Origin of the sequence: Lacimicrobium alkaliphilum, assembly GCF_002591895.1 — a bacterium.
Classification (GTDB): Bacteria; Pseudomonadota; Gammaproteobacteria; order Enterobacterales; family Alteromonadaceae; genus Lacimicrobium; species Lacimicrobium alkaliphilum.
Map to the genome: position 1 here is coordinate 1 of NZ_NISX01000010.1, position 57671 is coordinate 57671.

The 57671-nt window shown below is 49.6% G+C and carries 52 protein-coding genes (1 of these 52 running past the window's edge); 17 read left to right on the top strand and 35 right to left on the bottom strand.

What is annotated here, in order from left to right:
• Positions 1-127: 127 nt before the first annotated feature.
• From CDA54_RS10740 to CDA54_RS10760, 5 genes are all read right to left on the bottom strand, one after another.
• Positions 128-664, bottom strand: coding sequence for a hypothetical protein (locus CDA54_RS10740; RefSeq protein WP_099035018.1), 537 nt, complete (start codon positions 662-664; stop codon positions 128-130).
• Positions 665-1118: 454 nt separating this feature from the next.
• A complete protein-coding gene (locus CDA54_RS10745) occupies positions 1119-1910 on the bottom strand; it encodes a hypothetical protein (protein ID WP_099035019.1) in 792 nt (263 codons plus the stop codon).
• Between the two features lie 73 nt (positions 1911-1983).
• Positions 1984-3111, bottom strand: a complete 1128-nt coding sequence (locus tag CDA54_RS10750; protein WP_229748138.1) for an RDD family protein — start codon at positions 3109-3111, stop codon at positions 1984-1986.
• Between the two features lie 94 nt (positions 3112-3205).
• Positions 3206-4378, bottom strand: a complete 1173-nt coding sequence (locus CDA54_RS10755) for a vWA domain-containing protein (RefSeq protein ID WP_099035020.1) — start codon at positions 4376-4378, stop codon at positions 3206-3208.
• On the bottom strand, positions 4378-5214 hold the full coding sequence (locus tag CDA54_RS10760) for an AAA family ATPase (RefSeq protein WP_099035021.1): 837 nt from the start codon (positions 5212-5214) through the stop codon (positions 4378-4380). Before CDA54_RS10760 ends, CDA54_RS10755 begins: the two co-directional genes overlap by 1 nt.
• 165 nt (positions 5215-5379) lie before the next feature.
• Between CDA54_RS10760 and cysK the strand changes: the two genes are divergently transcribed.
• A complete protein-coding gene (cysK, locus tag CDA54_RS10765) occupies positions 5380-6345 on the top strand; it encodes a cysteine synthase A (protein WP_099035022.1) in 966 nt (321 codons plus the stop codon).
• Between the two features lie 142 nt (positions 6346-6487).
• On the top strand, positions 6488-6946 hold the full coding sequence (locus CDA54_RS10770) for a hypothetical protein (RefSeq protein ID WP_229748137.1): 459 nt from the start codon (positions 6488-6490) through the stop codon (positions 6944-6946).
• Positions 6947-7040: 94 nt separating this feature from the next.
• On the opposite strand, the gene CDA54_RS20010 is transcribed toward CDA54_RS10770, so the two are convergent.
• The 3 genes from CDA54_RS20010 to CDA54_RS10785 form a co-directional block, all read right to left on the bottom strand.
• Entirely contained in the window at positions 7041-7178 is a 138-nt protein-coding gene (locus tag CDA54_RS20010; RefSeq protein WP_373286091.1) for a hypothetical protein, read from the bottom strand.
• A 251-nt stretch (positions 7179-7429) separates the two neighbouring features.
• A complete protein-coding gene (gene ggt, locus CDA54_RS10780; RefSeq protein ID WP_099035025.1) occupies positions 7430-9166 on the bottom strand; it encodes a gamma-glutamyltransferase in 1737 nt (578 codons plus the stop codon).
• 10 nt (positions 9167-9176) lie between these two features.
• Positions 9177-9941: an enoyl-CoA hydratase gene (locus tag CDA54_RS10785; RefSeq protein ID WP_099035026.1), complete on the bottom strand. Its 765-nt coding sequence runs from the start codon at positions 9939-9941 to the stop codon at positions 9177-9179.
• A gap of 165 nt (positions 9942-10106) precedes the next feature.
• Between CDA54_RS10785 and rrtA the strand changes: the two genes are divergently transcribed.
• Complete coding sequence (gene rrtA / locus CDA54_RS10790; RefSeq protein ID WP_099035027.1) at positions 10107-10703, top strand: rhombosortase; 597 nt, start codon at positions 10107-10109, stop codon at positions 10701-10703.
• A gap of 63 nt (positions 10704-10766) precedes the next feature.
• Here the strand turns inward: rrtA and CDA54_RS10795 are convergent, their stop codons facing one another.
• Positions 10767-12785, bottom strand: coding sequence for a HAMP domain-containing methyl-accepting chemotaxis protein (locus CDA54_RS10795; RefSeq protein ID WP_099035028.1), 2019 nt, complete (start codon positions 12783-12785; stop codon positions 10767-10769).
• Between the two features lie 222 nt (positions 12786-13007).
• Here CDA54_RS10795 and fur point away from each other — a divergent pair, with 222 nt between their 5' ends.
• Complete coding sequence (gene fur, locus CDA54_RS10800; RefSeq protein WP_099035029.1) at positions 13008-13427, top strand: ferric iron uptake transcriptional regulator; 420 nt, start codon at positions 13008-13010, stop codon at positions 13425-13427.
• 191 nt (positions 13428-13618) lie between these two features.
• Here the strand turns inward: fur and CDA54_RS10805 are convergent, their stop codons facing one another.
• The 7 genes from CDA54_RS10805 to CDA54_RS10835 form a co-directional block, all read right to left on the bottom strand.
• Entirely contained in the window at positions 13619-14476 is an 858-nt protein-coding gene (locus CDA54_RS10805) for an aminotransferase class IV (protein ID WP_099035030.1), read from the bottom strand.
• Positions 14477-14620: 144 nt separating this feature from the next.
• On the bottom strand, positions 14621-15670 hold the full coding sequence (locus CDA54_RS10810) for a cysteine synthase A (protein ID WP_099035031.1): 1050 nt from the start codon (positions 15668-15670) through the stop codon (positions 14621-14623).
• Between the two features lie 224 nt (positions 15671-15894).
• The gene (locus CDA54_RS10815; protein ID WP_099035032.1) at positions 15895-16518 is read right to left on the bottom strand and encodes a 3'-5' exonuclease; all 624 of its coding nucleotides are present in this window, start codon (positions 16516-16518) and stop codon (positions 15895-15897) included.
• The gene (locus CDA54_RS10820; protein ID WP_099035033.1) at positions 16518-18344 is read right to left on the bottom strand and encodes a putative nucleotidyltransferase substrate binding domain-containing protein; all 1827 of its coding nucleotides are present in this window, start codon (positions 18342-18344) and stop codon (positions 16518-16520) included. The genes CDA54_RS10815 and CDA54_RS10820 overlap by 1 nt, the downstream gene beginning before the upstream one ends.
• Positions 18345-18370: 26 nt before the next feature.
• Entirely contained in the window at positions 18371-18898 is a 528-nt protein-coding gene (locus CDA54_RS10825; RefSeq protein ID WP_099035034.1) for a hypothetical protein, read from the bottom strand.
• Between the two features lie 94 nt (positions 18899-18992).
• Complete coding sequence (locus tag CDA54_RS10830) at positions 18993-20759, bottom strand: sodium:solute symporter family protein (protein ID WP_099035035.1); 1767 nt, start codon at positions 20757-20759, stop codon at positions 18993-18995.
• Positions 20760-20764: 5 nt separating this feature from the next.
• The gene (locus CDA54_RS10835; RefSeq protein WP_099035036.1) at positions 20765-21028 is read right to left on the bottom strand and encodes a DUF4212 domain-containing protein; all 264 of its coding nucleotides are present in this window, start codon (positions 21026-21028) and stop codon (positions 20765-20767) included.
• Between the two features lie 270 nt (positions 21029-21298).
• Here CDA54_RS10835 and CDA54_RS10840 point away from each other — a divergent pair, with 270 nt between their 5' ends.
• A complete protein-coding gene (locus CDA54_RS10840) occupies positions 21299-24694 on the top strand; it encodes a PAS domain-containing hybrid sensor histidine kinase/response regulator (protein ID WP_099035164.1) in 3396 nt (1131 codons plus the stop codon).
• A 289-nt stretch (positions 24695-24983) separates the two neighbouring features.
• Here the strand turns inward: CDA54_RS10840 and CDA54_RS10845 are convergent, their stop codons facing one another.
• The 3 genes from CDA54_RS10845 to psrA all read right to left on the bottom strand — a co-directional run bounded on the left by CDA54_RS10845 (position 24984) and on the right by psrA (position 28971).
• The gene (locus tag CDA54_RS10845; protein WP_099035037.1) at positions 24984-25250 is read right to left on the bottom strand and encodes a DUF2061 domain-containing protein; all 267 of its coding nucleotides are present in this window, start codon (positions 25248-25250) and stop codon (positions 24984-24986) included.
• 706 nt (positions 25251-25956) lie between these two features.
• A complete protein-coding gene (locus CDA54_RS10850) occupies positions 25957-28287 on the bottom strand; it encodes an acyl-CoA dehydrogenase (RefSeq protein ID WP_099035038.1) in 2331 nt (776 codons plus the stop codon).
• Between the two features lie 15 nt (positions 28288-28302).
• Positions 28303-28971 (bottom strand): TetR family transcriptional repressor PsrA, encoded by a 669-nt coding sequence (gene psrA / locus CDA54_RS10855; protein ID WP_099035039.1) that lies wholly within the window; start codon positions 28969-28971, stop codon positions 28303-28305.
• A 414-nt stretch (positions 28972-29385) separates the two neighbouring features.
• On the opposite strand from psrA, the gene CDA54_RS10860 reads away from it, so the two are divergent.
• The gene (locus CDA54_RS10860; RefSeq protein ID WP_099035040.1) at positions 29386-31218 is read left to right on the top strand and encodes a M2 family metallopeptidase; all 1833 of its coding nucleotides are present in this window, start codon (positions 29386-29388) and stop codon (positions 31216-31218) included.
• Between the two features lie 210 nt (positions 31219-31428).
• Here CDA54_RS10860 and CDA54_RS10865 read toward each other — a convergent pair whose 3' ends face one another.
• From CDA54_RS10865 to CDA54_RS10880, 4 genes are all read right to left on the bottom strand, one after another.
• Positions 31429-32346 carry a histone deacetylase family protein gene (locus CDA54_RS10865; protein WP_099035041.1) on the bottom strand — a complete coding sequence of 306 codons (918 nt, stop codon included), beginning with the start codon at positions 32344-32346 and terminating at the stop codon, positions 31429-31431.
• Entirely contained in the window at positions 32343-34181 is a 1839-nt protein-coding gene (locus CDA54_RS10870; RefSeq protein WP_099035042.1) for a GNAT family N-acetyltransferase, read from the bottom strand. The genes CDA54_RS10865 and CDA54_RS10870 overlap by 4 nt, the downstream gene beginning before the upstream one ends.
• Before the next feature lie 168 nt (positions 34182-34349).
• A complete protein-coding gene (locus CDA54_RS10875; protein WP_099035043.1) occupies positions 34350-36983 on the bottom strand; it encodes a TonB-dependent receptor plug domain-containing protein in 2634 nt (877 codons plus the stop codon).
• Positions 36984-37304: 321 nt separating this feature from the next.
• Positions 37305-39023 (bottom strand): Na+/H+ antiporter NhaC family protein, encoded by a 1719-nt coding sequence (locus CDA54_RS10880; RefSeq protein ID WP_099035044.1) that lies wholly within the window; start codon positions 39021-39023, stop codon positions 37305-37307.
• Positions 39024-39159: 136 nt separating this feature from the next.
• Between CDA54_RS10880 and CDA54_RS10885 the strand changes: the two genes are divergently transcribed.
• Positions 39160-40044, top strand: coding sequence for a cation diffusion facilitator family transporter (locus tag CDA54_RS10885; protein ID WP_099035045.1), 885 nt, complete (start codon positions 39160-39162; stop codon positions 40042-40044).
• On the opposite strand, the gene CDA54_RS10890 is transcribed toward CDA54_RS10885, so the two are convergent.
• The gene (locus CDA54_RS10890) at positions 40034-41638 is read right to left on the bottom strand and encodes an ABC-F family ATPase (RefSeq protein WP_099035046.1); all 1605 of its coding nucleotides are present in this window, start codon (positions 41636-41638) and stop codon (positions 40034-40036) included. The two genes, CDA54_RS10885 and CDA54_RS10890, sit on opposite strands and share 11 nt — an antisense overlap.
• 114 nt (positions 41639-41752) lie before the next feature.
• Positions 41753-42727: an NAD-dependent epimerase gene (locus CDA54_RS10895; RefSeq protein WP_099035047.1), complete on the bottom strand. Its 975-nt coding sequence runs from the start codon at positions 42725-42727 to the stop codon at positions 41753-41755.
• Positions 42728-42838: 111 nt separating this feature from the next.
• Between CDA54_RS10895 and CDA54_RS10900 the strand changes: the two genes are divergently transcribed.
• From CDA54_RS10900 to CDA54_RS10935, 8 genes are all read left to right on the top strand, one after another.
• Complete coding sequence (locus CDA54_RS10900; RefSeq protein ID WP_099035048.1) at positions 42839-43564, top strand: glycosyltransferase family 2 protein; 726 nt, start codon at positions 42839-42841, stop codon at positions 43562-43564.
• 4 nt (positions 43565-43568) lie between these two features.
• Entirely contained in the window at positions 43569-44279 is a 711-nt protein-coding gene (locus CDA54_RS10905; protein ID WP_099035049.1) for a TVP38/TMEM64 family protein, read from the top strand.
• Entirely contained in the window at positions 44272-45972 is a 1701-nt protein-coding gene (locus tag CDA54_RS10910) for an ArnT family glycosyltransferase (protein ID WP_099035050.1), read from the top strand. The genes CDA54_RS10905 and CDA54_RS10910 overlap by 8 nt, the downstream gene beginning before the upstream one ends.
• A 59-nt stretch (positions 45973-46031) precedes the next feature.
• Positions 46032-46538: a TlpA disulfide reductase family protein gene (locus CDA54_RS10915; RefSeq protein WP_099035051.1), complete on the top strand. Its 507-nt coding sequence runs from the start codon at positions 46032-46034 to the stop codon at positions 46536-46538.
• Entirely contained in the window at positions 46535-46753 is a 219-nt protein-coding gene (locus tag CDA54_RS10920) for a DUF4266 domain-containing protein (RefSeq protein WP_099035052.1), read from the top strand. Before CDA54_RS10915 ends, CDA54_RS10920 begins: the two co-directional genes overlap by 4 nt.
• A complete protein-coding gene (locus CDA54_RS10925) occupies positions 46744-48042 on the top strand; it encodes a DUF3570 domain-containing protein (protein WP_099035053.1) in 1299 nt (432 codons plus the stop codon). Before CDA54_RS10920 ends, CDA54_RS10925 begins: the two co-directional genes overlap by 10 nt.
• A gap of 72 nt (positions 48043-48114) precedes the next feature.
• Entirely contained in the window at positions 48115-48948 is an 834-nt protein-coding gene (locus tag CDA54_RS10930) for an FAD:protein FMN transferase (RefSeq protein WP_099035054.1), read from the top strand.
• A gap of 86 nt (positions 48949-49034) precedes the next feature.
• Entirely contained in the window at positions 49035-49568 is a 534-nt protein-coding gene (locus CDA54_RS10935) for a cytochrome b (RefSeq protein WP_099035055.1), read from the top strand.
• A gap of 35 nt (positions 49569-49603) precedes the next feature.
• Here CDA54_RS10935 and CDA54_RS10940 read toward each other — a convergent pair whose 3' ends face one another.
• The 8 genes from CDA54_RS10940 to CDA54_RS10975 form a co-directional block, all read right to left on the bottom strand.
• Entirely contained in the window at positions 49604-49981 is a 378-nt protein-coding gene (locus tag CDA54_RS10940) for a CBS domain-containing protein (RefSeq protein WP_099035056.1), read from the bottom strand.
• A gap of 12 nt (positions 49982-49993) precedes the next feature.
• Complete coding sequence (locus tag CDA54_RS10945) at positions 49994-50704, bottom strand: hypothetical protein (protein WP_099035057.1); 711 nt, start codon at positions 50702-50704, stop codon at positions 49994-49996.
• Positions 50701-51486, bottom strand: coding sequence for a hypothetical protein (locus CDA54_RS10950; RefSeq protein ID WP_099035058.1), 786 nt, complete (start codon positions 51484-51486; stop codon positions 50701-50703). The genes CDA54_RS10945 and CDA54_RS10950 overlap by 4 nt, the downstream gene beginning before the upstream one ends.
• Positions 51476-51838 (bottom strand): cupredoxin domain-containing protein, encoded by a 363-nt coding sequence (locus CDA54_RS10955; RefSeq protein WP_099035059.1) that lies wholly within the window; start codon positions 51836-51838, stop codon positions 51476-51478. The genes CDA54_RS10950 and CDA54_RS10955 overlap by 11 nt, the downstream gene beginning before the upstream one ends.
• Complete coding sequence (locus tag CDA54_RS10960; RefSeq protein WP_229748141.1) at positions 51831-53111, bottom strand: ATP-binding protein; 1281 nt, start codon at positions 53109-53111, stop codon at positions 51831-51833. The genes CDA54_RS10955 and CDA54_RS10960 overlap by 8 nt, the downstream gene beginning before the upstream one ends.
• Entirely contained in the window at positions 53077-53397 is a 321-nt protein-coding gene (locus CDA54_RS10965) for a response regulator (RefSeq protein WP_099035061.1), read from the bottom strand. The genes CDA54_RS10960 and CDA54_RS10965 overlap by 35 nt, the downstream gene beginning before the upstream one ends.
• Positions 53398-53507: 110 nt before the next feature.
• Positions 53508-55292: a GGDEF domain-containing protein gene (locus CDA54_RS10970; RefSeq protein ID WP_099035062.1), complete on the bottom strand. Its 1785-nt coding sequence runs from the start codon at positions 55290-55292 to the stop codon at positions 53508-53510.
• Between the two features lie 143 nt (positions 55293-55435).
• On the bottom strand, positions 55436-56128 hold the full coding sequence (locus CDA54_RS10975; protein ID WP_099035063.1) for a rhomboid family intramembrane serine protease: 693 nt from the start codon (positions 56126-56128) through the stop codon (positions 55436-55438).
• Positions 56129-56358: 230 nt separating this feature from the next.
• Here CDA54_RS10975 and CDA54_RS10980 point away from each other — a divergent pair, with 230 nt between their 5' ends.
• Positions 56359-56763 carry a hypothetical protein gene (locus tag CDA54_RS10980; protein WP_099035064.1) on the top strand — a complete coding sequence of 135 codons (405 nt, stop codon included), beginning with the start codon at positions 56359-56361 and terminating at the stop codon, positions 56761-56763.
• Positions 56760-56957, top strand: a complete 198-nt coding sequence (locus CDA54_RS10985) for a helix-turn-helix transcriptional regulator (RefSeq protein WP_099035065.1) — start codon at positions 56760-56762, stop codon at positions 56955-56957. Before CDA54_RS10980 ends, CDA54_RS10985 begins: the two co-directional genes overlap by 4 nt.
• Positions 56958-57079: 122 nt before the next feature.
• On the opposite strand, the gene vapC is transcribed toward CDA54_RS10985, so the two are convergent.
• Positions 57080-57472: a type II toxin-antitoxin system tRNA(fMet)-specific endonuclease VapC gene (gene vapC, locus CDA54_RS10990; protein ID WP_099035066.1), complete on the bottom strand. Its 393-nt coding sequence runs from the start codon at positions 57470-57472 to the stop codon at positions 57080-57082.
• Positions 57472-57671, bottom strand: partial view of a CopG family transcriptional regulator gene (locus CDA54_RS10995; protein WP_099035067.1) — the 3' portion only. The gene runs 31 nt beyond the window's last position; the window shows 200 of its 231 coding nt (coding positions 32-231); the start codon falls outside the window, past its right edge; it ends in the stop codon at positions 57472-57474. Before CDA54_RS10995 ends, vapC begins: the two co-directional genes overlap by 1 nt.

Here is a 57671-nt window from a genome sequence, read left to right on the forward strand (position 1 = left end):
TCAGCTTCAGCAGAATACGCATTCATCATCGACTCCATTCTTTTGGTGAGGCTTATCGCTGCGTGCGGCGGAGAACGCGAACGATTTTGCGAAGCCAGTACTTTTTGCTGATGATAATCTTTGAGTGTTAGGCAATATTGTTACCAGACTGCTGTGGGATAAGTTGACCGCGCAACAGTAGGTCTTGCATCCGATTATTCAGTTCAAGCATTGACCTTGCAAATTCTTGCACTGCGCCTAGCTTAAGAACCGGTTGTCCAGGTTGGTGTGTCAAGATGATACCCGCATCGGGATTGTTAAGTGGGTCGCCTAAGGCTAAATTGATACTTAATGGGTTGTGCAGAATCTTGTTTCTTAAAGGTGCAGCAGCTTTGGCTTCGCAAAGGAATGCATCCCATTCATCCGCGAGAGCCATCTGTCCCTGCGCCTTAAAATGTGCACAAATCATTGTGCGAGCTTGGTCCATGCGCTTTTGATACGGCAATTTCTTAAACCGAACCTTGTCTTGAGCATCGCATAGCAGGTCGATAAGAGCGTAGCTCAAGCCTTCAAGCTGCGCGAAGTAGCAAGCGATCCAACCATAGGCATCAAACCATAAATCACTTAAGTCATTACGTGACATCTTTACGTAGGTATCAATGGGAATTTCAGGATGATGTGCCATGCACTTTGCTCTCCCTAACAATTTTATAGCGGGAAGGGTCCCTTGTTTGAATGCGGAATACTTCCTGTTTTGTGTTTTTTTGCATGTTTATCCCTGTTGTACCACCTTCTATAGGCGGGCTCTGGCACTGGATTCCCGCCAAACACACGCAGGAATACTGGCTGTCATGCCCGAGTGCTGCTATCGGGCATCCAGTGTCCTGCTGTTCTATTTCTCACCACAGAGACCAGAGGTCACGGAGTGTTATCCCTTGATAGCCTATATACCTCTGTGTTCTCTGTGGCTCTGTGGTTAATCAGGTTTTTCTCTTTCAACCACGAACAATACATCTGTACTCTTTTAATACTTTCGTGCCTTTCGTGTTTTTCGTGGTTAATGCTTTTGTCTCTTTTCACCATAAGGTCTCTGGATTCCCGCCAACAGCGCGCGGGAATGACCGACTGCCATGTGCAGCTTAGAAATCCGGTATTGGCTCAGGCTCATAGCCTTTGGGAATATCGAACATGTCGGCTTTGGGTTGCTGGCTGTCAAAAGTCAGGCTGATCACCTGTATTCCCGTGTCCTTATGCTCTTTGATTTGCACCGGCACCTTGTTGTTAGCAAACAGGTGCTGATTAAGCATGGCATCGTCTACATCACCGCTCATCTGGGCGGTAAAATCGCTCATCTTCTTGAAAAAACCGGCAAGCGTCTGATAGTCGGCAGGCGCTATCGCCGTGTCATCCAGGTCAGCCACACAAGCTTCATTGACCAGTTTCTCACCGCGCTTTAACGCAATCCATTCACAATCAGTACCGTTGATACTGTCTGTTTTGCCGCTCGCTTCGAGGCTGATTTCCTGCTGTGGTGATTTTTTTGCCATGCCCGGCATCATTTGTTCCATCATCTGCTGCATCTGCACCCGTTGCTCAGGGGGCATATTGGCCATTTGTTCTTCCATCTGCGTCATGGCTTGTTGTTGCATCTTGCTGATGCCTCCGGCCATCTGTTGCATTTGCTCGTTATTCAGGCGCATGTAGCGACCTTCCTGATGCATTAGCGTGATCATTTCACCGGCGTTGCCGTCATAGATAAACTCAGTGCGCCCGTCACCGTCTAATGACGCAGCCTTACCCTCATGCACATAAAGCTGCTGGGCTTTATCCTGGCCCTGAATCTGCGTGGATATGCGGGTACCGGCCTGAACCGCCGACACCATTAGTACACCGGCAACCACTGGTATGATTTTTTTGACACAATTTTTCATCTCTACTCCTTGATTGATAACAATCCGCATCGATAATTACCCGCTTTGACAGAGCGATTATCTATACAGATTGCTATGAGTTATTGATCTGCTCATTATCATCATTGCTGGCCTGCGCCGCGTTTTCAATACTTACCCGTGGTTTTCTCAGATCCAGCACCAGAGTTTCCGAGATCTTGTCCTGAATCGCCTGGCGATTGATGTCCCAGAAAACCTGCACAAAACCCAGCAGTCCTGTCGCCAGACCTGCACCATAACCACCATAACGACCAAAGCTTTCCCACAGATTCGGCGCCCGGCCGTCCAGTCTTACCACGCTTAAACCCAACAGTTTTTTGCCCGGCGTCTGCCCTTTCCACCAGGCGGTAAATACGGTGAAGTACAAGGCAGCCCAGCCAAACCCCAGCCCCAGATCCGACAAAATCCCTTTAAACCAGGCTATGATACCGGGCTTGTCTGATTCATCTGCACCTAAAGGCGCAATAATTTCAGTGGTGTCATCGGGGGCTTGCTCCGGACCCAGTTCCTCGGATTGACGCCGTTCCTCTTCCTGAGTGACTTGAATCTCCGCGTAACGGTTATCTGTCTGCTGTTTGAATTCACTCAGCTGCGCCGTACTGAGGGCACCTTCAGCCTCCTGATACATAGCATTAATAATCTCGCGCTGCTTATTTTGCGGCAGCGTAAAACGCGCCAGATCATCGAGGAGTTTATTGCTAATAGTTTGCCAGCACTCCATGGCCGGGGCACAGTCACCTGAGCGGATGTTTTCTGTGGTCATACCCATCTGTACCATATTGGCGGTAAAACGCCCCACATCACCTATTTGTTGTGCCTTTTGCGCCATTTCGGTGACGCTGCTCTCTCCGGTTGTGGCTTCGCGATACGCCTCCAGCGCACCGAAAATCACCACAAAGAGTAACAGCCCTGCCACCCCGGCCAGCAGTTTTCGCACCACAGGATAGCGCCCTTTACTTCGTAACCGGCTACTTGAGCGCACCAGCACTGCTGAGGCTGCGGCCGCCATAAACAAGGTGTTTATATGCGTGAGCAGCGCCACCAACAGCAGATCAACAAGAATAGCCACCCCACGCTTCCAGGGCTTTGCCAATGCGATGCCATAAAGCTGTGACGGCACCTCAAACGCATAAGGCGTGATGTAGTCGCGGCTTTCTGCTATCACGGTGGATGATGTTTGCACTGGTGACTCTCTCTGCGCCGTGGAAGGTGTGGTTAAAGTTGTCATACCGAATGTCAGGATCCGTTTTGTTATGCCAAAAAGCTTACATGGCCGGTCAGTTCAGGGTTTTAATTGCCTCACTGATACCCTCCAGCGTCATCGGGTAAAACCGGTCTTCCATCAGCTCACGAATAATACGTAGTGACTGATAATAGTCCCAGTATTGCGTATTTTGCGGGCAAAGCCACACTGCCTGCTTAAAGTGGTTCAACAGGTGCTGCATCCACACTGCACCGGGCTCTTCATTCCAGTGTTCAACACTGCCTCCCGGATAGGTAATTTCATAAGGCCCCATGGTGGCATCACCAACAAAAATCAGTTTATAGTCACTGCCATATTTGTGGATCACGTCCCATACCGGCATCGCTTCGTCATGCCGGCGTATATTGTCCTGCCACACACCTTCATACACGCAGTTGTGGAAATAAAAATACTCCAGATGCTTAAACTCGCTACGGGCAGCTGAAAACAGTTCCTCACAGGCCTGCACATGCATATCCATGGAGCCGCCCACATCAAAAAACAGTAACAATTTCACGGCATTGTGACGCTCTGGCACCATGTGTAAATCCAGCAGGCCAGCGTTATTTGCGGTACCCCGGATCGTCGCCGGCATATCCAGTTCATCACTGGCACCGGTGCGGGCAAACTGGCGCAGTTTACGAAGAGCAACCTTCAGGTTGCGGGTACCCAGCTCCACATCACTGGCCAGGTTTTTAAACTCTCTTTTATCCCACACTTTAACCGCTGAAAACTGATTGTTACCCTCCTGGCCAATACGCACCCCCTCAGGGTTATAACCATAAGCACCAAAAGGTGAGGTGCCGCCGGTGCCGATCCATTTACTACCGCCCTGATGACGTTTCTGCTGTTCCTGCATGCGCTCTTTTAAGGTCTGCATCAGTTTTTCCAGCCCACCCATGGCCTCGATGCGCTGCTTTTCTTCATCGGTGAAATAACGATCCAGCTCCTTACGCAGCCACTCTTCGGGGATCTCTTTACCGAACAGATCGAGGCTTTGTACCCCGTTAAAATAATCGGCAAAGGCGCGGTCAAACTTATCGTAATGACTTTCATCCTTGACCAGCACAGTGCGCGAGAGCATATAAAAAGCGTCCATATCCGCGAACACCAGTTGCTTTTCCAGCGCGCTTAACAAATCCAGCAGTTCACGCAGACTCACCGGCAGCTGGTATTGACGAAGACGAAAGAAAAACTCAACCAGCATCAGCGGCGCGCCATAAAAGCCAGTTTCTCGAACAGGTGTATGTCCTGTTCGTTTTTCAGCAGAGCTCCGTACAGAGGCGGTATCGCCTGTTTGCTGTCTTTGTTTTGCAGTGTTTCAGGGCTGATATCCTCTGCCACCAGCAATTTAAGCCAGTCTATCAGCTCCGAGGTGGACGGTTTTTTCTTCAGGCCCGGAAGCTCACGCAGGTTAAAAAAGGACTCCAGCGCCTGATTCAGCAGGTTCTTTTTAAGGTCGGGAAAATGCACATCAACGATACGGGCCATCTCGTCTTTATCCGGAAAGCGGATGTAATGGAAAAAGCAGCGTCGCAAAAACGCATCGGGCAATTCTTTTTCATTATTCGAGGTAATAATCACAATAGGACGCTGCGCCGCCTTAATGGTCTGACGGGTCTCGTAAACATAAAATTCCATCCGATCCAGCTCCTGGAGCAGGTCATTAGGAAACTCGATATCCGCCTTATCGATTTCATCAATCAACAGCACCGGGCGCTTCTGTGCCTCAAAGGCATGCCAGAGTTTACCCTTAATAATGTAGTTACTGATATCCTGCACTTTAGGGTCGCCCAGTTGTGAATCTCGCAGCCTGGATACAGCATCGTATTCATACAGCCCCTGCTGGGCTTTAGTAGTGGATTTAATATGCCATGGGATCAATTCAGCCCCGAGACTGCCGGCCACCTCCTCTGCTAACATGGTCTTACCGGTACCCGGTTCGCCTTTTATCAGCAGTGGCCGTTCAAGGGTCACAGCGGCGTTCACCGCTAACTGTAATTCTTCGGAGGCAATATATTTGTCAGTTCCGGTAAAGCTCATAAGCCCTCTGTACTCGTTAGTTTGTTGTGATGAATCAAAATATCATATAGCAAAAAAGCAGTTTGATTTTAGTGGCATAGGCCTAATCTATACTAGTGAAATTAAAATCTGTTTTAATCAGTTGTCTGGCCCGATGATGCCGACACCAACATGCAAGGAACAACCATGCAAGTATTTAAAGATAATTCAGAGTCCATCGGCCATACACCGCTGGTCAAACTAAATCGTGTCACTGGTGGTAATGTTTACGCCAAAATGGAATCCCGCAATCCCAGCTTCAGTGTCAAGTGCCGTATTGGCGCCAATATGGTCTGGGATGCCGAGAAACGTGGCGTACTGACTGAAGGCAAAGAACTGGTTGAACCCACCAGCGGTAACACGGGTATTGCACTGGCCTTTGTGGCGGCGTCCCGCGGGTACAAACTGACCCTGACCATGCCCAGCACCATGAGCCTGGAAAGGCGCAAACTGCTTAAAGCGCTGGGCGCCAATGTGGTTCTTACTGAAGGCCCTAAAGGCATGAAAGGGGCGATCGCCAAGGCTCAGGAAATTGTCGACTCGGATCCGAACAAATTCATTATGCTGCAACAGTTTGACAACCCGGCTAACCCAGAGATCCATGAAAAGACTACCGGGCCGGAAATCTGGCAGGATCTGGATGGCAATGTTGACATTTTCATCGCCGGTGTAGGTACAGGCGGAACCATAACCGGTGTCAGCCGTTATCTGAAGAAAACCAAAGGTAAACAGGTACTGAGTGTCGCCGTTGAACCAACTGACTCACCTGTGATCACTCAGGCCAAAGCGGGCCAGGATCTGACACCAGGCCCGCATAAAATTCAGGGTATTGGCGCAGGCTTTATTCCCGGTAACCTGGATCTGGATATGGTGGATGCTGTGGAACAGGTCAGCAATGATGATGCTATGGAAATGGCACATCGGCTGATGCGCGAAGAAGGTATCCTGGCGGGAATTTCTTCCGGTGCCGCAGTAATCGCGGCGAAACGTCTGGCGGAAAAGCCTGAAAATGCCAACAAAAACATTGTTGTCATCCTGCCCAGCTCCGCAGAGCGTTACTTGTCCAGCCCTTTGTTTGCCGGTGCCTTCAGCGAAGAAGATCTGGCACAGTAAAATCTGCAATACTAATGTGCATAAAAGCCGCCATGACAATGCTGTCATGGCGGCTTTTTACTATACAGATCAGAACAGTTAACTTTACTTTTTTAAAGGATCATCGCAGACTTCCAATCAATGACACCAGCGGGGACTGATTTTGAAAACCTGGATTTTTATTCCTTTTTTACTGATCGTAACGGTATTAACTGCCTGCACTGAAGCCGAAAACACTGAGGGTGTTGGCAAGTATGGCATGATGGAGGAAGGAACACCGGAATACGCAGCCATCAAGTTCTTCGATCATCTGTATCACGATGACAACATAGAACGTGTGAAAACCCTCAGTTCCGAGCGCATGGACAGATTACTGGATAATTACCGCACCAACCGTAACTTTCAGCGCCATGTTATCAATCTGCCTTATGACAAAGTAGAAATGCAGATCGACAGCGGTAACAGCAATATGCGTTCAGAATTTTCCGACCAGGCCAGTATCACCATTTTCTTTACCGGTGAGCTACACAATGAAACAGTCCAGGATCTGCGTACTGTTAATCTCACTAAGGTTAAGGGTGAATGGCTGGTTGATGAAATAGAGGCTGACAAGTTCCTCTAAGTCAGTAACAACCATAACCTCATAATCGCCATTATGATATTTTTGGTAAAACTGATATTGCCCGGTGGCACATTGTTATTGCCACCGACAAACACTAATACCCTCTTATAAAGCAGCTCTTCAGCCTTATCTGCGGCGCCGCACTGATGGCCTGCGACGGAATAATATGGGAGGCGCCGAAAATAATTGAACTGATTATTGCCGCTAACCACACCGGCCTGCGCGATGCCATCCATTGAAATAAAAAGCCACGGAAAAACACTTCTTCATAGATAACACCAAAACAGTACCAATGGAGCTATCAGCACCCACTGATCGCGGTCGAGAAAACCCTGCTGGGTTAACGTCAGACTAAGCAGTAAAACAGCGCTTAACAAAAGCAACACGATACCAGTGCAGCCCATAGCCGCCCTTAACCTATATTGCTTTAGCCGCGTTGCTTGTGTGTGAGTCATCATGTGAGCATGACCAGACTACCGGAACCTACAACCCCAGTGCCACCCCTTCACGTCTTGGATCGGCACCACCAATCAGCTTGCCGTCCTTTAACAATACGCCATGAATACCGCTGTTAAGGTCAATAACTTTGACATCATGCCCTAAGGATTCGAACGCCTTAACAGATTCTGACAACCCAGTGCCTTTCTCCAGTGCTGTATAGTCATTGCGATTAGTGATTTTGGGCAGATTAATGGCCTGCTGAATATCCAGATTCCAGTCAAGCACGCCAATCAGGGTCTGAGTCACATAATTGATAATGCGACTACCGCCGGGTGAGCCCACCACCAGATAAAGCGCACCATCCTGATCAAATACCATCGCCGGTGCCATAGAGCTGCGCGGGCGTTTACCCGGTTCAATGCGGTTGGCCACAGACTTACCCGCTTTGCTGGCCACAAAGGAAAAGTCGGTCATCTGATTATTCAGCAAAAATCCATTTGTCATCAGGCCTGAGCCAAAAGCCATCTCGATACTGCTGGTCATCGACACGGCATTTCCTTTGCTATCAACAATGGCAATATGTGAAGTGTTAGGGCGCTCGTATGCCTTACCCGCCGTCAATTGGTTTTCAGCATAAGGGGTTCCGGCCATGGCCTTTCCCATATCCCGCTTGGTTTCAATTAAAGATGAACGCGTTGATAAGTAGGCATTGTCCAGCAGAGGCTGCATGTCCAGCCCCGTAAAGTCACTGTCTGCCACATAGGCTTCACGATCAGCAAAAGCGAGTCGGGACGCCTGAGTAAACAGATGAAGGGCCTCGATACTATTAGGCTCATACTGCTCCAGTTTGAAGGGTTCGAGTATACCCAGTGTCTGTATTATCGCTACCCCTCCTGAACTCGGCGGAGCCATACCGCACACGGTGTAAAGCTTGTAAGCCCCACACAAGGGTTCGCGCTGCACCGCTTTATAAGAGGCCATATCTTCCAGGTTCAGGCGACCAGGATTGATCCCGGCGTGCTGCACAGTGTTGACAATCTGCTGCGCCAGCGGGCCCTGATAAAATGCCTTGGCGCCGGAAGCGGCTATCCGGCTAAGGCTGTCCGCCAGTTCGGGATTTTTTAACAACGTGCCGGCGGCAACCGGCTTATTTTGTGGATAGAAATACTCTCTGGTGGTTTTAAAGCGTTTTACGCCCGGATGAATATCCATTTCCACCAGTTTTGCCAGACGCGGAGAGACTTTAAATCCGCTGCGGGCCAGTTCGATGCTGTCCTCGAACAAGGTTTTCCAGGGCAAAGTGCCAAATTTTTGATGGGCCATATCCAGTGCGCTGACAGCACCGGGTACCCCCACGGCCTGACCACCAACGATGGCTTCTCGCCAGGGCTTTGGCTTACCATCCTCGATAAACATTTGTGGGTCAACATTCTGCGGGGCTTTTTCCCTGCCATCAAAGGTATACAAACGGTTATTTTCGTTGTCCCAGTAAAGGATAAAGGTGCCGCCGCCAATTCCCGAAGACTGCGGCTCAACCAATGTCAACATGGCCTGAACGGCTACGGCAGCATCTATGGCACTGCCCCCTTGCTGAAGAATCTTTTTACCCGCCTGTGACGCATGAGGATTGGCCGCACTGACCATAAAGCTATCCGCTTCAACAGCCTGTTTTTGTTGATACCCGGTAGCCGCCTCAGGCTCTCTGTCTTCTCTTTTTTCAGGTTTGGCAAAACCATTAACGGCGACAACACTCAGTAAGATTAATACCCGTAACTGCATTCTATACTCCTCAGTTATAACGTGACGGATCAGGTTTACGTTTTTCCAGAAAGGCGGCGAAGGCTTCTTTTGCAGCGTCGGATTTCAACTGTTTAATAAACAAATCCAGCTCATTGTGCATATGCCGGGTCACCTCCTGATGGGAGGTTTTCATCAGCAACTTGGTCAGTTTCATCGCCTGTTTGGGCTTACCCACCAGATTCCGTAACACGTTGTCCACTTTTTGTTCCAGTTCCTCTGGTGGTAACGCCTGATTGATTAAGCCAACCTGCTCCGCTTCTGCTGCATCAAATGGCTCTCCTGCCATCAGCCATTGTGCCGCTTTGCGATGGCCAACCAGTCTCGGCAACAAATAGCTCGAGGCATATTCCGGTACCAGAGCCAGATCGATAAAAGGCATTGAGAAACGAGTATTGTCTGCACAGTAGACCAGGTCACAGTGCAGCAACAGCGTCGTACCAATCCCGACGGCCATGCCCTGAACCTGCGCCACCACTGGCAACGGGCACTTCATCAGTGCGGTCATAAAGCGAACCGTTTGCTCCACTTGCTCAGGCCCTGAGGCATTGGCGAAATCGTTTAGATCATTGCCGGCGGTGAAATCTTTCCCTTCCCCTTTAAACAAAACCGCTCTTATTTCGGACGAAGACGAGGCTTGTTCCAGTGCTACTGCCATTTTTTCATACATGACGTGGGTCAGCGCATTTTTCTTATCTGCACGATTAAAGATGATTTCCAGTACCTGGTTTTTCTGTTGGATCAGTATTTCTGTCATGCCGGCCCTGCTTGATTATTCTGTTTCTGGGACTCTGCACTTTACCAGTGTGTAAAAGCAATAAACAGATCGACATTCGGCAAAGCCACAGTCAATACAATTTAACCACAAAGCGGTATGATGCCTGAAAATCTCTTACAACGGAGAAGTCAGTAATCAATTCCTATGTTAAGTCTCCCCTTTAAACCCAGGCAGCTTACCGGCCCTCTGCTGTTGTTGCTGTTCATTGTTGTGGCGCAGTTATTTACGCCAGACAGTTATAAGCTACTTGCCTATCACCGTGACGCCATTACAGATTTCCAGTGGTGGCGGTTATTCACTGCCCATTTGTTGCACACCAACCTGAACCATCTGTTGCTCAATGGCGCTGGGGTTATTTTGCTCTGGGCCGTGTTTGGTGAGTATTACCGGCTCCGCCAGTACCTCAGCATTGTATTTGCTTGTGCCTTAGGTATCAGTGTTGGTCTTTATTGGCAGGTACCGGAATTGTCCTGGTATGTGGGCCTTTCAGGCGTGCTACATGGCTTGTTTGTCTGCGGGGCAATAAGTGATATTCATGCCGGACGGCGCTCAGGCTGGCTGCTGCTGATTGGGGTGGCCGTAAAAGTTGGCTATGAAATGCAGTTTGGTGGTGATCAGACGGTCTCTGCTCTGATCGATGCGAGAGTCGCCGTCGAAGCCCATTTATTCGGTGCGATCAGTGGCCTGCTCATTAGCCTGCCTACCCTATTTTATCTGCGGGCTGATGGCCCATCCCGGTAAACGTATTCCCGGGTCATCAGGTTAAAAACAGCTGAAAGCCCGCTACGTGGCTTTAATGCTCAATTACAACTTAAATCTGGACACGGCCTTGTTAAGCTCCTGCATCAGTGTACCTACCTGGCTCATCGAAGCGCTGGATTGCCGGGTTGAGTCCGCGCTGTTCTCTGCCAACTCAACAATCCGCTCCAGACTGGATGTTACCGTTTCGAGCAATTGATCCTGGTGGCCGGTATCTTCGACAATCTGCTCATTGATTCCATTGAGATCACTGATAATCTGTTCAATAGAACGAATTTCTTCATCCACCTGTTCAATCTGTTCAACACTGTCTTTGGCCTGCTGTTGACCTGAGCTCATGGCATCTACCGCCTGACTGGCATCTGACTGAAGAGCAGAAATCATCTGTTCAATCTCTTGTGTAGAGCTTTGGGTGCGATTAGCCAGAGTTCTGACTTCGTCAGCAACCACCGCAAACCCCCGACCCTGCTCCCCGGCCCTTGCAGCCTCAATTGCCGCATTCAGAGCAAGCAGGTTGGTTTGCTCGGCAATGGTTTTGATCACATCCAGAATACCACCAATATTATTGCTGTTAGTTTGTAGCCGGTTGATAACCTCTGCTGAATGCCCTGCCTGCTGAGCCTGAGTAAGAATATGTTTTTTCGAACGACTGACCAGTTCTTTGGCATGGCGGCTCTGATTCGCCACTTCAGACAACCTGATAGTACTTTGCTGGATCTGATCCAGGTTGCTTTTACTGGTCTGGCGCACACTGCTGGTGTTTTCGGCGGTATCCCGGACCTGGTCGGTCTGCTGCTGTACCTGCTTCAGGGTATTTTCAGACAACGTTTCACTGCTGGTAATGGCCTCTTCAAGCAGGGTTTCCTGACGCAATATCTGCGATACCACCTGATGTAAACCACTACTGAGTTCGTTGACATCCCGGGCCAGAGACGCAAATTCATCATCTCCGCTGCTATCGGCTTTGTGGGTCAGATCGCCGCTGCTAATCACACTGAGGCTGGTGCGGATCCGTCTCAGAGGCCCGGATATGCTTCTTGCCGCTGTAATACCGATAATAATCACCATCACCAGCGCCAGTAGCATAATCAGTACACTCTTGAAGATATTGCTCTGTACCGCATCCAGAATAGCGTTCTGCCCCTGCAACGTATCCGCGTTGACTTTATCGAATAACTCACCCAGTTCCACGCGGGCCTGTTCCATACTGACCTCAGCCGCGAACATCAGTTCTTCGGCCCGGGCAAGGGTGTCGAGTTGCTCCGACTTTAATGCGAACAAACCCGTGTCGCCTTCATATAGCTGGATAAACTTCTGATACTGCTGATTAAACGCTTCCATCAGACCATCAGTATCAACCCCGTCCGCTATACGGTTAATAAATACGACGTTATTGTTCAAGTCTCCCAGAGTCAGCTGCAGATTATCCCGGATGGTCTGACTCAGTTCACTGTCGCGAGTAGCTGCAAATTCCCCGGTGGCATTAAGCAACGTGACGATAATGTTATCGACCCGCGCACCGGCTCCCACTATCTGCGCCAGTGTCCCCTGTTCGGCACCGTCCAGATAAGACATATCCAAAAGGTTAGCCCCGGCATCACTGCCGGTATATTCGAGTTCGAGCGCCATATCATCAACGTCTTTTTGCAATGACAAACTCTTTATCCGCTGTTGATACATCTGTTCAGCCCGCACCAGATAATTCTCTGCCGCCTGCATGGCACTGGATAACAAGGTTTTATCCTGTGGGTTTAGGGGGAAGTGCTGCAAACGTTCGAGTTGACCGTTAAATTCCTGCTTAAGAGCGATAAACTGTTGCTGGCTGTCCAGCAGTTTTTCACGGTTGGCGGTGTAATAACCTTCAGTAGATATTTTCGCCAGTGCCAGTAACTGTGTCTGTACGACCAGCATCTGCGATTGCACCGGCATTTTCTCATCCACCACCAGACGCGCGCTCTGGCGAATATCCGAAAGGCCCCAATAAGAGGTAATATTGGTAATTAACAGCAATATACCAAACAGCACAAAGCCGGTAACGATCTTTCCTACCACTGTTATACGCATAAATTAACTACCTGAAATGTCGGTAAATAAAAAACCTTTACCCAGTTATAGACCAGTCCGTGGTTGTTGGTGGCTTCGGGTGATGCAGGCTCAATTGGTCATACCAGTTGGTTTACAATATCATAACAATTTGAATTTGTTTCTCAATTACCACGGAATGACTTTTCATCCGGGCTGACTCCCTTATAATGAAGCCATCTCCAATTTTATCGGCGTTTTAACATGGAACAGAACCAAGAATTAAAAAAAGCTGGCTTAAAAGTCACTCTTCCAAGAATTAAAATCCTGGAGATCCTTCAGGCGCCTGCCAACCAGCACATCAGCGCAGAAGATGTCTATAAAATATTGTTGGAACAAGGCGAAGAGATAGGTCTGGCGACGGTCTACCGCGTGCTCAATCAGTTTGACGATGCCGGCTTGCTGGATCGGCATCATTTTGAGGGCGGCAAATCAGTTTTCGAAATGGGTCAGAAGAAACATCATGACCATCTGGTATGCCTTAAATGTGGCAAAGTCATCGAGTTTGAAGATGATCTTATTGAGAAGCGTCAGATAGAGGTGGCTGAGAAAAACAATATCAAACTCACCCACCACAGCCTGTATCTATACGGTGTCTGCCAGCCCAGCTGTGAAGACAGATAGCCTGGCAAATCTGTAGAGCCCAATTTATTGGGCCAATTGAAGAAGATAATCATCCCCGGGGCACGCTTCGTAACACCCGTATACTGGCTACATTGATTAAGAAAACCACGGAGGCACAGAGAAGTAAAAGGAGCAAGTCAGTTGGTACCTCTGTGTTCTCTGTGCCTCTGTGGTTAATTGCTTTGTTAGCCTTAGTACTGGTATTTTACCCGGCTAAACAGCGACTGCGCTTTTTGCCACACCGGCCCGGGCATACCATTGCCCACAGCCTGACCATCCAGCTCCACCACGGGCGCCAGTTCTTTACTTGAACTGGTTAACCAGATTTCATCCGCCTCTCTGACTTCATCCATGCTAACAGCCCGGACCTGAACGGGGAGCTCGTCTTGCTGTTCAAGGGCATGGAGCAGTATATAGCGGGTAATACCTGGCAGAATCTGGTTATCAAGTTGTGGCGTAACAATGATACCGTCTTTGACGATAAACACGTTGCAGGCCGCCGCCTCAGTCAGTTCATTACGCTCATTGAACAACAGCACTTCATCCACTGAGGCTTTTTGCCCGCTGCGATAATGCATGATATTCCCCAGCAATGCCGTGGATTTAATATTACAACGTTTCCAGCGTTTATCCTGTTCAGAGACCACTTTATAGGTATGGGCTTTGTCTGGCTCAGCGATCGGTTCGGCCGGGATCTCGAAGGTAAAGGCAAACACCGTTGGCGTTAATCGCTGAGGATAGCGATGGGCACGGTTTTCCTCGCTGCCACGGCTGATATGCAGGTAAATACCAAGATTACCATTGCCATTCTCGTCCAACAGCTTCTCAAACACCGCCTGCCACTGAGACAACGACATATCCAGCGTGATTTCCAGAGCCTCCAGGCCGTCATTTAAACGTTGAAGATGTTGCTTAAACCCAACCATTTTGCCGCCATAAGAAGGCACAACCTCGTATACCCCATCGGCGAACAAAAAACCTCTGTCCATAGGAGAAATACTGGCTTGTTGTTTTGGCATAAACTGGCCGTTCAGATAAACAATACTCATAGCGACACTCCGGCAAAAAAACGGCCGCCATCATACATCAATGTACCGGGCGGAAACATTGTCTGTTATAGATCTATTTTTTGCGACTGTGCAGACCCGGCAATAAGCCCGTTTTCATCGTTTACTGAGCTGGTAATGAAGACGTTATATACCGGTGTTCACAACCTTGTCCCGCTGCTTCTGACTGCGATATTTTTCCACCAGTGCCGTTACATCTTTGGGGCAATCAAGCAGACCCTTTTGTTGTAAATACGCGGTGTTGTAAAGCTTGGACGCAGAACGTTCACCCAGGTCACAGGCAAAGGTCACGACAGACTTACCCGGGCCGCTGTACAATGCCGCAAACAGGGCACCGGCGACATTTAACGCAGAACTACTGCCCAGCACGATGCCATCTTTATTGCGCACGTAACGGGCAATGGTCACCAGATCGGAATCCGGCAGGTTAATCCCATAATCGATGCTGGCCTGACGGAAATTCTCCACCAGCCGCATGATACCAATACCTTCGGTGATAGAACTGCCGTGGTTTTTATACTCGCCGCTTTTCAGATAATGATAAATTCCAGAACCATCAGGATCCACCAGCCAGACTTTCAGATCAGGATTCTGCTCTTTCAGGTACATCGAGTTACCGGCAATAGTGCCTCCGGTACCCGCCGCTGAAACCAGGATGTCGACTTTCCCCTGGCTCTGTTTCCATATTTCCGGGCCGGTGTGCAAATAATGGGCACGGGCATTACTGGTATTTTCGAACTGATTCGCCCACCAGTGATCTTTATGCTGCTCTGCCTGGCTCCTGGCGCGGTGATAGAAATGGTTAGGATTTACAAAGGGGCAAGGGTCAACAGTCATCAGTTTGGCGCCATACAGTTCCAGTACCCGCTCTTTTTCTTTAGCCTGGTCATTAGGCATTACCGCCAGCATTTGCATACCATATGATTTGGCTACCAGCGCCAGCCCAATTCCTGTATTGCCGGCAGTGCCCTCGACAATGGTCATACCGGATTTCAGTTGCCCTTTTTGCATGGCGTCCTGCACCATCTGCAATGCCGCACGGTCCTTAATCGAACCGCCCGGATTCTGGAATTCACATTTAAGATAGATATCACAGCCGGTAAGCTCTGACAGAGAATGGATACGTAGCAGATCGGTATTACCGATAAGCTCAGCCTGATGGCGGGCAAGGATCATAATCTGACTCTCTGATACTAGGGGTTTACCCAAGATTAACGTGACAATTCCACAACGCAAGCCCTCAATGACGCAGTCTTATAATTAAAATACCGGCAGATGACGATTAGGAACAACGGTGCGATTTGTTCTATGTTTGCAGGGTCAACATTGAGAATAATTATTACAGGTTGGTCAGGGTTCGCGAAAATTCTGTATCAGTAAACAATACAATGCATTTGATATCAGAGCAGACTGCTCAGTGTATGGGGCTGATCGCGGAAGTTTCGGTAGCAATAAGCCAGAAACAATTCAGCGGTAGCAATAGCATCCTCCAGTGCGTTGTGGGCCGGATGAGTTCCTAATTCGTATCTGGCCCGGCACTTTTCCAGACTCAGCCCCTCCATTTCTACCGATTTACCACGCCGTTTCAGGGTCTTGTGCTCAAGTGCCAGCGTATCCACTACCTTAGGAGGAGCAAACGGCCGCCCCAGAGTCTTATGGGCCTCCCGCAAAAAGGCCAGATCCAGAGGCGCATGATGAAACAACCACAGGGTATTGGCATAGGCTTCGGTCGCTTTTGTGAGCCAACTCAACGCCTGTGCTAATTCCACGCCCTGCTCTAAATGTTCCCGGGTCAGACCATGTATCGCCGGACTTTGCCCTAACCTCGCATTGGTTCGGATAATAAAATGTTGTTTCTGGTTAAGTAAGATACCAGGCGGTTCAACAGGCACCCATGCCAGCGAGAGGATTTCATCGTTTCTGTGATCCAGACCTGACAACTCCAGATCGATAGCCAGATAGCGATACTGTTGCCATAGCATGCTGTGTTGATTGCCACTCAGCCAGCGTTTCAGCCACTGCATCAAAACGCACCACGGGAAAAGGTCAGTGCCAGCCCTTCCTGTGCATCCTTGATCAGTCTGAAGGCGGCCTTCAGCTGTCGCCGGGTCAACGAGTCCAGTTGATCCGGAGCAATCAGGTTGTCAGGGGTCTTCTGATTGAGTTGATGTGTAAGACGCATTTGTACCAGAAACCGCCAGGCAGCCAAAAGATCCTCCGCATCATGGGTATTCATGGCCCCGGTATCTTTCAGACGTTGCAATCTCGCTGGCGTACCGCAATCCCGGATACCAGATGCCAGGCTATGAATACGGGCGATATCATTGATGATAGCGATGCCACTTTTTTTAATATCAATAACTTCCTTTTCGTCATCCAGTTTTTGCGTACGAAAGCGATTGAACAAACCAATAGGCACAGCCAGATCGGCACTGTTAGCAGCCAGATTAGCCAGAAAGATCTGATTCGTGGCCAGTTTACTGACGGCCTGATCAAAGTGTTCAAATAGCTTTTGGTCTCCGTAAAGGGCCCGGTGATCAAAAAAGATATTGGTGCGCATCAGCGCATCCTGATCGGGTTCCAGGATCCAGCGTCTGAATTTGCTGATCCAGGCCTGCCCGGATACCCGCAGCTGGTCATTGGAGGCCATAATATTGCCGCCACAAAGTTCCAGACCACAGCGCGCCAGCCCATCGCAAACAAACTCTGCCAACCCGGCAAACCATTGCGCCTGAACAGCGTCCGGCTCCTGTTCAAGCAACAGGCCGTTATCCTGATCTGAGCTTAACGACTGATCACGCCTTGCCTGAGAGCCAAATGTCAGCCACACAAACGGAAATGGCGCTTCGCCATACTGCCGTTGATATAAACGAATCAGACGGATATTAAAGGCGTCGGTAAAGCTGGCCAGCAGATCGCCTACCAGGCGCACATCCACTACGCGATGAGCAAACTGATGCAAGTGCTCGGGTACCAGTTCGGCGATGGCCTGTAACTGGTCTACCGTATCGGCTTTGCGTATGCGGTTGACCAGAAACAAGGGCTCACTGCGCTGTTGCCGCATCAGATCAGTGGCAGTAATTACCCCTACCGGTTTGCTGTCTCTCACCACAGCGATATGGTGTACGTTCTGACTGGTCATGGCCTGCATCGCATCAAATAACGGAGCCTGCCAGTCCAGTTCGATCACCGGCGTCGTCATAAACTGGCGCACGGGCTGCTCGTAGGATTGTCGCTGCGCCACCACCCTTGAGCGAATGTCCCGGTCGGTAATAATACCCTGCAATTCATCATTGTCCTGAATCAGCAGACAGGACACCTTGTTCTCGCTCATTTGCAGGGCCGCGTCAGCCACGCTGCAATCGGCACTGATAGACACCAGTGAACGTTCCAGAATGTCGGCCACCGATAACTGGGTCCAGTCGTGCTCCTGCGTGCGCGACTCGGTCAACAACCGGTCTCCCAGGGCCCTGGAAAAATAGTCAGAAAACTCCTGGTTGTGTTGACAGAGGTAATCGAAAGGAGACTGTGCGAGACTGAACATCAGACCATCATCCAGCACTTTGATCCGGTTGGTAATCGGACGCTTTGTCAATAAAGACGGAAAACCGAACAGATCACCGGGCTCCAGGCGCTCGATCAGCTGATTATGGTTACCGAGCAGATCAAACACGCCTTTTTTGATCAGATACAACTGAGGTCTGTCTTTAGGGATAACTTCATCCAGGCTTTCTTCACACACGTAGTGTAACTGAAGGTGTTGCAGACAATAATCCAGCTGCGCCACACTGAGCCGATCAAATGGCACACAGCGCTGCAGAAATGTGCGGGTTGAATCCATGCTGTCCATAAGTCTTTTTGCTCCGTCTCTGGTAATCAGTCTTTGCCTGGCTCACATAAGGTTGTGAGTAACGGATCATTATCACTGAGTATCACCCAGTCAGAATCTGGTGTCTGCCCGGGTAAGGGGATATCCAGCGCGTCATGAAACCCCGCGCGGGTGCGGTTACGACAATCAATCACCTGCGTCACCCTGCGGGCAGTGGCTCTGCGCTGGAAGAAGTACAGATCCACCAGCATGACACCCGGATACTGATGATTGGCCGCGGCGTTTTGTTTGTCCACTGCCATAAAACGTAATGTCTGCGGCCACAGGTAACTCCATGGGCGATACCAGCTTTGCTCTTTCACTTGTTTGACCACTTCAATGCCCGCTGGCAACAAACTGACCTGATGAGGATACCAGGTGTATTCAGCCTGAACCTGAAACCCGAGCATACCTAACCCGGCAAACACCGGGATCAACCACTTTGGCGCCCTGTTCCTGCTCAGCCAGCGCACCCCAAGAGCGATACCCGCTGCACCCAGGCCGGCGGTAATAGTGGCGATAAATTCCCAAAACATAATAAATAGATTTCCTGAATCCGAACCATGCGAATAAAAATACAGCGAGCCTTGTTTCCAAAGCCCGCTGTAATACTTACCTGAACAACATTGTTCAGTGTCCGGTAGCCATACCCGCGCCCCTTGGATAGCGAACGCTTTCAACCAGCTCCTGGATCTCTTGTGGCGGCTTCTCTGTCATACCTGATACCACAAAGGCGACCGCAAAGTTGATTATTGCGCCAACCGCACCAAAAGACAGGGGTGATATTCCCAGCAACCAGTTATCCGGCGTATTGGCCAGATTATTGGTGCCGGGAATAAACAACCATCCAAGATAGATAAAGATATAAACCAGAGTCGACAACAGGCCCGCTAGCATGCCAGCAATAGCGCCTCTGTTATTCATCCGTTTGGAGAATATTCCCATCATCAGTACCGGGAAGATAGACGCCCCGGCAATCCCAAAGGCCAGTGCCACTACCTGTGCCGCAAAGCCCGGCGGATTCATCCCCAGATAGGTTGCCACCACAATGGCTACTGCCATGGAGATTCGCGCTGCACGTAACTCACCACGCTCCGATATTTTCGGATTAATCGAACCTTTTATCAGGTCATGACTGATTGCCGAGGAGATGGCGAGCAACAGACCTGCAGCGGTTGACAATGCGGCAGCCAGACCACCGGCAGCAATCAGACCCACTACCCAGGGCGGCAGATTGGCGATTTCCGGATTAGCCAGCACCAGAATGTCGTTATTTACATTCAGTTCATTGCCATTCCAGCCTCTTTGAGACGCAGTCTGAGCAAACTCAGGGCTGTCATTATACAGTTGAATACGCCCATCGCTGTTTTTGTCTTCAAACTGGATCAGGCCGGTTTTCTCCCAGGTCTGGATCCAGTCCGGACGCTCTTCATACTTGATCGCATCGGCTGTCGGACCATCTGGGTAGATTGTATTGAGCAGATTCAGACGGGCCATAGATGCCACCGCAGGCGCAGTAACATACAACAGCGCAATAAACACCAGTGCCCAGCCGGCGGACCAGCGCGCATCAGCGACCTTAGGCACAGTGAAAAAGCGGATAATAACGTGGGGCAACCCCGCAGTTCCGATCATCAGCGACAAGGTAAACAGCACCATATTCAGCTTATTCGGAACATCAGCGGTGTAATCTCTGAAACCCAGTTCATTGACCACCTGATCCAGCTTTGCCAACAAAGGCATACCGGACTCAGTATGCTCTGAGAACAGGCCCAGTCCGGGCACCGGATTACCGGTCAGTTGCAGTGAAATAAACACAGCCGGTATGGTATAGGCAATGATCAGTACCACATACTGTGCAACCTGAGTGTAGGTAATCCCTTTCATGCCGCCCATGACTGCATACAGAAATACCACCACGGCCGCAATCATCAGACCGGTATTGCTGTCCACCTCCAAAAAGCGCGAAAACGCCACACCAGCGCCGGTCATCTGTCCGATAACATAGGTTGTAGAGGCAATAATCAGACAAGCCACGGCCACCAGCCGGGCACCGGAGCTGTAGAATCGGTCACCGATAAAATCCGGCACGGTAAACTTGCCGAATTTGCGCAGATAAGGTGCCAACAGCATGGCTAATAGTACATACCCCCCTGTCCAGCCCATTAAAAATGTGGAATTCGCATAACCACCAGCCGCAATCAGACCAGCCATGGAAATAAACGAAGCCGCTGACATCCAGTCTGCCGCTGTTGCCATACCGTTTAACACCGGATGAACACCGCCACCGGCAACATAGAAATCCCGCGTCGAACCGGCCCGGGCCCATATTGCAATGCCGATATACAGGGCAAAGGATGCACCGACGAAAATCAGGTTAATTGTGAATTGGCTCATTACCTTTACTCCTCATTAACGCCGAAGCGTTTATCCAGCTGGTTCATTTTCCAGGCATAGAAAAACACCAGCACGATAAAGGTCAGGATGGAGCCCTGCTGGGCAAACCAGAAGCCAAGATCGGTGCCACCAACTCTGATATCGGCCAGCCAGGGCCGAAACAGAATACCAAAGCCGTAGGATGACAATGCCCAGACTACCAAACAGCCGGCAATCAAACGCAAGTTAGCCTTCCAGTAGGCCTGGGCGATACTTTTGTCGTCCGCCATTTGTTTACTCCTATCGTTATTGTTGTAAAACAATTGTTAATCTAGCAGCCACTACATAACCTACTAGCCCGACTTTAGTCGAACAAGAGATAAAAAATTTGGCACAATAGCCTTCCGGACTGGTATCAGGGGCCTGACAGACGGTAAAAGCGTTTCACAGCGAACCCCGACCATGGTCGTATAGGTCTGGATTAAGGTTTAATGCTCAGATCAACCCTCAATCCGTTGCAGAATAAAACAGCGATCTAATGGATAATAATTAAAATGGCGATCACTTTTTTCTGGATTTTAGTCGCACTGGCGTATGTCGGAGCCCTATTTTGGCTGGCACAGCGCGGCGATCACTCAGGCTCCCGCGCCAATACGCTGGCCCGCCATCCGGTCATTTACAGCCTGGCACTGGGGATCTACTGCACCTCCTGGACTTACTATGGTGCCATCGGCGAAGCCGCAAAGTCCCAGTGGCAATACCTGCCTATTCTGCTGGGTCCGATACTGTTATTTATCTTTGGCTACCCGATGCTGCAAAAAATGCTGCTGGTCAGCAAACGGCAAAATATTACGTCTGTATCCGATTTTATTTCTTCCCGTTACGGAAAAAGACGCAGTATTGCCGTTCTCGTTACCTTATTGATGACCCTGGCGACTATTCCCTATATCGCCCTGCAGCTTAAAGCCGTAGACGCCAGTTTCGCCGTCTTTGCCAACCTTGAAAGCGGCGGAGGTAACAATATTAAGGCCCTGGGAGCCACCCTGATTATGGCGTTGTTTGCAGTGCTTTTTGGCACCCGTCATGCCGATATCACACAATATCGGTCCGGGCTGATGCTGGCCATAGGTGCAGAATCACTGGTTAAACTCTTCGGACTCTGTTTTGCCGGACTGTTCGCCTATGCCCTGTTGATGTCACCGGATACCGATTGGCAATCAGTCACCGCACAGGCAGGACTGTGGTCAGACTGGCGTGGCTCCTCCTTTGATTTTGTGATGCAGGCGCTGATGGCCGCGGCTGCGATTTTTTGTCTGCCGCGACAGTTTCACGTGATGATTGTGGACAATCACAAAACCTCTCATCTGGCCATGGCCCGCTGGCTTTTCCCTTTGTATCTTGTACTGACCGCCATTGCCATCATTCCCATTTCTATGGCGGGCAATATCCTGTTTGCCGGAAGCGGCGTGGATCAGGACACCTTTTTGATGCAGCTGCCTTTGTCTCAAGGACATCATCTTTTGAGCCTGCTGGTATTGATTGGCGGGATTTCCGCCGCCACGGCCATGATCGTCGTGTCCGGGCTGGCGTTGTCTACCATGCTGACTAATGACGTGATTGTACCGTTGCTACTGAGAAATCAGCCCAGGCGCTGGCTTAAAGACAAAAACTATAAGAAGCGCCTGCTCAATATCCGTCGCCTGGTGATCCTGTTGATTCTGCTGATGGCTTATAGCTATTTCGTAATCTGGGCCGATAAAAGCGCGTTATCCAGCATGGGTTTACTGGCCTTTTCAATGGTGGTGCAACTGACACCTGCTATCCTTGGCGGATTGTACTGGAAACAGGGCCACGCCAGTGGGGTGATCGGTGGCCTTGCACTCGGCCTGGGCTGCTGGGTGATGTTTGTTATGCTGCCACTGGCAGAGCAACCAGGTACGCAAAACAGCATCAGTATTATCACCCAGGGTGTGGCCATCAGTTGGATAGCCAACCTCGCCGGTTACCTGCTGTTCTCTCTGAGCGCCGGACATAGTCTGCTTGAACGTATGCAGGCCAGCGCATTTGTTACGCCCAATGCCGATGCTGGTGTCAATAAACGGATCAGTGCACAGAGCAAGATCAGTAATGGGGATCTCAAAGAGCTGCTGAATACCTTTGTCGGCGCCACCCGCACCGATCAACTGATACACCATTATTGCAAAGAACAGCAAACCCAACTGAGTGACAATGCCACGCCCAGTGATGATTTTATCCAGTTCTGTGAACGCAGTCTGGCCGGTGTACTCGGCGGGAGTTCCGCACGCTCACTGATCAAAGTGTTGATCTCCGGGCAGCAAATGGATGTGGAAGAAGTCTTTACCTTTTTTGAAGACACCACCGAAGCGCTGAAAACCAATCAGGCCATCCTGTTCAGCAGCATTGAAAACCTCAGTCAGGGGATCAGCGTAGTGGATAGAGACCTGAAGCTGGTAGCGTGGAACAAAGCATATCTTGATCTGTTTGATTATCCGGCGGAACTGGTGGAGATTGGCCAACCTATCGAAAACCTGGTGCGTTACAATGCTCTTCACGGCGAATGTGGGCCTGGCGAAGTAGAAGAACTCGTACAAAAACGTCTGCAACATATGCAGCATGGCTCACAACATCGTTTTATCCGCCGTCGCTCCGATGGACGGGTTATTGAAATGAATGGTAACCCCCTTCCTACCGGCGGCTTTGTCACCAGCTTTAACGACATTACCGAACATGTGGAGATCCAAAAAGCGCTGGAAGAAGCCAACATCGATCTGGAAAAGCGCATTGATCACCGTACCCGCCAGATCCGCGAAATTAATCAGGAACTCAAACAGGCAAAGCTCCAGGCTGAGCAGGCTAATCGCTCCAAAACCCGTTTTCTGGCTCTGGCCAGCCACGATATTTTGCAACCATTGAACGCTGCCCGGTTATATTTATCGGCAATTAACGAGCAGGAGCTGTCTGAGCATAACCTGCAGATCACCCATAAGCTTGGCGCCTCACTCAATGCCAGTGAACAGCTTATTTCCACCTTGCTGGAAATTGCCAAGCTGGAACAGGGTGCACTTACCCCTACCCCCTCTCATTTTGCAGTGAGGGATTTAATTCACTCTCTGGAGCAGGAATTCAGAGGCATGGCAGAAATGAATGGCGTATCGCTGCATATCCGCCAATCGAATGCTATCGTACACAGCGATCCAACCTATCTTCGCCGCATCTTGCAGAATCTGATTTCCAATGCCATAAAATACAGCCCCGGAGGTCGGGTGCTGGTCGGCTGCAGAAAGCGCAGCGACCACCTGCGGGTCGAGGTATGGGATAACGGGCTGGGTATCTCACAAGCCGAACAGGATGAAATCTTTTCCGATTTCTACCGTGCACACCGGGGCCAGATCAAGGGAGTTGGTCTGGGCCTTGGTGTGGTAAAGAAAATGAGCGAGCAACTGAATCATCCGATTACCCTGCGATCAGAAGTGGGTTACGGTAGTTGTTTTAGTGTGCGTATTCCCCTCGGCAGCAAAGCGCTGGACCGCCATAAGCAGCATCAGCAGGGCGCGCAGCAACGGTTTGAGCACACCAAGGTAATGTGTGTGGACGATAACCCTACGAACCTTGATGCGCTGCAAAGCTTACTGAGTAAATGGGGTTGCGATGGCGACTATCTTGACAAAGTGGGCACAGCGCTGGAGTACGCCAGTCAGCACAATGCCCCGGATCTGCTGATTATCGATTATCAGCTTGATAGTGAAAATATTGATGGCCTGGCTCTGATCACCAAACTACGCAGCATCTGGCAACAGGAATTGCCAGCGTTGCTGGTGACCGCCAATAAAGATGAAGGACTCAGGAATAAAGCAGGCCAACACCGTGTAAACTTTTTGGCCAAACCGATAAAACCGGCTGCACTGAAGGCCTGGATTGAGCATCATCAGGGTTGAATAGTTGATCAACCACGACGGCGCAGAGCACACAGAGATATCAATGGATTACTGCCCTTATCTTCTCTGCGCTCTTTGCGGCTCTGCGAGATCTCAGGCTTTTGTTTTTTGATCTCGCTGAGGCGCTAAGACGCCGAGATTTGTGAGGTAAATACCTTGCCCCCTGCCGTGCTTTTCGTTGTCAAACGCTTTTAAACCACTAACAACACAAAAAGCACGAACAGATCAGCCCGTGCATAACCACAGGAGTACGAAGAACACAGAGGATCACAATTTAAGTGGCCAGTTATCAGCCCTCAGATGTTAGCTTCTGAAGACTGAAAGCTGCTGGCTGAAAACTTTTCTGATTCTGTACACTTTGTGTCTGTGGGGTGAATGCCGCTTTTCGTTGTTCCAGCTTTTTCCATACTCTTTCATGGAAATAAAAAGCCACGGTATTGACCGCCGGTTCAATCAGCGCCACCAGCCCCCCAATAAGCACATCACCGGTGAGCAAATAAGTGATACTAAAGGCAATACTGAAATGTATCAGTGCAAAGGTAAATGTCTTCGTCATGGTCAGCTCCTTAAACTTGATACTGAGAGCTTAGCAACGCCAAACACATTTCAATAACGATTAAAATTAAACATCGAAATCTATTATTACGATTAAGAAATATTGAGTGCCGATCATGCCCGAATGCCGTTATCGGGCCTGTCCAGCACCTTTGATTGTAAGGTTTTATTATCCAGCACTTTGACAATTAATAGGCTGCTGGGCATCCAGCGCTCTTATAAAAGAACTTAACCACAGAGGCACGGAGAGCACAGAGATACCATAAATGTAGCCACACTAGTCCAATAAATTGGACTCTACATGATGTCGCTCGTCTTCTCGTCGTCAGCAGATCAGCGGTGAAAAACCTTTTAAAACCTCTGCGATCTCAGCGCCGCAGCGAGATCTTAAGCTTTTATTCCTTTGATCTCGCTGAGGCGCAAAGGCGCAGAGATTTGAATGGCTAGACGCTTTAACCCCTTTCGTGTTTTTTTCGTGCCTTTCGTGGTAAAAAAGCCTTCACCGCGGGGACGCGAAGAACGCGGAGGTAACTGAGATTAAAGATGCAGATCTCCGCGTCCTCTGCGACTCTGCGGTGAATATGCCCTTTTCGTGCTGTTCGTGTGGTTTGAAAAATTCGTTTCTGATAATTTAGCGCTTTTCAATAAAAAACCGGCTGCCAGAGGCAACCGGTTTTGATTCTTTCTGAGTTTGTGCGGCAGGTTTATTAAGCCACAGACTTTTTCTTTGTGGATTGGGACTTCTTACCCAGATTTTCAAGCTCGCCCGGCTGAAAATCATCCACACTCAGAGCATTACGGCGAAGTGTATCTGTGCGTTTAAGCTGCCCGGCCTCATGCTGAGAAATAATCTCCTGCTCAAGCGCCGCATCAAGCATCTTGTCGAAAGGCAGCTTGCGGGCAAGCTTACCGTCCTTTTGCGCCTTGAGGAGTTTTTTCTCAATCGGCACAACATCATGCATGGCAATAAAGGCCCGCTCAACAATACCCACCGGATCGTCTTCTTTATCACCGATATAACACAGATGAGTAAGGCGATCGCGCATTACGCCAGGTTGCATAAGGCTGTCGCTCACATGCTGAGTAACATCGTCCTGTGGCATCTGATAATGGATCCCCCAGGGGAACACAACCCGTTTAACCACATTCGCCACCAGGCGGTTCGGGAAGTTCTGGAAGAAGCCATCAAAAGCATGACCGATTTTGTACAGACAACGCTGCATTGAATAGTGCACAAAAGGCAGGTCGGCGACCTGACGACCATCGCTCTCATAGCGCTTAAGCACTGCAGATGCGATATAAAGCTGACTCAATACATCACCTAAACGGGCGGAAATCATTTCTTTGCGTTTAAGGTCTCCTCCCAGAATCAGCATAGAGAAGTCTGAGCACAGTGCCAGCCCTCGGGACATACGAGACAGTTGCTTATAGTAGGTCGCGGTTTCACCAGATACCGGCGCAGAAGCAAAACGCCCCGCAGTCAGTCCCTGCCACAGTGAACCAAAGAAGTTACCGGCAGCGAAACCTACGTGTTTAATCAACAGGCCATCAAAATCTTTCAGCCCCTGCTCGGCATCTTCATTGGCCGCGGCTTCCATCTCGGCAAACACATAGGGATGACAACGGGTGGCGCCCTGACCGAAGATCATCAGATTACGGGTGAGAATATTTGCCCCTTCCACTGTAATGGCTACAGGCGTACCGAAATACTGGTGACCCAGATAGTTTTTCGGCCCTAACTGCACTCCTTTACCGGCATGAATGTCCATGGCGTCATTGATTACTTCACGTGACATCTCGGTCATATGATATTTGGCAATCGCGGTGACGACCGACGGGCTCTCACCCAGGTCGATGGCACCGGCGGTCATGGTGCGCATGGCTTCGAGGGTATAAGTGAGACCACCGATACGACCCATGGCTTCCTGCACCCCTTCAAACTTACCAATAGACAGACCAAACTGTTTACGGGCAACTGAATAGGCCCCTGTTGTACGGGCACAGAGCTGAGCATTGGCCGTGGCCAGAGCGGGCAGAGAAATACCGCGCCCCGCAGACAAACACTCAACCAGCATACGCCACCCACGACCGGCAAAGTCAGGGCCGCCGATGATCCAATCCAGCGGAATAAACACCTCTTTACCCCGTGTCGTTCCGTTCATAAATGCCATGGCCACAGGGAAATGGCGCTCACCGGTCTCAACACCCGGGTGATCAACCGGGATCAGCGCACAGGTGATCCCCAGCTCTTTTTGATCGCCCAGCAAGCCCTCAGGATCGTACATCTTAAATGCCAGCCCTAACACCGTCGCCACGGGGGCTAATGTGATATAGCGCTTATCCCAGGTCAGTTTCAGACCCAGCACTTCCTTACCGTCATGCATGCCCTTGCAGACAATCCCTTCATCGGGAATTGCCCCGGCATCAGAGCCGGCTTCAGGCCCGGTGAGGGCGAAACAAGGTACATCTGTGCCGTCTGAAAGACGGGGGAGCCAGTAGTCTTTTTGCTGCTGAGTACCATAATGCAACAGCAACTCACCAGGGCCCAGGGAGTTGGGTACCATTACCGTCACCGCCGCGCTTAATGAACGGGTCGAAATGCGCGATACGATGGTGGAGTTGGCAATGGCAGAAAATTCCTTACCACCAAAAGATTTAGGAATGATCATGGCGAAGAAACCTTCCTTGCGCAGATAATCCCACACCTCTTTAGGCAGATCCTTTTGCTCATGAACAATCTTGTAGTCGTCCAGCATAGCCAGCAACGTTTCAACCTGATTGTCCATAAAGGACTGTTCCTCATCGCTCAGCGCTGGTTTGGCATAACCATGTAAGGTATCCCAGTCAGGCTTACCACGAAATAGTTCTCCTTCCCACCAGATAGAACCGGCTTCCATGGCTTCTCGCTCTGTGCTGGACATAGGGGGCAGAATTTTTTTAAAAACCTGAAATACCGGTTTGGTAATCAGATTTCGTCTTATATCGGTGACGCCCAGAATAATCGCGGCAACGACAATAATAATTAACAAAATAGACATAAAAGCACCCTCAGGTTATGCAATTTCCAATACCGGATTTGACTGTTGTGTTTCGGTATGGGCTTTTGCCCCTACCCCCGCTGAAATATAAGGCATTAACCGGTGAATAATGCCTTCAACAGTAACTTGTTGCTGATAATCAGCCAGAGCAATTTCGCTCAACGCCTTGCTCGAAGCCATAGTGAACACGAAAGTACCGATGGCAAAGTGCAATCGCCAGAACAGCTCCGCGCTGGACAAATCCGGCACTGCCAGATGCACCGCATTCACGAAACTCTTCAGCATTTGCCCATAGTGAAAGGTAATATACTTACGCAGGTGACCCTGCGATTCAGAATATCCGCGGCCCAACAGACGCACAAACAGTGCAGTACCATCAGGGCGCACCTGATTAAGCAGCAGCAATGGTTTCACCAGACTGGTAAAAACCTGCTCCACATCTGGTTTGGGATGTTTCGCAAGTAAGGTGATAATCTGTTGGTCTACTTGTGGCATAAAGACTTTAAGATAGCGCTGCAGCACTTCCTGGATCAGTTGTTTCTTAGAGCCAAAATGATAATTGACCGACGCCAGATTAACTTTGGCCTCGGTTGTTATTGCCCGCAAAGAAGTATCACCAAAGCCATGTTCGGCGAACAACCGCTCGGCGGCATTCAGAATTTGTGTTTTGGTATCCATCGCCATGTATCAAACGCCCGATTCAAACAGTAGTTTGAATTTATACTTATATACAGTCAATTTCAAGCGCTTGTTTGAAAAAGTTCTGACACCCCCAGCGTTACATTCTGTTACGAATACCTCCTGGTCGGATGAGTGCAACCTTATGATATTGTTGAGTTTTAACCAAAATTAAGTGAACAATTCAATTTTAACGGAACTGAACGCTGGCTGAACAGGTCGTAATAATCAGTGGCACTAAAAATGTTTTCCCTTCTCCCTGGACCCGATTTCACTAGCGCTTTTTTGAAACCGGGTCTTTTTTATTTTACCCCTGCACACCCCACCACGCAGATACCAATATGCGCTTAGCTTGATATACTGGCTCTACCGGCGACGCTTCTTGTCAGCCAGATAACAATAATCAAATAAGGGAATACTATGTTACGACAGAAATTATCAATGCCAGCTATTTTAGTGGCGCTGGCTTTGGGTACTACAGCCTGCCAACAGCCACCACAAACGCAAAAACAAGAGACAGCCAGGACTCTCACACCAGAAGATGCGCGCATCTTCTTGCAGGAAGCTCAGGCTGAACTGGAAAAATTACAGTTACCCGCGGTTCAGGCCGCGTGGGCCTATGCAACCTATATCAATCAGGACACCTCCGCCGTTTCCGCCTATTTAAGTGAGAAGCTTTCATCCCGACAGGCGGAACTGGCCAAAGAAGCCGCCAAATTCAGTGACGTGCAGGTGGATGCCGATACCCGCCGCCAGCTGAATTTGCTGGTGAATTCCTTTGTTCTGGCCCCACCCTCCGATTCTGAGAAATCTGAACGGCTTGCCAAACTCTCTTCTGAGTTAGATGGTATGTACGGGAAAGGTAAATATTGCCCACAAGACGGCGAATGCATGAGCCTGGGCGAAATGACCGCGAAAATGGCCAGAGTACGTGATCACGAGGAACTGCTGGATATCTGGCAGGGCTGGCGGCAAATCAGCCCGCCCATGAAGCCTTTGTATGAAGAGCTGGTAACCCTGGCTAATGAAGGTGCACAGGAGCTGGGCTTCGCTGACACCAGCGAGCTGTGGCGTGGCAAGTATGATATGCCCGCCGAAGAGTTCGGCCCTGAACTGGACCGCACCTGGAATCAGGTAAAACCTTTTTATGATGCCCTGCATTGTCACGTGCGCGCCAAACTGGGCGAACACTACGGTACCGATGTAGTGCCGCAGGATTTGCCGATTCCGGCTCACTTGCTGGGCAATATGTGGGCGCAGACCTGGGGCAATATATACGAACTGGTGAAACCTGAGCAAAAGATGACGGTACCGGATGTGACCGCGGCCCTCAAAGATCAGAATTATGACGAGATAAAAATGGTCGAACAGGCAGAGTCTTTCTTTAGCTCATTGGGCTTTGCAGAACTGCCAGAAACCTTCTGGGAGCGTTCACAATTTACCAAACCCCGCGACAGAGATGTAATCTGCCATGCCTCGGCCTGGGATATTGATGATAAAGACGATCTGCGTATCAAGATGTGTATCCAGAAAACCGGTGAAGAGTTTAATGTCATTCACCACGAACTGGGGCATAACTATTATCAACGCGCCTATAAAGACCAGCCGCTGTTATACCGTGGTTCGGCCAATGACGGCTTCCATGAAGCCATCGGTGACACAATTGCGCTGTCGATTACGCCAAAATACCTTAAGCAAATTGACCTGATTGATGAGATCCCCGATGAGTCTAACGATATTGGTATGCTGATGCAGGTGGCTCTGGACAAGATCGCCTTTATTCCCTTCGGGCTGATGGTAGATCAGTGGCGCTGGAAAGTGCTTTCCGGTGAAGTCAAACCAGAAAATTACAACCAGGCCTGGTGGGAGCTGCGCGAGAAATATCAGGGCGTCAGAGCGCCCATCGAGAGGCCTGCCGATGCCTTTGACCCAGGTTCAAAGTACCATGTGCCGGGTAATACACCCTACACCCGTTACTTTCTGGCGCATATACTGCAATTCCAGTTTCACAAAGCCCTGTGTGAAATTGCCGGAGATAAAGGTCCAATTCATCGCTGTTCAATCTATGGCAGCAAAGAGGCCGGTGAAGCCCTCAATGCCATGCTGGAGATGGGTCAGAGTCGCCCCTGGCAGGAAGCTCTTGAGAGCCTGACCGGTTCAGCGCAAATGGATGCCACCGCAGTACTGGACTACTTCGCCCCCCTGAAAACCTGGCTTGATGAACAAAACCAGGGCCGTCAGTGCGGCTTTTAAACTGACAGCCTGTTGTAAATAACGAAAAGGTCGACCATAGCGTCGACCTTTTTATTGCCTGAAATCCTTGTTGATGTTGATTTCTGCAGCAGTTTGTCGCGTATTCAGACAAGGCAGAGTGAATCTGGTTTACATGCTCTCACAAATAGCAATAACACAATATCAATACGCTACGAACACTCTAGGCGTTCCGGCCAAGCTCAACACGCCCTAATCCAACATTGCCTTAAGGTGCACAATCACACTGCGGCCCAGCGCGCTCAGGGCATAGCCCCCCTCAAGGGTTGAGACCATGCGTCCCTGGCAATGTTTATTGGCCAGCGCCTTAAGCTGACTGGTGATCCAGTGATAGTCGGTTTCCACCAGCTTAAAGTGAGCCATATCATCTTCAAAATGCGCATCAAAACCGGCAGATATCATAATCAACTCAGGGGCAAACGCATCCAGCTTATCCAGCCAGCGGTCCTGAATGGCCTGCTGAAAGGCTTCACTATCCGTGCCCGCCGGTAGTGGCAGGTTGAGTATATGCTCATTGCCAGGCCCCACATTATAGGGATAGAAGGGATATTCGTAGCTGGAACAAAAAAGCACCCGTTGATCATTAAAAAAGATATTCTCGGTGCCATTGCCATGGTGCACATCAAAATCCACGATAGCAATGCGTTTCAGACCATACTGATGCAAGGCGTGCATGGCACCCACGGCAATATTGTTAAACAGACAAAATCCCATCGCCTTATCCCGTTCTGCATGGTGCCCTGGCGGGCGCACCGCACAAAATGCCTGGGACATTTCCCCGGATAATACTGCATCCACCGCCTGAATATTGGCGCCCGCCGCATACAAGGCCGCCTCCAGACTGTGCGGCATCATTTGAGTATCCGGATCCATCTGGACCTGGCCTGACTCCGGTGACAACGCAAACACCCTGTCCACATATTCCGGGCTATGCGCGCGATATAACTGAGTCCGGTCAGCTGCTATGGCCTGCTGTCTTACAACAGAAAACTCCATGCCGGAGGCGATCAACCTATCGTTAATCGCATCCAGCCGCTCCGGACATTCGGGATGTTCATTGCCGACATCGTGCTCACTGCATTTAGGATGACTGATAAATAACAGGCTCATTGACTCTCCAGCGACAGGCGTAACATCACTTCACCGGGCTCTTCAGTGGGCTCACGGACAAAACTGGCATTTTCGAAAATTCGCAACATGGTTTTATTGTCGGCCCTTACATAAGCCTGCATCATTTTTACCCCTCGTTGTTTCGCTATGTTGGCCATTTCGCTCAATAACTGCTTGGCCATACCCTTCCCCCTGTTGCTCTCACGGGTCACAAAAGCGACCTCGCAGGATTGGCCGTCGTTACTCAGATAGTACCGACCAACCGCCTGGATTTCAGACACCGAGCCATATTGTTTCACTATACATAAGGCAAGATCTCTTGACTGATCCACACTTACCAGCCCACAGGACTTTTCACGGGTCATCTGAGTGGGAATATGGTTATACCTTAAATATAGGGTTTCTTTAGTATGGGAATAGAAAAACTCCTGTAAACGCCGTTCATCCGCCGGGTTCAATGGACGCAGATCATAATTCTGGCCCTCAACACGCAGGGTTTTTACATTAATCGGACTCAGTTCCGGAACTTCTCTGGGATAGTCCTTCTGATAATGCGGCACCCAGTAATGCTCACGCACCTTTTCCAGCAACTCGGCACGAAACTTAGGGTGCGCCACCCGAATCAATTCCAGCGCCCGCTCCCGAATACTGCGCCCTTTTAATGAGGCTACCCCAAACTCAGTGACCACATAATGCACATGCCCTCTTGAGGTCACCACCCCACTGCCCGGAGTAATAGTAGGCACAATGCGCGATATCGTTCCCTGCTTTGCCGTCGAGGGCAGTGCAATAATGGGCTTGCCACCGGGGCTCAGGGCGGCACCGCGGATAAAATCGACCTGACCACCTATACCACTATAAAACTGATAGCCAATAGAGTCTGCCACCACCTGCCCGGTCAGATCCACTTCCAGTGCACTGTTGATGGCGACCATGTTGTGATTGCGGGCAATGTTAACCGGTGAGTTCACATAGCTGCTGGGATAAAACTCCACATGGGGATTATTATGTACAAAGTCATACAACCTCTGGCTGCCGAGACAGAAGCTGGTAACCGTTTTGCCGGGATGAAAGGTCTTATTGCGATTATTGATAACACCCTTAGCGATTAAATCGATAACGCCATCGGTAATCAATTCACTGTGGACCCCCAGGTCTTTGTGATTGTGCAGATAACGCAATACGGCATTGGGAATTTTGCCAACGCCAAGCTGGATGGTCGCACCATCTTCCACCAACATCGATACATATTGGCCGATGCGTTCGGTTTTTTTATCCGGCTCGTAATCAGGCAGGACCGGCAATGCCTGTTGCCGTTCAATGCACGCATCCAGTTCACTGACATGAATAAAGGAGTGGCCACTGGTACGGGGCATTAACGGATTGATCTGGGCAATAACCCGTTTCGCCTTACGTACCGCCGACAGGGTAACATCGACCGCAACGCCCAGCGAACAATAGCCGTATTGATCCGGCGGACTGATCATGATCAATGCCGCATCCAACGGCAAAATATCCTGTTCAAACAATGAATGAACCTCGGATAAAAAACACGGCGTATAGTCCGCCCGGCCTTCTGCCACTGCCCTGCGAATTTTGTCACTACCGATAAACAGGGTATTGACCTTAAACAGTTCACTGTACTCGGGTTCTACCCAGCGACTGTCGGACAGAGTCAGAGTATGGACAATCTCAATATCATGCAGACCATGACTGTCTTTGATCAGATCATCTATTAACCCGTTTGGCACACCGGCATTAGAGCCGAGAAATACCCGGCTGCCGGATTTAATCAGTGCCGGCCAGTCTGGCTGATTTGGCAACGCAATATACATAAAGCTGTCTGAGCTCGCGAATCCCACGGAAGTCTGATCATATCTTCCCTATGCACAACAGTATACCCAGCGTTGCAGCCGGATTACCGATAAGTCTCAATGCCTCAATAAAAAAAGCCGCTGTCCTGGCAGGCAGCGGCTTTTGCTTTCACTATCAACTCTTTTGACTTAGAAGGTGTAGATCCCTCTTATGTAGTAGAAGCCACCATTGATACCCATTGGCGCAGTGGTGGGATATTTAGAGCCCACCACACCGGCAAAAGGATTATCATCAGGTACATTGTCGAAAAGGTTCTTGGCCCCACCGGCAATCTGGAAATCATCGGTCAGGAAGTAACCCAGTTCTAGATCAACGGTCAGCTCAGAACCTGGATAGATATCCAGACCGCCACCAGCATCCACATGATCTTCATAATACTCGCCAAAGTAGTTCAGACGCATCAGCGCTCTGAAATCTTCTTTTGACCAGTTCATGGTATAGGTTCCACGGTGCGCTGGCAGGTTGTCTTCCAGCATTTCCACCTTGGCAAGGTTGATGTTATCCGGGTTGAAATCATCCACCGTGGTGTCCGTCCAGTTGTAAGCCAGTGAGTATTTCATATCACCGCCAAACACTTCATTGCTGTAGTTCATCACCACATCGATACCCTGCGTGGTGGTATCAAAGTCATTGGTAAAGTACACCACACTGCTGAAGCTGGTCGCATCACGAATACCCTGAGCCAGAAGCGCATCGATATCTTCCTGGGTCAGCGGAATAGCGGAAGTACGGCTCAAACGATCGGTCACTTCCACATTGAAGTAATCGATGGTCAGATACAAACCGTTTTCAAACTCACCCACTAAACCAAAGCTGTAGGCTACAGAGTCTTCAGGCTCCAGTGGCTCACCACCTTTTAGTGCCGCAATGGGGTTGGTGGGTGGCAACAAGGCCTGGTCCTGCAGCTGTGTACCCACAAACGCAGTGGTTACATTAATAACATTACTCTGACCAACAGTGGGTGCTTTAAAGCCGGTGCTGACGGCGCCACGTATCGCGAAGGTATCCGTCATCTGCAAACGGGCTGACAGCTTACCGTTAAAGGTTGATCCGAAGTCGGTGAAATCTTCATAACGGGCTGCGGCGCCAATCATCAGGTTTTCGGTGACATAAGCTTCCACATCCACAAAGCCTGCCCAGTTGCCACGGCTCCATTCACCTGCCGCTTCAGGTTTGATACCAGGGAAACCGTTTGAACCTATACCAAAGCCCTGAGAGGTACCGGTAGCCGGGTTAAAGGCCAGTGAACCAACAGCAAACGAAGCCGGATCGCCCGCTTCCTGCTTAAAGGTTTCACGGCGATATTCAATACCAGCCGCAAAGGCCAGTGGCTCGTACAGGCTGTCCATTTCAAATAATCTGGACACATCGAAGTTGAAATTCTGTTCCAGCTGGCTGGCAGTACCAGGCGCAAACTCCGTCGGCGTATTCGGGCCCAGTGAGGGGTTCACAGTATTGCGGATTGAATACTCAATTTGCGAGTAGCCCATGCCGATACTGATATCATAAAACCACTCACTCTCGGTGTAGCCTTTTGTACCCATTGCAATGGATGCGTCAGTTACGATACCGCCGAAGCGTGGCGTAAAGCCGCCGGGGAACATCTCATTGAAAGCCCAGCAATCAGGGTTATTAGCCACTTCACTGATATATCGCGGATTATCCAGTACGTTATCCCCCACGCGGATATCGGTGGGGCAATTAGCACTCATATCGTCGGTCAGATCACCTACCAACAAAAGTTGATGCCCTTCATCTTCATCGATCACGCCATCGCCGTTCAAATCTGCAGGCTCAATTCCGCCGCTATACACTCCCCCACGGGTATGAGGGTTACGGTAATAAAAACCACCGTCTATTTCACGTTCGGCCCAATTGGTGAACATATAGGCTTCTTTATCGTTGCCCAGGTCCAGACCAAAGTTACCCACCAGTTTAAAGTCATATTTAATTTTTGGTGTACCCCAGATTTGCGCGGGGTTTTCAATATCCGGGTTACCCCCTGCTGCCAGTGCTGCGGCATCATCACGCTGTACACTGCGACTGGTAGCATCCGCTTCACGGTACTCCATGGAGAAGTTGGCAAAACCATCATCGGTCAGCGGCAAACCAATATTACCGGCTACCTGAAGGGTGTCGCCGTCTCCTTCCATGGTTTCGCCCCAACGGGCTTCAATCATGCCCCCGTCGGCGTCATCCTTAAGAACAAAATTGATTACTCCGGCGATCGCATCGGAACCATACTGCGCAGCGGCGCCATCGCGCAGCACTTCAACCTGTTTCAGTGCAACGGCGGGAATATTTGAAATATCGGGGCCCTGGGCACCATCAGACAAACTCCCGCCAAGGAACGTAATCACCGCACTGCGATGACGGCGCTTACCGTTTACCAGCACCAGGGTGTGGTCTGAGGCCAGCCCACGAAGGTTAGCCGGTCTTACCAGCGTCGAGGCATCATTAATGGGCTGGTCATTAACGTTAAACGAGGGCACAACGGTGCTCATCATTGACATCATGTCAGTGGCGCCCTGTGCGGCAAATTCATCGGCACCAATAATATCCAGAGGTACCGCAGAGTCGCCTACTGAACGCGGTGCGGCACGGGTACCGACAATGGCTATTTTCTCAACCGGACCGGTTTCTGCTGCATTGGAATCATCCTCCTGCGCTGAAACATTTAAACTTACCGCCAGGCTGGCAGCAGCTGCTGATGTGAGAGCAAACTTAATACTTTTAGATAGATGTGTGATTTGGGTAGGCATAGACCTTCTCCAACTTGTCGTTTTTATATCGTTGGTACGATGAACCTTGTGGAACAACCGCACCGCATTTTTAGCGTTGCTCTTCAAACTCTTACCGGTTTGTCTGTTTCAACAACGCCTTATTGTTATAGTACGAAAGTACAGTTTGCGAGATGTAAAACAACAGTAGCGATTACAGACAAAAATCTGCACACCAAAGGGTTTTACTCAGAAATACATTCATTCATCTCACAAAACATGTCTTTCGTCGCTACAACATATCGGCTCATACGATATATGACAAGAAAAAACGTAATTTAGCCTGAAAACTTACGAACAGAATTACAGACTGAAAACGGCGATCACAGTCCATAAACCTGCGGCCAGGCTTGCTGCCAGTGTGGCGGGATAAAGCTGAGATTTAACATGATCCATTAAATCACAGCCGGTGGTCATGGAACTCAGGATAGTGGAGTCAGATATAGGTGAGCATTGGTCGCCATATACGCTGCCATTCAGCACTGTGGCAAAACACACCATCATAAACAGCTCAGGATTGGCCAATTGCTGATCCATGGCGATCACCCAGGCCAGTGGCATGGCCAGGGGGAATGCGATAGCGTAGGTTCCCCAACTGGTGCCGGTAGAAAAAGCAATAATCATGGTAATCAGCTGTAACGTCACGGGTAACAACCAGAAAGGTAAACGCTCACCAAGCAGATCGATCAGATACAGACCACCCCCCACCTCTTTACTGATGCCACCGATGGTGATTGCCAGCATCAGCACCACTGATGCCACGACCACGCTTTTCCAGCCATCACCGAAACCATCGAGCAAATCTTCCAGCGACATGCCCTTCACCAGAGCGATAGTCGCCGCCAGTATCAACGCGGCACCAAAGGCCCAATTCACTTTTGGGGTACCCAGTAAAACGAAGCTACCCACTGCAATCCCTAACAAGGTTATCAGCGGCAGAATAAACTCCCATTGATTCGGTCGATAATGATCAGGTACATGGGCTCGATGGATCTCCCCTGAGCTCATTGGCCTGGCTTGTGGTGCATTTAACTGACCGGTTTGCGCGGCTCGCTGATTAGCTTTTTTCAGCCGTGAACCGGAAAAGGTAAGAATATTCATGCTCAGCAAAAAGGTTCCGAAAACCGCCAGAATGGCGTAAAAACTTAAAGGCACGCTGGAAAAGAAAAACGCTATACGATCGGCCTCCGTAGCAAGAAATGCTACACCGGGAACAAAGATGAACGCCTGCACATACGCGGGCCAGGCATTAAAAGCCAGGAACACCGCAATGGGCGACGCGGTGGAGTCCACCACATAGCTGAGTTCTTCGTGGCTGACACCGGCTTTATCGGCTATGGGTCTGACCGTAGTGCCCACCAGTACAGTACTGATTGTTCCGCCCTGAAAAAACAGGATCCCCAGCATCCAGGTCACTACTTTGGCACTGCGCGGACCGCGTACGAAATGTTTGGTCATGCTCTGTGCAAAAGCCTGCGCTGCGCCGGTTTTTCCCCAGATGCCGGTCAGTCCTCCAAGCAACCATAAGTACAACACCAGAATTGCCGCCGCACTTTCGGTACCAAGACTGGGGATCAGAACCTTGTCAATAATATCCGGCTGCCCCATTAAAAAAGCCCCACAAACAATGCCGCCTAGCAAGGCAATAATGGGTTCACGACAAATCAGGCATAGCGCAACGGTGATAAAGGCAGGTAACAATGACCAGACGCCATAATGATAATCGGTTTTCAGTAATACGATTTCATTATCCGGCATTTTCACCCACTGACGGTTAAGTTCGGGGTCGCCTTCAAGCTGATCCAGCGCTGACTGGCGCAGTGGCGAGTCGGCATAATCCACCAGCTCTTCAATGAGTATCTCTTCCCCCTGGTGACGATATTTGAGTTTGCCATCAACCGTTTCAAAGGTTTCATACAGGTAGCTCTGCTCTTTCCATTGCGGGCTCTGGTATTGATGAGCCAACAGTGCACCAATGCAGCCAAACAACAATAAAATCCAGGTATAAGCGTTACGAGACAAAGCAGAACTCCGCTAAAAGTATGAAAAGAAAGATAAAATAACACCGAAGCCGGGTAAAAAGCGAGGCTGAAAATGTTGTCCGTATAAGGATATCGGGTTAGTCTGAACACCAACGTAATCCAGCCAGTCAGGTAAGATGCACGACCACCATCATCACCATACTCCGCCTCAGGACAGGATCGCCACCGCATTTTTTCTGAATCTGGGCTTCTCCATTATCGAGTTTGTCGGCGGGCTGTTAACCAACAGTACTGCAATTATGGCTGATGCGGTACATGACTTAGGCGATGCATTGTCTATCGGGCTGGCGTGGCTGGCGAGTAAACTGTCTGATAAACCGGCTGACCATCATTTTACCTATGGGTTTAAGCGCTTATCGCTGTTATCGGCCGTACTTAATGGTGTGGTGCTGAGCGGCGGTACTATCTGGGTGTTATCTGAAGCCATACCCAGGCTTTGGGCACCAGAGATGCCCCACGCCACCGGCATGTTTGCACTGTCTCTGCTGGGAATTGGTGTTAACGGCTACGCGGCCTGGAAGTTACATGGTGGCAAAACTCAGAATGAGAAAATTCTTAACTGGCATTTGCTGGAAGACATGTTTGGCTGGGTGGCGGTAATGATCGTCAGTCTGGTGATGATGGTGGTCGACTGGCCGATTCTCGACCCTATTCTCGCTATTGGTTTCAGTCTGTTTATTCTGGTAAATGTGCTTCGCCATACCTACACCAGTCTGGGCCTGTTTTTGCAGCGCACACCTGACCCTGAATTGTTAGAGCAAATCCGCCACACGCTGGTGAATATTGATGCTGTAACCGGCGCCCACCATCTGCACTTGTGGTCTCTGGACGGTGAAAAACATGTGCTGACAGTGCATCTGGTCAGTGAATATCCGCTCTCAGCACAGCAGTATCAGCAACTTAAAGACCAGGTGAGTGAAAAACTGGCAACTTTTGAACTCGCCCACACCACCATCGAAATTGAACTACCCGAAGAAGCCTGCCGGGATATCAGCCATTAACCCTGGCTTTCTGCTCGCAGTGACGCAGGTACTCTTCATAAGGCCCCTGAAAATCGACGATGCCATCGTTGGTCATATCCAGCACACGGGTGGCCAGTGATGACACAAACTCACGATCATGGGACACAAAAATCAACGTCCCCTGATAGTTTTCCAGCGCCAGATTCAGTGCCTCAATGGATTCCATATCCAGGTGGTTAGTAGGCTCATCCATCACCAGTACATTGGGCTGCTGGTTAATCAGTTTACCGAATAACATACGGCCCTTTTCACCACCGGATAAGGCTTTAACAGACTTTTTGATGTCATCCTGTGAAAACAGCATACGCCCGAGAATACCGCGAATGGTCTGTTCATCATCACTGGCGTTTTTCCACTGATTCATCCAGTCAAACACACTCATCTCGACGGCGAAATCCGCGCTGTGATCCTGTGCATAATAGCCAATGCTGGCATTTTCTGACCATTTCACCGTGCCCGACTTCGGCGTCAGCTGGCCCATCAGGGTTTTCAGCAAGGTGGTTTTACCAATGCCGTTGGGGCCAATAACTGCAATCTTCTCACCCACTTCAAGCATCAGGCTCAGACCACTGAACAGCGGCTTGTCATAACCACTGCTGAGCTGCTCCAGCTCCAGCGCATTGCGATACAGCTTCTTGTGCTGATTAAAGCGGATAAATGGGCTGACCCGGCTCGACGCCTTGACTTCTGCCAGTTCGATTTTTTCGATCTGGCGTGCTCTGGATGTGGCCTGTTTAGCCTTTGAGGCATTGGCTGAAAAACGGCTGACAAAGGTTTGCAGCTCGGCAATTTTCTCTTTCTTACGGGCATTTTCATTCAGCAACTGCTCTCTGGCCTGAGTCGCCGCCGTCATATACTCATCATAGTTACCCGGATACAGACGCAATTCACCATAGTCCAGATCGGCCATATGGGTACACACCTGATTTAGGAAGTGACGGTCATGGGAAATGATAATCATCGTGGCCTGGCGCTGTGCCAGCACCTGCTCCAGCCAGCGAATCGAGTTAATATCCAGGTTATTGGTAGGCTCATCCAGCAACATGATATCGGGCTCGGCAAACAATACCTGAGCCAATAACACTCTGAGTTTCCAGCCCGGAGCCACTTCACTCATGGGGCCGAAATGCTGTTCAACCGGAATATCCAGGCCCAGCAGCAACTCGCCGGCGCGGGACTCGGCAGTATAACCGTCCATTTCGGCAAACTCAGTTTCCAGATCAGCCACTTTCATGCCGTCTTCTTCACTCATTTCAGGCAATGAGTAGATACGATCCCGCTCCTGCTTGACCTGCCACAATTCTTTGTGGCCCATGATCACCGTATCTACCACGCTGTACTGTTCATAAGCGAACTGGTCCTGCCCCAGCACGCCTACTCTGTCGTTACTGTCCAGCATCACCTGCCCGGCAGAGGGTTCGAGCTTGCTCGCCAGAATTTTCATCAGGGTCGATTTTCCACAGCCATTGGCGCCAATCAGGCCGTAGCGATTACCTTCGCCAAATTTAACGGAGATATTTTCAAACAGCGGCTTAGCGCCAAATTGCATGGTGATATTTGCGGTGGAAATCATAATAGCCTTAGTGGAACAGGGGTAGGTGTAAACGACACGAACACAGAAATTAAACGGCGCGCAGTTTACCCTGTTTGCCCGCCGTTGTCTGCAATAGACTGTTTTCAGCCTCTTTCAGTTATCTGCGTAGTGCCGATACCAGTCGACAAACTCCCGTATTCCTTGTTCCAGAGGAGTTTGGGGCGCAAAGCCGGTCTTTTGTTGCAAAGCGGTGATATCAGCGCAGGTTTGATAAACATCACCGGGCTGCATCTCCAGCATTTCAAGCTTTGCAGGCTTGCCACAAGCCCTCTCAATACAGGCAATAAAATCAAGCAACTTAACGGGTTGGTTATTGCCGATATTATAAATGGCATAGGGTGGTGCCGAATTCAAAGATACAGGAGGCATTGCCAGAACGTTGTTGACCCCGCTGACAATATCGTCGATATAGGTAAAGTCACGCTTCAGTTGTCCGTGATTAAATACCTTAATTGGTCTGTTTTCCAGAATCGCCCGGGTAAACAGCCAGGGCGCCATATCCGGCCGACCCCAGGGGCCATAAACAGTGAAAAAGCGCAAGCCGGTCACCGGTAACTGATAGAGATGGCTGTAGCTGTAGGCCAATAACTCATTCGCTTTCTTAGTCGCCGCATACAGAGAAACCGGACTGTCTGTGGTATCGGTCTCGCTAAAGGGCACCTTCTTTTGATTACCATATACAGAGCTGGATGAGGCAAACAGCAGATGTGCAATCTGATGATGCCGGCAGGCCTCCAGAATATTCATAAAACCAACAAGATTAGACAGCGTATAGGCCTGAGGATGATCAATGGAATAACGTACACCGGCCTGGGCAGCCAGATGAATCACGCGAGTGAAAGAACAATCCCGGAAAAGCGCATTCAGCCCCTCACTATCGGCGATATCAAGGGAATAGAAAGTGAATTGTGGAAACGTCTTCAGCGTGCTTAGTCGGTCTTGCTTTAGTTGCGGGCTGTAATAGTCATTAAGGTTATCGATACCCACTACCTCCAGGCCCTGTTGACACAATTGCCTGGCAACGGAACTACCGATAAATCCCGCGACACCAGTGATCAGGATACACATATCTTTTATCTCTGAACTTACCGGAATGCCAGTGTGCAAACTTAATCTTAAGGCTGCCTTAAGCAATAGTCGCTATGTTGGCAGACATTCCAGATCAGACGTGTTGCCGTAATGACAAAGCTGAGCGTAGTTATCCCCGCTAAAAATGAACAGGAAAACGTCCTTAAGCTTATCGAAGAGATTATTAACGCTCTGAGCGATTTGTGCAGTTTTGAAATTATCGTGGTCGACGATGGCAGTGATGATCAGACCTTTAATAAACTGAAACTGGCTCAGCAACAGTATTCTGCCAGCATTCGTATTCTCAGGCATGCACATTCAACCGGCCAGAGCACCGCTGTATATAATGGTGTGCTGATAGCCCGCGGCGAATTAGTTGCGACCCTGGACGGAGATGGGCAGAACGATCCGACCGACATTCCCAAACTACTGATAGTGGCCAATGAATTTGCACAGGGCGCAGACTTTTGTATCGCAGGATACCGAAAATGTCGCCATGACAGTCGCTGGAAGTTACTGCAAAGCCGCATTGCCAATAGTATTCGCAGCACTTTGCTAAAGGATGATACGCCGGATACCGGCTGTGGTTTGAAAATATTCCCGCGCTCAACCTTTATCAAACTTCCCTATTTCGATCATATGCACCGTTTCTTACCAGCCCTGATCAAACGCAGTGGCGGCAGTATCCGAATTGTCGAAGTCAATCACAGAGCCAGACATACGGGCACCTCCAAATACACTATGCTGAATCGGGCCTGGGCCGGTGTTATCGATATGCTCGGTGTGATCTGGCTGCAAAAACGCAATCGTCTGCCGGTTCAAAGCGAAGAACACTGAATTGATGTTAAGCATAGGTTCTTATTTGCGCTATTACTCGGGCATGATATGGCTGGCACTGTTACTGACGTTAGGCTGGCTCATTTCCGGTTCAGACATATTTGAGACCTGGCCCCCCACACAACTCAGTAGCTGGATAAGCCACGATATCAGTCTGAATATTGTGCTTTTCAGTATTACTTTCAGTGTGCTGACCGCCATGGGTCTGCCCCGACAAATATCGGCGTTTGTGGCAGGTTATGTGTTCGGCATTTATATTGGCGTGATACTGGCCACGACCGTCACAGCGATGGGTGCCCTGATGAGTTATCTGGTCGCCAGGCACCTGATAAACGGCCCTTTTATTAATAGTCTGAAACGACGAAATCAACGGATGATCGATATCGTTCGGCGCCATACCTTCAGTTCGGTTCTCGCCATCCGGCTTTTCCCTGTAGGCAACAACCTTTTGGTCAATTTACTGGCTGGGTCAGCCCGGATATCTTTGCTGCCTTTCCTTTGTGCCTCCTATCTGGGTTACCTGCCCCAGACTCTGATCTTTTCGCTGTCAGGCTCAGGGCTGCAACCTGATTCACAATGGCAGATCCTGTTGGGGATAGGGTTGTTTATCATCTCTACCTTACTTGGTATCAGGCTGTACCGACGTCGTGCAAAGTTCGCCATCACACCTGTTGCTGAATCGCCTCTGCACGATAAGGTTGACTTGCATGGATAGACCATACAACAGCAAGGTTTTATGGCTGTTCTGGACAGCCGCCGTAATCATCATTTTCACCGGCCTCGGCCTGCGCGATCCGTGGCCCGCAGACGAACCGCGGTTTGCTCAAATCGCCATGCAAATGGTGCAATCGGGCGATTGGTTTTTCCCCCGCCGCGGGGGCGAACTCTACCCTGACAAACCGCCCGTGTTTATGTGGTCTATCGCCATATTCTATTGGCTTACCGGCTCCTTAAAACTGGCTTTCTTGCTGCCCTCAGCACTGTGCTCGATGATCACACTATATCTGACCTTCGATATCACAAAACGTCTCTGGGACAGAACCACCGGCATGCTTGCTGCTGGCGCTTTATTGCTGACACTGCAATTTGTGATTCAGGCCAAAAGTGCCCAAATTGATGCCATGGTAAGTTGCTGGATTGCCATCGGCTGCTATGGCCTGCTGCGTCATCTTTTGCTTCAGGACGGCTGGAGTTGGTACTGGCTAGGATTTGCCGCCATGGGGCTGGGTGTTATCACCAAGGGTGTCGGATTTTTACCGGTACTGATGCTGATACCGTTTTTTATTGCTCGTCGTGTTTTTCCCCGACAAAGCACGGCAACAGGCAGTGCCTGGCACTGGTGGTCTGGCCCGGTGGTAATGCTTATCACCATCGGCTTGTGGTTAATTCCTATGTTAATTATCGTTAGTCACTCAGATGACACGACGTTACAGGCGTATCGTGACAATATCATGCTTAAGCAAACAGCAACCCGCTATGCCGATGCCTGGCATCATATTAAGCCATTCTGGTATTACCTGACCTCTGTCATCCCGGTGCTCTGGCTGCCCTTAAGTCTCCTACTCCCCTGGCTGGTGCCTGAATGGGTTAAAGCCTGCAAAAAAGGTGAACTGCGAATCATTCTGCCCCTATTCTGGATTCTGCTTTTATTACTGTTCTTTAGCATGAGTCCGGGCAAACGAGGCGTTTACATTCTGCCCGCGTTGCCGATGCTGGCACTAATCTCCGCCCCCTACCTGCGACAGATGCTCAATAAGCCAGCAGCATCCTGGGCACTCTGGCTGACCACCGGGCTCATCAGCACTGTATTGCTGATTGTTGCGATAGGTGGTTGGTACGGGCTGGATGCAATAGTGCAGCTAGTCAAAGAATATGAACTGGATCCCTGGTCCTTCTTGCTCACTTGCAGTGTTGTTGGGTTTATCAGCCTGGCCCTGAGTTGGCGGTATAAAGCACTCAGCTGGGCATACTATATTCCGCTATTGTGGCTACTCTACAGTACCTGGGGATATCTACTGATGGCCCCGGCCAAAACGCCACAAAAGATCCTTGAACAGAGCGCAAAGCACCTTCCTGCCAGTGGAGAGCTCGCTATGATTGGTCTTAAAGAGCAATTTTTGCTTTTCTCAGACATGCCGTTTACGCACTTTGGCTACCATACACCCATTGAACAACAACAAGCCATGGCATGGCGCTGGCTTAAACAACACCCCGATAGTCGTATACTGGCTGCCAGTGACGAAAAACTAAATTGTTTTCGCTCTGAACAAGGGACTAAGCTGGGCCATGCCCACCGCCAGGACTGGTTACTACTGGGTCCCAAAAGCGCGGCACTCTCCTGTCCACAGACAGATTCGTTGACGCCTGTCTACCGCACGGAAAAAACATCAGTTTATGATCACAATTAAGGAACCGTTAAGAATCACGCTTTAGGCTAATCAACAACGATTACCTGAAGGATGCTGTTGTGCGTCAAATCATCATACTATTTTGCCTGCTCAGTTTTGGGGTAATAGCCCAACAAGCACCCAACTTCAATCTCAGTGACCCGGCATTAGGGTCCCGCCTCTCTGACCTGAAGGGCAAGGTGGTGTATCTGGATTTCTGGGCTTCATGGTGCAAACCCTGCCGTCATTCCTTTACCTGGATGAATCAGTTACAAGCCGCGTATGGCGAACAGGGGCTGGTAATCCTGGCCATTAACCTCGACGCTGAACCTGAGCTGGCTCAGGCGTTTTTACAACGGCATCCTGCCAGCTTCCATATCCAGTTCGACCCACAGGGCAATATTGCTGAGCAATATCAGTTGCTGGGCATGCCCAGCAGTTATCTGATCGATGCCGGAGGCACCCTGCGCCATGTTCATCAGGGGTTCTTTACGGATAAGCAACCTGTCTATCACCAACAAATAAAAACCTTGCTTGGCGAACGTTACACCGAGCAATTAATGACCAGCATGGGAACTCAAAAATGAAACGTAAACCCGTTATTGTAATTTGTCTCGCACTGTCATTAAGTGCCTGCGCCTCCTTAGGTGTTAAACCCTGGGAGCGGGATCTGCTGGCAAAAGATGAAATGGCCCTGAGTGCCGACCCGGTGGATTTGGCGCTGGATGATCATATTTATTTCAGCAAAGAAGCCGCCAGTGGCGGCCGTGCTTTTGCAGGAGGTGGCTGCGGATGCAACTGAATCAGCGTAATAATATTCTCGGCGCCCTGACCGCAGCAACCTGTACTCTCCTCGGTGCACCCGCAGTGTCTCAGGAAGCACAAAGTGTTGAAGAGCCGTGGAAGTTTGATACCGCCATTCTTTACTATGGTGAATCTGAACGGGTAACCGCCGTAGAGGGGGTATTTTCCGCCACTAAAGATTTTGGTAACGAGCATATTTTTAATGGCAAAGTGACCATTGATGGTTTGACCGGTGCCTCGGCCACCGGTGCCGTGCCGCAGCCCACGGCACAAACCTTCACCCGGCCATCAGGCAAAGACGAGTACGACATTGCCGCCACTGAAATTCCTCTGGATGATACTTTCCGTGATACACGGGTGCAGCTCAATGGCCAGTGGACTCAGCCTGCCTGGCAGGACTACCGGGTCAGCGGCGGGCTTCATGTATCCAAGGAATATGATTATTTATCCATGGCCGTAAATGGTGCACTGGCTAAAGATTTTAATCAGCGCAACACCACCGTGTCACTGGGGCTGTCCTATGCTTTTGACAGTATTGATCCCGAGGGCGGACGACCTGTTGCCTTTGCCAGCATGCCGCTTAAGCGAGACTTCGCCTCAGAGCAGCAATACCAGGACGCTTTTGATGCCACCCGGTTAACCGGCAGCGATGATAAAAATACCCTGGATCTTTTACTCGGTGTTACCCAGGTTATTAACCGTCGTACCATTATGCAACTCAACTATGGGGTGTCAGCAGTGGATGGCTACCTCACTGATCCCTTTAAAATGCTCAGCGTGGTCAATACGCAAGGGCTGACTCAGGCGCTTGTATATGAGAATCGTCCTGATAACCGTACCCGGCACAATGTGTTCTGGCAAACCAAATATGCCATGGACAGCGGTGTAGCCGATATATCCTACCGCTTTACCACCGATGACTGGGACATTGACTCTCATACCCTGGATTCGAGGCTGCGTTATAACCTGTCACCAAACACTTACATTCAGCCTCACTTTCGTTATTACCAGCAAAGTGCAGCCGACTTTTATCAACCTTATCTGATGGCATCTGATGGCTTGCCACAATTTGCCAGTGCAGACTACCGTGTGGGTGAGATGACTGCTTTTACGCTTGGCGTAAAATACGGAGTATTGCTGGACCAGGGTAAAGAGCTGGCATTCAGACTGGAATACTATCAGCAGGATCCTAAAAACCCGGGGTTTGATGCCCCGGGGGTGCTTCAGGACCTGGATTTATACCCCAGTGTCAAAGCCGTAATGGCGCAGGTCAGTTACCGGTTTTAGGGGGGTTGAGTGAAACCATCTCCATTTCAGCTTAACTGGCAAGGCGACCACTTCTGTGGTCGCTTTAGCGCCATGGCCAGCCCCTGTGAACTGTTGATAGATACAACAGACAAACAATTGGCCGGACAATTAACGGCTCTGGCCTTTTTTGAAGCCCGGCGCATTGAACAGAAATACAGTCGTTACCTGTCTGACAATATCTGCAGCAAAATAAATCATAGCCATGGCAAAAGCGTCATCATTGATGATGAAACCTACCGCCTGTTGTGTTTTGCCGATAGCTGTTATCAGCTCAGTGATGGGCTCTTTGACATTACCTCTGGCGTATTGAGAAAAGTCTGGAAGTTTGATGGTTCAGACCGTTTACCCCATGCCGAAGAGGTGGAAGCGTTGCTACCGCTAATTGGCTGGCCGCAGGTACAATTTGATCAAAATAGCGTCACTTTACCCACGGGATTTGAACTGGACTTCGGTGGAATAGGTAAAGAATATGCGGTGGATGCTGTGTCAAAGCGTTGCCTGGAACTTGCTCCACAGGTTTCTGTGGTCGTCAACTTTGGAGGCGACATTCAGGTGACCCGCCCCCGGGTAAACAAACAGGCCTGGCACATCGGTATTGAGAATCCCGAAACAGAAGGTGATGCGCTAAGACTGATCCGCATTACCCGTGGCGGTCTGGCTACCAGTGGCGATGCCCGGCGATACCTCTGTAAAGACGGCATTCGCTACAGCCATATCCTCAATCCAAAAACCGGTAATCCGGTGACGGATGCGCCGCGTTCTGTCACTGTCGCCGCGGAACACTGTATTCAGGCGGGCATATTGGCCACGCTGGCACTGTTGAATGGCAAGCAGGCTGAGGAGTTCCTAAACCAGCAAGGTGTGATGTTCTGGCTCCAGGCTTAGTTTTAAAAATTGAAGGCAAACATGATGCAGATCATAGCGCTGTCATGAAAACACTGTACGCTTTACGATCAGTAACGGAGAGAAAAATGCAAAATACAACTGAAAAATACCATGGTGCCAGTATTGCCCTGCACTGGCTAATGTTGGTATTGATCGCAGCCGTATATGCCTGTATTGAGTTACGGGAACTCTATCCTAAAGGAAGTGACCCCAGGGAGCTGTTAAAACAATGGCACTTTATGCTGGGACTGAGTGTTGGCATGTTAGTGCTGATTCGCATATTTTTCCGCCTGCGTTACTCTGCTCCTGTCATTACACCTTTACCACCAATCTGGCAACAACGAGCCGCGAAATTGATGCATGGTCTGCTCTACCTGCTGATGCTGGGCATGCCACTGGCCGGCTGGATGATACTCAGCAGTGCAGGCAAACCTGTTCCTTTTTTTGGTCTGGAGTTACCCGCATTGTTATCGGTCAATGAAACACTTTCAGAACAGATAGAGGAATTACATGAAACCGTCGGCAGTGTGGGTTATTGGCTGATTGGATTACATGCCCTGGCGGGACTGTTCCACCACTATCTTATTAAAGACAACACGTTTAAACGGATGCTGCCCTGAATAACACCCTCTGTGTTAGCAAGCACACAACCGGCTCAATCACTGTTATAAGCCTGCAAATAGAAATTCACAATATCCAGGCTGGAGATCATGCCTGTCACTTCTAATCCACTAACTACCACCAGGTGGTGACAATGTTGTTTCATCATCAGGTCTGACACCCGGCGAATACTGTCATCGGGAGTCACTGTTATCAGTGGGGAAGATGTATGCAGACCGACCGTCGTACCGACGAAATCATCCACCTCAAGTAAATCATGGCTGGTAATAATCCCTGTGGGACTCTTCTCACTATCCACTACTAACAAAGCTCCGATGCGATGCTTTCGCATCAGCGCTCTGGCTGTCTGCGTGTTATCAGACCCGTTGACATAATGCACTGCCAGATGCAGCTTCATATCCTTTACTAGCATAATAGTACTCCTTTAAAACTCATACTCCAGTGCAAAGCGCAAAGTATGATCTTTGCCGATATTACTTAACTCAGTGATAAAACCCAATTCCCATTTGAGTTGCTTCTGACCATCGAAACGCTGTAACCCCATTATCGCCGGCCCCATGCCGACGTAGTCTTCACCACTGTAAAACTCTATGGATGGCTGGAATTGAGGCATCCAGCGATAGCGGTATTGCAGACGGAACTCACTTTCAAGTTCATCCTTCAGCGCATCGCCCCATTCATAGATCATAAACCAGTTAAGGGTCAGGCTGCTGCGGCCAAACTCTTTCTCCATCACCAGCCCGGAAGCGGCTTCCCATTGCTCTTTACTGTGTCGTTTCTCGACTTCAAATACCATCCCCCAATCTGCCCAGTAACGACCTTGTTCGGTAAGCATCCAGCGGGCTTCGACTTCATAGGCTTCAAGGCCAAAGTTACCCTCAATATCACGTTCACCAATCAGATACAGCTCGAGGATCCACCGTTCGTTAACAGAATGACCAAAGCCAATGCGCTGAGCCAGATAGTTCTCTTCATCAGTTTGCCGGGACATAAAACGCCACTCCAGCCGATGTTCATTCGCCAGAACATAAGGATGGTAAACACGATCTACCACTTGCCCGTCCGCTTCGACTCTGAAGAACGCGGTAAGTGTTATCAGATAGAAACTCCAAAGCAGCATTGTCCTGATTGTCATTCTGAAACTCCGGTTTTGTGTTTCGCACCAGATTTACGCTCAGTTATTGAAAACAATAAAAGAGGCAACAATATGCACAACAAATAGAAAATGATCTGCAGCAAGGTGGGCGTGGCTTCATAACCCATTAACGTATTTAACACCATCCCCAGCTCAGAGCTGTCAGTAATCCAGTCACCGGTGTTCCAAATGGGTGAAGTGGAAGAAATGATATTTGCCTGCGCCAGCAGGTTGAAGGTAAAAATGAGTTGCCCTGTACTCCAGAACAACAGCAACAACACCCAAATCAGAGGTCGTCCCCTTTGCAATAACGCATAATTAAGCAGGTAAATCAGAATTCCGGCACTGAAACAGACCCCGAAACCGAGGATGGTGCCGGTAATTAATGACCAATAGTGCTGTGCTGTACGCCAATAAGTGTCCAGAAAAACCAGAAAATAGCTGCCATTAATGCTGATGGTCAGCACCCCGAGCGCAGTAGCGCTCAATTGCCAGTAATGATTCAGGGCAGATCTAAATAAAAACAGATGAACTAAAACCAGTGCATAAATCAGCCCATGCAGTAAAAAGGTAAACCACTCCAGACCCGCTCCCATTAAACTGTTGCTCAGCGCTGCAAAATTAGCCATCAGCAGAGCCGCCAGAATAAGGCCAAAGGGCACCGTCCAGAATATCCAGCGAGGGTTCTTTCGCAGGCTATTGCCCTGGGCCAGTAATAAGCTCATTACCCAGAATACCGGTAACGCATCACGCAAAAACAAAATAATGGTATTAATCAGCACCGCCGTGTCCTTTTGATATTGCGCGAATTTGTCCTTTAGCCTGATTGGGATGGAACTCACCAAAGAAATGATAGACACCGGGCTCAAGCGGCCCGATATAGATGACCGTAAAGCGCCCTGGAAACAGTACTTTTTCACGATTTAAGTCAAAGCTGTCAAACTCTTCTGGTGCGTCATCCTGATTATCAATAATCAGTCTGATTTTTTCTCCGGCAGGCACCTCAAGACGCTGAGGATAGAATAAGTTATGGTTAAGTGTCAGATGGAATTCAGGTAACTCCGCCCGGGCAGAAAAGGTCACGTTCAGCGCTATCACCGTAAGCAACAGCAGGCGTTTGTAATACCTAAGCATTCATCCCTCCACAGGGAATTACGACCCGCGCAGCTAAACCTCCCAGGCGCTGCGACCTGCCAAGATAGATGTGTCCATGATAGAGCGATAATACATGCCGGACGATGGCAAGCCCCAGACCGCAACCGGGCACACCAGAGGGATGCCGGTCACCACCAACACGGTAAAATCGGTCAAATACCCGCTCATATTCCTGCTCATTAAGTCCCGGGCCTGAATCCTCAACCATCAGCTCAAGCCGCTCCCCGTTCTGATTCAGGCTTACTTCTATCTGACCATGTACGGGGCTGTATTTATTGGCATTAGTGAGCAGGTTTTGCACCAGTAGTCTCAGTGAAAAGTCATCTCCTTGCATCATACAAGACTGGCCCTGCAAACTGATATGTTGTTGCTTTTGTGCTATCTGAGGATAAAGCTCTGTGATCACCTGCTGGATGATCTTATACAGATCGACTTTCTCAAACTTTACACTGAAATGCTCAGGATTGGTGCGGTTTAACAACAGAATCTGATCGACGACATGACTCATTCTTTCCACGCCCTGCTTCAATAGAAGCAGATTTTCAGAGCCTGAATCCAGCTCCTTTTCCAGGTTATGGGCATTGAGCCTGAGTACACTTAACGGTGTGCGCAACTCATGAGCTGCATCAGAAGCAAAACGGCGTTCTCTGGCAAATGCGAGATCTAACCGGGCTAACAGGTTGTTGATGGTTTCCACTACGGGTTTAAGCTCTTTTTTCTGATCGCGTAATTGAAGAGCGCTGAGATCATCTGCGCGCTTGGTTTGCAGCTCCTTAGCCAACTGATGCAAAGGGGCAAGGCCCTGTTTTATCGCCACAGAGATCAAAACCGCCAGTATCGGTAAACTCAAAACCAGTGGTACAAGAGTGGCCAGAACCATCTCCTCACTCAACTCAACCCGGTGATGCAGTGGTTCCGCCACCATCACCCAGTAACCCGTTTGCGGATAGAAGTGAGCCAGAACCTGCCACCGCAAACCCTGTATATTTTCCTCCCTGACGCCTTCTTTCAGGGCTGTAAAAGGTATTTTTTCAAGTCCGGGAGAACTCAGGAGCATGTTATTCTGATGCCAGACCTGAAAAATAAAATTGTCCTCCGGGGACACCATGCTGCGTGCGTTGGCCGTCTTATCTATTGTGCCTATAGGCAGGCTGTTAAGGGTATCTGCCAGTGAGTGTAAATGCCGATCAAAAAGCATTGCCGAAGCATTGATGGTGTTACGATAGCTTTGTGTGGCTGCAAAGAAAATCACCAGCGCCAAGATCGAGGCCGGTGATTTTATCTGATGTGCTATCCCGGGCCGTAAGCACCAGTATAGGAATACGTTGCTTTTTCTGGCGGACCCGCTTCAGAACTTCAATGCCGTCTATATCGGGTAAACCTAAATCAAGAATTGCCAGATCGGCACTGGCAGTCTCAATGGCCAACAACGCCTGCTTGCCACTGGTAAGGTGGTCAACGGCAAACCCTTCCTGACGCAGCGCCTGTTGCAAAGCTCTGGCCAACTGCTCATCATCTTCAACAAGTAACAGACGCATGACTTACCTTTTCGTTATTGCCAGAAATAGAAATACAGAGACTAAATATCACATTCAACTTAAGCCCACCTTAAGCAAGGACATTGCTACTCAGACAGGTATTGCATCTGTCAGCCAGGGCTTCTGCTCTGGGCAGCGGCCTGGATCAGGCTCTGATAAATTGACTGAGCATTGTGTAGCAGATCATCGATAATCATCAAGGCGTTGGTGGGTTCTAACGTAAGAACCTGCCCCTGAGAGGTTCTAATTTTATTGGCCTGGATAGACTGGCTGATACGCTCAATCTGTTTGCGCGCCTGGAGTTCATCAATATCACTTAAAGCCACCATAAACTCGTTCACACCAACCCGCCCCACTACATCACCATGGCGGGTGGCACTTTTTATTTCTGAGGCTATCTGTTTAAGGGCTTTGTCACCGGTACCCTCTCCATAACTGGCATTAATCTCATCCAGCTGCTCAAGCTCAAACAGGGCTAAGGCATGAGCCCGCATTGGAGAAGGCCGGGGCAACGACCTGAGCTTTTCCAGTGTTGCTCTGCGATTAAACATCCCTGTGAGTTCATCGATTTGTGCCAGCCCCTTGTGACGCCGATAAAACATAAACAACATAATCAACAGTAAAATAACCGTCACCGTCAAACCGGTGACCATTCTCATCGTCGTCAGGGATTTTTGCCGCTGCACGTGCGCCAGGCTTGATTCCAACCCGACAATATCTGTCATCATCCTCGCCACGCCAAGAATACGGGAGGCGGCCTGCTGTTTTTCAATGGCCTTTTCAGCAGCGCGGGTATAGTTGTTAAACGCCTGCTGAGCACTTTCAGGTAGCTCCAGAGCGTAAAAACTGTCCCCCAATAGTTTCAGGTAAGACAAATCGTCACTTTCAGACATGGGCCGCATTGTCAGCGCCTTATCCAGATAGGTGGATACGCAATTCAGATCACCTTGCTGCAAACAAAGGCGCGCGTGCAGACGACGGTACTCCTTCTCCATTTCCGGCATCGACAGCGCCGGCAGAAACACCGACCAGCGCAGCAAACTCTCCTCCAATCCTTGCCAGTCACTTTGTTTTTCAGCCAGATAGGCCTGCGCCTGATTCAGCCAGGCATTCGACAATGGGGTGTTAATGTCGATATTTTTGCGAATGAGCTCCGGCATGATCTCTTCAGTACGCTCAATCTGGGCACTGTTAAGATATGACTTTGCTGCATTAAACAATGGCAGCATCAGGGTTTCCCCCTCATAGATACCCAAGGACATCTGATAGGACTTGTAATACTGCTCAGCAGCCAGCTCGTTCTGGCCCAGCAAGCGATAGAGATTGCCAATATTATTGAATATATCTGAGCGGGTGGCCTTGTTTTCTGCGCCGGAGTATTTTTCCAGCAACATATATAGCGTACTCAGACTCTGCTCTATTTTATCATCACCAATGTCACAGAATGATGTTAATTCCAGTTGCGCACCCAGGTGAATTGACTCGGATCTAACCCGAAGTGCCTCGCGTTCGGCGCGCCGAAAATAGTCACAACGCTGTTGTTTTTTATCCGGTGACGTTACCACACCAGCAAGAAACAGCGCATAAGCATGATTCTCATCGCTGTTCTTCTCCACTGGCTGAGACAGCAGGTCATCGAGTATTTCACTGGCCTGTTCATATTGCCCTGCACAGGCCTGATACTGAGCTTTGCGTACCTTCAAATAGAAAGCCTGCTGATGGGTTAATTCAGAAGACTCCAGGTGACCATTAAGCCGACCAAACTGTTCCTGCGCCAGACAGTCATAATTATTGATCTGAATTTCCTCAATAAATTCCTGTACTAACGGGTCCGCCCTGACCACAGAAGTTAACAATAGCAAGGCACACAAATTCAATCTGATTAATGTATTCATAGTTCTTTTTTGCCACACAGAGGCGTTTATCCCTATGATTTTGCATTTTTATACAAGTACTTACAAGAAGACAGCGCTGTCAGAGGCATCTGTGCCCATCCACTGAAAATACGGACCCGCTCAAAGCCACTCAGAGCGTGGCTTTACTCCCGTTTTGACCGGTCCCCACTGTGTTCAGTCAATGATTCTGATTCCTCTGAAGAGCCGTACTGCCAGGCGTCACCAATAACTGGGTCCTCTTGCTCTTCACCCTCCCAACTATACTTTTTTTCAGTCGGTCTGGGATCCATACGCTGGAACAGAATACCCGCCAGCGTACCGGCTGCTGCACCAAAAAAGTGGTATTCGAAAGAAATCCCGGGTTCACGGGGCAGAATGGTCATGATCATGCTGCCATATAGAAAAGCACCGATCATCATTAGCGCCACAGAGACTTTATCGCGACGCAAAATACTGGAAATAAACAGGTAAAAAAAGATGCCATGGGTCAGGCCACTGGCACCAATATGGGTCGCATCACGGGCAAACAGCCAGACACCGAGGCCGGACAATGGCCAGATCATCAGCACGGCAATACGCCATGAGCGCGGATAACCATAAAGCAGCAACGACCCTAAAATCAGCAAGGGTAAAGTATTACTGAACAGGTGCTGGTAAGAGCCATGCACCAGCGGGCCGCCGAGCACACCCACCAAACCGCCCCACTGCCCCGGCGTCACTCCGAGAAACCCCAGATCCAGCCCGGCAAAGGACTCCGCCAGCTTGATCCACCACAGCAGACAGACAAACAAGGCCGAAGCCAGTATGCTTTTGGTAAGCCGCCTTTTATTGGTCATAGTGTATTCCTGAAGTGAGCCAAAACCTATGCAATAACTCTGGTTGCAAATCCGCTGGTTAATATCAGGATGGGGGCAAAAGATTAAAATCACATCATCAGATAAGAATTATCTACGCAATGTCATTAAAACCACTCTTTATGTCAAATAAGCTTGACTTACAGTAAGCACCTGACTAACCTGCTCGAAAAGTAAAGCTTATTTTACTTTATGACAAAGGAATTATACCTATGCAAGGCAATCCGCTGCAGCAGCGCTGCAAGAAAAACACATTTAATCTGGCCATATGGACAGTCGCCTGGCTGCTATCTCTGGCTCTGGCTCAATTTGGCCCGCTGCTTATCTGGCAACATAAAGGGCTGACTATCGGCGCCTTTATTCTCAACCTTGTACTGGGTATTGGCATGCTGTTGGCAAACAGAAAACACTTACTGGGGCAGGATGAATTACAACAAAAGATTCAGTTAGAGGCCATGGCATTCACACTGGGTGCCGGACTGATTGCAGGCATTTTGTATGAAGTTGCTGAAAATATACAACTGATCCAGTTCAATGCTGAGATTTCTCACCTGGTTATCTTTATGGGTCTGACCTATATCGCCGCCACTCTGCTGGGGCAGAGGAGATATCAATGAAAAACAAACTCAAGGTACTGCGGGCAGAGCGGGACTGGACCCAGGCCGACCTGGCCAACGCCCTGGAGGTATCCCGCCAGACCGTCAATGCCATAGAAAAAGGCAAGTTCGATCCCAGTTTACCGCTGGCATTTAAAGCCGCCAGGCTGTTTAACCTGCCCATTGAAGAGATTTTTCAGGATGAACCGGGTTAATAAATGGTATGACTCGGGGCGCAGACGCTACTGGGCCAATAATCAGGAAAACCACCTATTGACGGTCAAGGGATTATGGACGCTCAGAATATATCAGGTGTTGCTGCCCCTCTGATTCCGGTTCAGTACCAGTTATCCAATCTGAGATTATCAACCCGCGAAAACTCTTTCGTGTTATTGGTGACAAGTATACTGTTTGCCGCTAAAGCTGTACCGGCAATCAAAATATCATAAGGGCCTATGGGAGTGCCCTTTCTTACAAGCTTTGCCCGTAAATCTGCGGATTGCTTTGCTTCATTTTCACTAAATGGCAGGATATTAACCAAAGAAATGAATTCTTCTAATTGCTTTTTCCGTTTTCCGGGAGAGTCTGATTTGGCAATACCAAACTCAAGTTCATAAACAACCACAGAAGGAATGCCGATATCTTTTGGGGAAACTGACAGCAGTCGTTGACTAACATTACCTACACCCTTGAAAAAGTATATGAGCGTATTGGTGTCGAGAACGTACATCAAAGCGGTTCCCTTTCAACGTCTTTGGCCTCAGTCTGGCGAAGTTCATCAGCCTCTGGAAAATCTTTCCACGTGCCAGCCATATCCACTACAGATTGAGGCCATTCAGTTGCCACCTTCTCATTTATAACCCGGGCTATCCATTTACTCTTTGATAAATGTGCAGACTTCGCAGCCTCAGTCATTTTTTTCTCGATGG

Excerpts from the sequence above, each read along its gene's own strand:
- vapC (WP_099035066.1), bottom strand. The coding sequence starts at position 57,472 with ATGTACGTTCTCGACACCAATACGCTCATATACTTTTTCAAGGGTGTA.
- CDA54_RS10970 (WP_099035062.1), bottom strand. The coding sequence starts at position 55,292 with ATGAATACATTAATCAGATTGAATTTGTGTGCCTTGCTATTGTTAACT.
- CDA54_RS10815 (WP_099035032.1), bottom strand. The coding sequence starts at position 16,518 with ATGCAGTGGCTGAAACGCTGGCTGAGTGGCAATCAACACAGCATGCTA.
- CDA54_RS10830 (WP_099035035.1), bottom strand. The coding sequence starts at position 20,759 with ATGAGCCAATTCACAATTAACCTGATTTTCGTCGGTGCATCCTTTGCC.
- CDA54_RS10885 (WP_099035045.1), top strand. The coding sequence starts at position 39,160 with ATGCACGACCACCATCATCACCATACTCCGCCTCAGGACAGGATCGCC.
- CDA54_RS10740 (WP_099035018.1), bottom strand. The coding sequence starts at position 664 with ATGGCACATCATCCTGAAATTCCCATTGATACCTACGTAAAGATGTCA.
- CDA54_RS10945 (WP_099035057.1), bottom strand. The coding sequence starts at position 50,704 with ATGACAATCAGGACAATGCTGCTTTGGAGTTTCTATCTGATAACACTT.
- CDA54_RS10985 (WP_099035065.1), top strand. The coding sequence starts at position 56,760 with ATGAAAAACAAACTCAAGGTACTGCGGGCAGAGCGGGACTGGACCCAG.
- CDA54_RS10910 (WP_099035050.1), top strand. The coding sequence starts at position 44,272 with ATGGATAGACCATACAACAGCAAGGTTTTATGGCTGTTCTGGACAGCC.
- ggt (WP_099035025.1), bottom strand. The coding sequence starts at position 9,166 with ATGCAGTTACGGGTATTAATCTTACTGAGTGTTGTCGCCGTTAATGGT.
- CDA54_RS10850 (WP_099035038.1), bottom strand. The coding sequence starts at position 28,287 with ATGTCTATTTTGTTAATTATTATTGTCGTTGCCGCGATTATTCTGGGC.
- CDA54_RS10825 (WP_099035034.1), bottom strand. The coding sequence starts at position 18,898 with ATGTTTTGGGAATTTATCGCCACTATTACCGCCGGCCTGGGTGCAGCG.
- CDA54_RS10900 (WP_099035048.1), top strand. The coding sequence starts at position 42,839 with ATGACAAAGCTGAGCGTAGTTATCCCCGCTAAAAATGAACAGGAAAAC.
- CDA54_RS10785 (WP_099035026.1), bottom strand. The coding sequence starts at position 9,941 with ATGACAGAAATACTGATCCAACAGAAAAACCAGGTACTGGAAATCATC.
- CDA54_RS10930 (WP_099035054.1), top strand. The coding sequence starts at position 48,115 with ATGGCCAGCCCCTGTGAACTGTTGATAGATACAACAGACAAACAATTG.
- CDA54_RS10860 (WP_099035040.1), top strand. The coding sequence starts at position 29,386 with ATGTTACGACAGAAATTATCAATGCCAGCTATTTTAGTGGCGCTGGCT.
- CDA54_RS10835 (WP_099035036.1), bottom strand. The coding sequence starts at position 21,028 with ATGGCGGACGACAAAAGTATCGCCCAGGCCTACTGGAAGGCTAACTTG.
- CDA54_RS10795 (WP_099035028.1), bottom strand. The coding sequence starts at position 12,785 with ATGCGTATAACAGTGGTAGGAAAGATCGTTACCGGCTTTGTGCTGTTT.
- CDA54_RS10975 (WP_099035063.1), bottom strand. The coding sequence starts at position 56,128 with ATGACCAATAAAAGGCGGCTTACCAAAAGCATACTGGCTTCGGCCTTG.
- CDA54_RS10895 (WP_099035047.1), bottom strand. The coding sequence starts at position 42,727 with ATGTGTATCCTGATCACTGGTGTCGCGGGATTTATCGGTAGTTCCGTT.
- CDA54_RS10875 (WP_099035043.1), bottom strand. The coding sequence starts at position 36,983 with ATGCCTACCCAAATCACACATCTATCTAAAAGTATTAAGTTTGCTCTC.
- CDA54_RS20010 (WP_373286091.1), bottom strand. The coding sequence starts at position 7,178 with ATGGCATCGCGCAGGCCGGTGTGGTTAGCGGCAATAATCAGTTCAATT.
- CDA54_RS10845 (WP_099035037.1), bottom strand. The coding sequence starts at position 25,250 with ATGACGAAGACATTTACCTTTGCACTGATACATTTCAGTATTGCCTTT.
- CDA54_RS10890 (WP_099035046.1), bottom strand. The coding sequence starts at position 41,638 with ATGATTTCCACCGCAAATATCACCATGCAATTTGGCGCTAAGCCGCTG.
- cysK (WP_099035022.1), top strand. The coding sequence starts at position 5,380 with ATGCAAGTATTTAAAGATAATTCAGAGTCCATCGGCCATACACCGCTG.
- CDA54_RS10920 (WP_099035052.1), top strand. The coding sequence starts at position 46,535 with ATGAAACGTAAACCCGTTATTGTAATTTGTCTCGCACTGTCATTAAGT.
- CDA54_RS10935 (WP_099035055.1), top strand. The coding sequence starts at position 49,035 with ATGCAAAATACAACTGAAAAATACCATGGTGCCAGTATTGCCCTGCAC.
- CDA54_RS10980 (WP_099035064.1), top strand. The coding sequence starts at position 56,359 with ATGCAAGGCAATCCGCTGCAGCAGCGCTGCAAGAAAAACACATTTAAT.
- CDA54_RS10925 (WP_099035053.1), top strand. The coding sequence starts at position 46,744 with ATGCAACTGAATCAGCGTAATAATATTCTCGGCGCCCTGACCGCAGCA.
- CDA54_RS10865 (WP_099035041.1), bottom strand. The coding sequence starts at position 32,346 with ATGAGCCTGTTATTTATCAGTCATCCTAAATGCAGTGAGCACGATGTC.
- CDA54_RS10755 (WP_099035020.1), bottom strand. The coding sequence starts at position 4,378 with ATGCTGGTTGAGTTTTTCTTTCGTCTTCGTCAATACCAGCTGCCGGTG.
- CDA54_RS10965 (WP_099035061.1), bottom strand. The coding sequence starts at position 53,397 with ATGCGTCTGTTACTTGTTGAAGATGATGAGCAGTTGGCCAGAGCTTTG.
- CDA54_RS10870 (WP_099035042.1), bottom strand. The coding sequence starts at position 34,181 with ATGTATATTGCGTTGCCAAATCAGCCAGACTGGCCGGCACTGATTAAA.
- rrtA (WP_099035027.1), top strand. The coding sequence starts at position 10,107 with ATGTTAAGTCTCCCCTTTAAACCCAGGCAGCTTACCGGCCCTCTGCTG.
- CDA54_RS10805 (WP_099035030.1), bottom strand. The coding sequence starts at position 14,476 with ATGAGTATTGTTTATCTGAACGGCCAGTTTATGCCAAAACAACAAGCC.
- CDA54_RS10940 (WP_099035056.1), bottom strand. The coding sequence starts at position 49,981 with ATGCTAGTAAAGGATATGAAGCTGCATCTGGCAGTGCATTATGTCAAC.
- CDA54_RS10955 (WP_099035059.1), bottom strand. The coding sequence starts at position 51,838 with ATGCTTAGGTATTACAAACGCCTGCTGTTGCTTACGGTGATAGCGCTG.
- CDA54_RS10905 (WP_099035049.1), top strand. The coding sequence starts at position 43,569 with ATGTTAAGCATAGGTTCTTATTTGCGCTATTACTCGGGCATGATATGG.
- CDA54_RS10760 (WP_099035021.1), bottom strand. The coding sequence starts at position 5,214 with ATGAGCTTTACCGGAACTGACAAATATATTGCCTCCGAAGAATTACAG.
- psrA (WP_099035039.1), bottom strand. The coding sequence starts at position 28,971 with ATGGCGATGGATACCAAAACACAAATTCTGAATGCCGCCGAGCGGTTG.
- CDA54_RS10810 (WP_099035031.1), bottom strand. The coding sequence starts at position 15,670 with ATGATCCTTGCCCGCCATCAGGCTGAGCTTATCGGTAATACCGATCTG.
- CDA54_RS10820 (WP_099035033.1), bottom strand. The coding sequence starts at position 18,344 with ATGGACAGCATGGATTCAACCCGCACATTTCTGCAGCGCTGTGTGCCA.
- fur (WP_099035029.1), top strand. The coding sequence starts at position 13,008 with ATGGAACAGAACCAAGAATTAAAAAAAGCTGGCTTAAAAGTCACTCTT.
- CDA54_RS10745 (WP_099035019.1), bottom strand. The coding sequence starts at position 1,910 with ATGAAAAATTGTGTCAAAAAAATCATACCAGTGGTTGCCGGTGTACTA.